We start from the raw sequence: 57,671 nt of genomic DNA on the forward strand, positions 1-57,671 counted from the left end.
ATCACTAAGAACATCAATTGCAATGTTCTTAGATTACATCTTATGCTGACTTTTTGCTTAAGTTGACACCAATGAGCAATGCTGTGCCCCTACGAGTGGTCTGTATTCCATGCAATTGAGAACCGCTATAGATAAACGTCCGTCGGCTCTCCATAACTTTAGTTTTGTCCTAAAAGTCTTGCCCTGCCTCGTTCCCAGGCTCTGCCTGGGAATGTGATCACTCGGAGGGCTGCTGCCTCCTGTCAAACTGGGAGGCAGCAGCCCTCCCACAAGAGCATTACAAGGCAGAGCCTTGTAACGAGAGGTAATTCACATTTGGTTATGTCTGTCAATGCGTAAGTCCTATTAATGTATTTTTCTTTTTTCCTATGAAACCACCCTGCTCTCCGTGAGTTCGGAGAGGGGTTGCGGGTGAGGTTTTGAAACGAAGTACGGTTTTAACCAATTAGGAGTTACGCATTGACAAGAAATAGCAAATATGTATCAGGTGAAAAACCACATCTCTCGTAGGGGTTTAGCATGGCTTTTCCCCTACAGCATCGTCTATTTACGATCAAAGGATAATTAAGTTTATTTTGCGATGGGTAACAATCAAGGCTGCGATTATCAATGATTTTTTGGGCAATCTAAATATAGTCCTTTTTTCTAGTTAGCGAACCAATTGTTTAAGGAAGGAATATTTGATCAAAGCCAACTCCAGCCCATCTGATGCCAAAATTCATTCCTCGCACAGTTTGCTGATCCGATTTCTTCTCGGCGGCACTACTCTTATTGTGAGTATTTCTGCTTATTTTAGTTATCAAGCTGCTCGGCAAATAACCCTAGAAGAGCTGAGAGGAAGAGCTTTTTTAGAAGTACAAAGAGGGGTTGATGAAATTGAGGAGTGGTTGCATGTTCGGAAAGTGGAGGTGCAAACCCTTGCTCATACTTCAACTGTAAGCTCCTTAGACTGGTCTGTAGCAGAACCCTATTTAAAGTCAGAAGTTGACCGGATCAATGAATTTTTCGTTTTCCAAATAGCTACCCCGGATGGTTCGTATTTTAATACTATGGTTGGTCGATCAAATAAGAATATTAAGGATCGAGACTACTTTCAAAAAGCACTAGCCGGAAAAAGCAACATTTCTGATCCCTTCATCAGCCGTTCCACAGGCATTCCTTTAATTGCGATCGCCACCCCCATTTGGTCAAATTCTTCTCAGAGTCGTTCACCAATTGGTGTCTTCAACGGTAACGTTAAGGTCGATCACATTGTTGAAGTTGTCAACTCGTTGCGCTACGGCGAAAATAGCTATGCATTTGCTCTGAATTCTCAAGGAGAAGCGATCGTCCATCCCAACTCAACTTTCATGTCAACCTTAGAAAAACCTGCACCCAGCCTGCTGAAAATTGCCGATCGCAATTTAAATGCGATCGCGCAGCAGATGGTAAATAAACAACAGGGAATTCAGTTGATGGAAATTGATGGCACCAAAAAGTATGTTGCATATCTACCGTTGCGAGAAGCTAATTGGTCTGTAGCTCTGGTAATTCCGCGCCAAAATATTGAATCTCGACTGCAATTCCTCGATTTTATCGCCCTAATTCTGGCCGGATTAACAGTGATGATGATCGCTGTCTTGTGGAGGGTGCAAGCGTTTGAACAGGCTCAACTGAAAAAGTCCAAAGCGGCGGCTGATACTGCAAACCATGCTAAAAGCGAATTTTTAGCTAACATGAGCCATGAACTGCGAACGCCCTTGAATGGTATTTTAGGTTGCGCTCAAATTTTGCTGCGTTCCCAAGATTTGCCAGAGCCACAGCAATATCATGTAAACATTATTGAACAGTGTGGCTCTCATCTGCTGACTTTAATCAATGACATTTTGGATCTTTCTAAAATTGAAGCGCGAAAACTGGAACTGTATCCTCATGATGTGCATTTCCCGTCTTTTTTACAGGGAATCGCGGAAATTTGCCAGATTCGGGCAGAACAAAAAGGCATTTTGTTTGTCTATGAACCCGCGAGCAACTTGCCGACTGGGGTTCATGTCGATGTCAAAAGATTACGTCAAGTTCTCTTGAATCTGCTGGGGAACGCGATCAAATTTACAGATGAGGGTAAAGTTACTTTCAAGGTTGAGGTAATCGATCGACTTCCTGGTGATGGGCAGACTGTAAAATATTGCATTCGCTTGAGTGTAGAAGATACGGGAATTGGGATAATTCCCAGCGAGTTGGGCAAGATTTTTTTGCCCTTTGAACAAGTAGGAGAGAAAAAGCGTCAGACCGAAGGGACGGGGCTGGGTTTAGCTATTACTCAGCAGTTGGTGCAGATGATGGGTAGCGATATCCATCTTAAGAGTCAGATCGGTCAGGGTAGTACTTTCTGGTTTGAGATGGCGATCGCTGAAGCCAGTCAATGGGTGCAGTCTGCGATGGCTGCATCGAAGAGACAAATCATTGGCTTTGAAGGTAGCCCGCGCACCATTCTGATGGTAGACGATCGCTGGGAGAATCGCACAGTAATTACAAACTTACTGCAACCACTGGGTTTTAATGTCGTTGAAGCTATCAACGGTAAAGAAGGATTAGAAAAAGCGATCGCTCTGAAACCAGACCTGATGATTACAGATTTGTTCATGCCAGAAATGGATGGGTTTGAATTGATTCAACACCTGCGTCATAGCCCAGATATTGCAGATGTCAAGATTATCGTCTCTTCTGCTAGTGTCTTTGAAACTGACCAAAATCGCAGTTTGCAAGCAGGAGGTGACACCTTTTTAAATAAACCTGTACAAGTAGATGAATTACTGCATCAATTAGAGTTTAACTTAGGTTTGGCGTGGATTTATCAGCAGTCTCAGTCTGAAATCAACTCTTTGGCTATAACAAGCGATCGCTCATCAGATAAATTGACTCCTCCTGCCCCCGATGTATTACAAGAACTGCTGACCTTAGCCAGTAAAGGTAACTTCAATGCCATCCTCAAATTGGCCGATAAACTAGAGGAAACAGACACAAACCTCGCTCCCTTTGCTAACCAATTGCGGCAACTAGCGAGGCAGTTTGACGAAGATTTAATCCTCAAGTTCTTGACTCAATATGAGGTAAAAACAGCATGACCGCGATCATACGCAACCAAAAAAATTCTCTGAATTGCGATCCTGCCAGAGGAATTATTTTAGTCGTTGACGATAACCTTGCCAACTTAGAAGTTTTATCGAGCTTTTTGGATCAGTCTAACTTTGAAGTTTGGGCGACTCGTAGTGGTGAAAAAGCCATTCAAAAATTAGACAACGATCATTTACCTGATTTAATTTTGCTTGATGTGATGATGCCGGGTATGGATGGGTTTGAAACTTGTAAACACCTAAAAAGCGATCCTCGTATCCAAGATATTCCAATTATTTTTATGACTGCTCTTTCAGATACTGCTGATAAAGTTAAAGGATTGCAATTGGGAGCCGTAGACTACATTACCAAACCTTTTCAGTATGAAGAGGTCTTCGTGCGAATAGAGAACCAACTGAAGCTGAGAAATTTGACGAAAACTTTGATTGCCAAAAACGCGGAATTACAACAGGCTCAAACCCAACTGATCCAAGCAGAAAAGATAGCAACCTTGGGTCATCTGACCGCAGGAATTGCCCATGAGGTGAATAATCCGATCAATTTTATAGCTGGCAACTTAAATTTTTTAGAAGAGTATGTTCAGGAGGTTGTTGATTTACTCAAGCTATATCAAAAGTATCTGCCCGACCCACCTGTGGAAATTCAAAATGCTATTAAAACAAAAGATATCAGCTTTTTGTTAAATGATTTATCTAAAATTATTCAATCCATGCAAGTTGGTACAGATCGTGTTATAGAAATTGTGTCATCGTTGAATAACTTCTCTCGCTCCAGAGAAGCAGGTAATAAACTAACTAACCTGCATGAAGGTCTAGAAAGCACCCTACTAATTCTCGGTCATCGACTCCAAGCAAATGCTCATCGTCCGACAATCCAACTAATCAAAGAATATGGAGAATTGCCACCTATTGAGTGCTATCCAGGTGAAATAAATCAGGTCTTTATGAATTTGATTTGCAATGCCCTCGATGCAATTGAAGAAATCCAAAAAAATCAAGATTTTGAGGAAATTTCCAAATATCCTGGTGTGATTCGGATTCAAACTGAGTCAATTGGAGAACGAGTTATTCTCCGAATTGCCGACAATGGTTCAGGAATCAGCGAAGCAGACCGGACAAAAATATTCGATGCTTTCTACACCACAAAAACCATCGGGAAAGGAACAGGGCTAGGTTTATCTATTGCTTACCAAATTGTAGTTAACAATCATCGCGGCAAGTTAACTTTCCATTCAACACAAAGTTACGGCACAGAGTTTGTGATTGAATTACCTATCCGTTGAAGAAGAATTCAGAATTCAGAAGCGGAGCTTGGGATTGCTCCGCCGAGGTGTCAGAATCAATCAGTCGGGGATTGGGACCCGCGACTGATTGAAGACCACAAAACAATAAAATTTGGTGGGTGTGCAAAAACACCGATTATTCATCCGCTTTTTCGGTCAGAATTCATTCTGAATTCTGACGATTGGCGCCTTTATTCTGTTTCGATAAACGAACCGCTCCAGACACAGAGAAGCCAGTGCGTTGGGCGGCGAGCCACTCTTGTTGCACCTGGCGCGACACAGAGAGAGGAGAATATAGAGAGGGTTTTTGCGTCAGTTTTGGGATATTTTTTTATTTGGAAGTCCCTAAATGTCCGTCGGCTGTCAATAATTTTAGTTTTGTCCAATGAGCAAGTAGATTGAGCTATCAGGATTTTGGAATGTGCGAGTTTCAACTATTTCTTTGGTATGCGAGCCATCGGAATGAGTCGTTGTATTGGACTCTTCCTTTGGCGGTTTGATTTCGACTGGTTCAGTCGGTGTAGGTGTTGCTTCTGGCGTGGGTGATGGTATTACCTCCTGGGCAGGTGGGATCGCAACTTTCGCCTTTGATTTTATTGCTGGTGCGATTACCACTGCTGGCTCAGGCTTTGGAACAAAGACGATCATTCCAACAAAGGAAAGCACAAACGCGGACAGATAAACCTCAGAGCTTTTACGCGGACTCAGCGTGTGATTTAAAACATGGAGACATAGTGAGGAGCCAGTGTCTCCTTAAAGAAGCAAGACGGTAAAGGTAATTAAAAAACGCGATCGCCCAAGTTTATAACACTACTAACGGTACTAGTTATCCCTTTGAGAATCGCTATAAGATGAGTAAAAGGGTTTTCTATGTCAACAATTTCAATCTTAAACACCATGAAGTGTCCTAAATTAAAGACAGCTATCTACCGTTTGGATGGAAATGACTGAGCAAAATGATTCTCAGCAATTGAATGAACCGACCGATGGAGCAACTACCAAGTCGGTCGATAATTCCTGGACAAACCGCATTGGTGGTGTCTGGAATAACGCAACAACACGTCTAACGCAACTCTTACCCGTAGAACAAGTGGCACAGACAGTTGTTGAATGGTTTAGTGTGAGTGAGGCTCAGGTTGCAGAGATTTTAGAGAAAATCCGAGCCGAACTACCAACCACAGAAGCGCTGCTCATTGGTAAACCTCAAGCCGGAAAAAGCTCAATTGTCAGGGGATTGACGGGAGTTTCTGCCGAAATTGTCGGTCAGGGATTTCGTCCCCACACGCAACATACCCAGCGCTATGCCTATCCTTCCAATGACCTGCCGTTGCTGATTTTTACTGATACAGTTGGGCTGGGTGATGTTAAACAAGATACTCAAAAAATTATTCAGGAATTAGCTGGCGATTTACAACAGGAAACTCATTCCGCCAGAATTCTGCTTCTGACGGTTAAAATCAATGATTTTGCAACTGAGACGCTACGACAAATTGCTCAACAGTTGCGCCAGCAATATCCAGACATTCCCTGTCTCTTGGTAGTTACCTGCTTGCATGAGGTTTATCCTGCCGATATCGTCGATCATCCCACCTATCCGCCAGACGATCAGGAAGTCAACCGCGCATTTGCCGCAATACAACAAGCTTTCGTCGGCATAACTAACCACTCTGTACTCATTGACTTTACTTTAGAAGAAGATGGCTACACTCCGGTATTTTATGGCTTAGAAGCACTGCGAGATTCCTTAGCAGAACTACTCCCACAAGCAGAAGCGCAGGCGATTTATCAGTTATTGGATCAAGAAGAAGCTGGGAAGCAAATTGGCAACCTTTACCGAGATGCTGCACGCCGTTATATTTTGCCATTTGCGATTATGTCTGCCACCCTCGCGGCTGTACCTCTGCCGTTTGCCACAATGCCGGTACTCACTGCCTTGCAAGTATCAATGGTAGGTCTGTTGGGTAAATTATATGGGCAGACAATTACGCCATCTCAGGCGGGAGGGGTTGTGAGTGCGATCGCAGGTGGTTTTTTAGCACAGGCCATTGCACGGGAGTTAATTAAATTTATACCAGGTTTTGGCAGTGCGATCGCAGCTTCTTGGGCAGCCGCCTATACTTGGGCACTAGGGGAAGCAGCCTGCGTTTACTTTGGTGATTTAATGGGAGGTAAGAAACCCGATCCCCAGAAAATTCAATTGGTAATGCAAGAAGCATTTCAAGTGGCGCAAGAACGGTTTAAGGGAATCAAACATTAAAACTCAAGAATCTCGTACAGAATTCATTCTGACTCCTGAATTCTGAATTCTGAATTCTGAATTCTGACTCCTGACTCCTGACTCCTGAATTCTTCTGATAAAAAAGCATGATTGGCAAATTAATTGTATTTGAAGGGGTAGAAGGCTGTGGTAAAACCAGCCAAATGCAGCTTTGTGCTGAGTGGTTGGAAAGTCTGGGTGTTTCTGTAGTTGTAACTCGTGAACCAGGAGGAACAGAGTTAGGCTTACATCTTCGCCGCTTGCTACTAGAAAAGGCAGAGGATAAACCAGTTGCAGAAGTGACAGAACTTTTGTTGTATGCTGCTGACCGATCGCAACACGTTGAACAAGAACTCAAACCAAATCTCGCAGCCGGGAAATATATTTTATGCGATCGCTATACCGACTCTACCATTGCTTACCAAGGATATGGTCGCGGTCTTAACATGAGTTTAATCAATCAGCTTAACTATATTGCGACTGGTGGCTTAGAAAGTGATCTAACTATTTGGCTAGATATCGATGTGGAAGTGGGACTTTCTCGCAAACTAGACGGCAAAGTCGGACTAGACCGGATTGAACAGGAGACAATCGCTTTTCATCGGCGCGTTCAAGAAGGATATGCACATTTAGCAACATCCTATCCCTCACGAATTGTTCGGGTAGATGGCAGCTTAAGTAAAGAAGCTGTACAAGAGGTAATTCAAGGAATTTTGTGCGTACACCTGCATTTGGAGAACGAACCGCAGAGGCGCAGAGGACACAGAGAGGAGTTAAGAAGAGAGGATGATGCGTTTGATGCCGTCTTTGAGGAGGGGGACGTTAAAGTTGATGAGCAGAGCTAGGGGGTAATGAGTCATTTTAAGATATGAGAGGACTTGAGCTTCGTGGATTGGGGCTAAATTTTGAACAGCTTTCAATTCCAAAATTAGACGATTGGCAACTAGAAAATCTAATCGACCTTTACCTACTTCATGTCCTTTGTAATTCACTGTTACCGACTTCTCAAACACATGAGGTATCCCACGCCTTAAAAATTCTATAATCAGCGCTTCCTTATACACCTCTTCCAAAAACCCTGCCCCCAACACTCTATGTACCTCAATTGCCGCCCCAATCACCTCTCCCGTAAGCCGATTCATCTCCTCTCCCAACTCTCTTCCCTCCGCGTTCTCTGCGCCTCTGCGGTTCGTTTCCATATAAACCCTCTCCAACCCTGTGGCAAAATTTATTAAAGTCCTTCCTTAGTTTGCCCAGCATGACCGCAACCATTCCCAATCTCCCCAGTCTCTACGACCCCTTTTCCACTGAAGCCAAGTGGCAAAAATTCTGGGAAGACAACCAAGTTTACAAAGCTGACCCCAACAAAGGCGGCGAACCCTACTGCATCGTCATTCCCCCGCCGAATGTCACGGGCAGCTTACACATGGGTCACGCTTTTGAAAGTGCGTTGATTGATACCCTCGTGCGCTACCACCGGATGCAGGGACGCAATACCCTGTGGCTACCCGGAACTGACCACGCCAGCATTGCTGTGCATAGTATGCTGGAAAAGCAACTCAAGACAGAGGGTAAGACTCGCTACGAGTTGGGGCGCGAAAAATTCTTAGAACGTGCTTGGCAATGGAAGGCGGAGTCTGAGGGAACGATTCTGAATCAGCTACGACGCTTAGGTGTCTCGGTGGACTGGTCACGGGAAAGGTTCACCCTAGATGAGGGTTTATCTAAAGCTGTTGTCGAGGCGTTTACTCGTCTTTACGAGGAAGGGTTAATTTATCGTGGTGAATATTTAGTTAACTGGTGTCCAGCTTCTCAATCGGCTGTGTCTGATGTGGAAGTGGAAAATCAAGAGGTTAATGGAAATCTCTGGTACTTCCGCTATCCCCTCACCGATGGTTCCGGTTTTGTGGAAGTGGCGACAACTAGACCAGAAACTATGCTGGGTGATACGGCAGTAGCAGTTAATCCCAATGACGATCGCTACAAACATCTCATTGGCAAAACTTTAACTCTGCCCATTCTACAACGAGAAATTCCGATCGTTGGCGATGAATTTGTTGATCCCACTTTCGGTACGGGTTGCGTGAAAGTAACTCCCGCCCATGACCCGAATGATTTTGACATGGGTAAGCGTCACAATCTGCCGTTGATTAACATTATGAATAAAGACGGCACTCTCAACGCCAACGCTGGGGAGTTTCAAGGACAAGACCGCTTTGTTGCTAGAAAGAATGTGGTTTCTCGCCTGGAAACAGATGGCTTTTTGGTGAAGATTGAAGATTATAAGCATACCGTTCCCTACAGCGATCGCGGTAAAGTACCTATTGAACCCCTCCTCTCAACTCAGTGGTTTGTCAAAATTCGCCCCCTAGCTGACAAAAGTCTCGAATTCCTTGACCAGCAAACTTCCCCAGAGTTTGTCCCCCAACGCTGGACAAAGGTCTATCGTGATTGGCTAGTAAAACTCAAAGATTGGTGTATCTCTCGCCAATTATGGTGGGGACATCAAATTCCGGCTTGGTACGCTGTCAGTGAAACCGATGGGCAAATTACCGATAACACGCCGTTTGTGGTGGCGAAATCGGAAACTGAAGCTTGGGAGAAAGCTAAAGCGCAATTTGGTGAAAATGTCAAGTTAGAACAAGACCCAGATGTGTTAGATACTTGGTTTTCTTCTGGACTCTGGCCGTTTTCGACTTTGGGCTGGCCGGAACAAACTCAGGATTTAGCAACTTATTACCCGACTACTACTTTGGTGACAGGCTTTGATATCATCTTTTTCTGGGTAGCCAGAATGACAATGATGGCTGGGCATTTGACGGGACAAATGCCTTTCCAAACGGTTTACATCCACGGCTTGGTGCTGGATGAAAAAGGTCAGAAGATGTCCAAGACCAAAGGTAATGGCATTGACCCATTGTTATTAATTGACAAATACGGTACTGATGCTCTACGGTATACCCTAATTAGGGAAGTGGCTGGTGCGGGTCAAGATATCAGATTGGAATACGATCGCAAAAAGGATGAATCGGCATCGGTGGAGGCGTCTCGCAACTTTACTAATAAGTTGTGGAATGCTGCCCGGTTTGTGATGATGAATTTGGATGGACAAACGCCGCAACAATTGGGAAACCCAGTAGCTATAGAATTGAGCGATCGCTGGATTCTCTCGCGCTATCATCAAGTTGTTAAACAAACCACCAATTACATCGATAATTACGGTTTGGGAGAAGCTGCAAAAGGTCTCTACGAGTTTATTTGGGGTGATTTCTGCGATCAGTATATTGAACTGGTGAAATCTCGCCTTCAGCCAGATGCAGATCCCACATCACGGCGGGTAGCACAGCAAACCCTCGCCTACGTGCTGGAAGGGATTTTGAAATTACTTCATCCCTTCATGCCGCATATTACCGAGGAAATTTGGCAGACTCTCACCCAACAACCAACGGTACCGCAAACTTTACCATTACAAATCTATCCCCAGGTGGATGCAAACCTAATTGATTCAGCATTAGAAGAACAGTTTGAATTGTTGATTGCTACTATCCGCACAATTCGGAATTTGCGTGCAGAGGCGGATATTAAACCAGGGGTAAAAGTAACAGCGAATTTGCAAACTGAGAGTGAGAAAGAGCGAGAAATCCTGATTGCTGGACAGGATTATATTAAAGATTTGGCGAAAGTTGAGACTTTAACTATTACTGACAAGCCAGAAAACCAAACTGTTGCTGCGAAAAAACCTCAAAGGGCTTTGAAGACAATTGGTTTAATTATTGTGGCGATTATCTTTGGTAAATTGGGTTTAGCTGTGGGAAATGCCATTGATGAGACTCCCATTGTCGGAACTTTCTTTGAACTAGTTGGTTTTGGTTACACAGCTTGGTTTGTCAGCCAAAATTTACTAACTGCTGAAGCTAGAGAAAAGCTATGGAGCCAGTTTTTCCCGCAGAGAGAATTAGAACAACCACAAGAACCAGAAAATGCGATCGCAGGTGTGATTGGTACAATACAAGTGCTAATTCCTCTGAGCGGCGTAGTGGATATTGAAGTTGTGCGTGCCAAACTAGAGAAAAGCCTGAGTAAAGCTGATGCAGAAGTTCAATCCCTGAGTACCAGATTAAACAATCCTAGTTTTGTCGATAGAGCTAGAGCCGACGTGGTACAGGGAGCGCGGGACGCTTTAGCTGAAGCACAGAAACAAGCGGAAATTTTGCGCGATCGCCTGCGTGGTTTAGGATAACTGTAATGGGTAATGGGAGTCTTAATAACTCCCAATTACCCATTACGAATTAACAAAGATCCAAATATCAATTCTGACACTTATTTTTTTATTAATTTTTTTATTAATTTTGAATTTTGAATTTTGAATTTTGAATTGGAGCGAAGCGACCCTCATGCGATATCTAGCCCAGGTGCGTAAAAATGATTTTTTAGACCAGCACCAGTTACGCTTGTTGGCGCGTCAAGAAGCTGATAACTTGTGGGCAATAATTCCCGAAGAGGCTTTTATTCTGTTGGGAAAGGGAAAGATTATGAGTGAGAACTTGCTTATTTTAGTAGAACTTTCCTCTACAGGCGACATTGAAAGAATAGAAGATGCCACCAACTGGGTACTCCATCTGGTACAAAGCTACCTCACCATCGGCATTACCCCAGAATTTTTGCAGCAGGAAGCCGAACGAGCCGAACATTGGCGACAATCCCTGACGTTGCAAAACCAAGACTTAGCGCGACGTTCCTTAGAATTGGAAGCTCGTCGTGAACAAATTCAAGCCTTAGAAGAAAGCCTCAAACGTGAGAAAAATGTTTATCCCCAAGAGGAAAGTTAAATTAATGAAGTCGGAAGTCGGAAGTCGGAAGTCGTAATTCGTAATTCACTTTATCTTAGCCCCCTCCTCGCTTGCGGGGAGGGGGTTGGGGGTGGGGTTCTATCTCACAAGGGCTGAGAACCGCTATAACTTTTACTACGATACTAACAGCTGTCGAATTAGCCTAGCTACAGCCTTTTGCGTGAAGCGGTTAGCAACTTGTTGACCCAAACGTTGTACATCTGAATTTACCAACAACTGGGCAATTTGGGGTACAAGTTCCACTGGGTCAAAGCCTTTTGTTTCTCGGAGAATACCTAATATATGTTTGATATGCTCCAAGGTTTGTTGTTGCTCAACTGTCGCCGCCGGAGTTTTATTAACTGCTGTCAATCCTACCCGTTCCCGCAACAGGGAAGTGAAGTTATGCAAAACATTTTTACCTAAAGCATCGAGTCCGTTAACAGATTCATCTACTAACTTATCACGAATGAAAGCACCGCGTTCAGATGACAGAAATTCTATCCCCTGATTCAGCACTAAGTTTAAGTCGTAATCTTGACTATTACGCGCATTTCGTAATAAGTTTTCTAACCGGTTCCAGCGAAATCTGCCATCTTTAAATAGCAAATCTTGCAATGATGCTCTTAATTGCGGTGCTGGATCAGTTAACAGGCGTTTAGAAACGTAAGGATAAGCTTCACTGAGAACTTTAAAGTTGGGATCTATAAAGATTGCAATACCTTCGAGCGTCACCAGGGAGCGAATAATTAAGGCGTAATAGGGTGGTACGCGGAAAGGATATTCATACATCAAAGCCGATAGTTCATCGGTGATGCTTTTAATATTAAGATCGGCAACACTGGCTCCTTCGGCATCAGCAAAGACTCTTGCAAAAGCTGGGATAATTGGTGTTAAATCGGTTTCTGGTGATAAGAAATCTAACTTAACGTAATCTTTTGCTAATCCTTCAAAGTCGCGGTTAACGACGTGGACGATCGCTTCAATTAAACCATAACGCTGTGCTGGCTGAATCTCACTCATCATCCCAAAGTCGAGATAAGCCAATTTACCATCTGGTGTTGCTAACAAATTACCAGGGTGCGGATCGGCGTGGAAAAATCCGTGTTCTAGCAATTGGCGCAGGGAACACTGTACACCCACTTCAATTAAGTAACGAGCATTTATGCCTTCGGCTTTAATTTCTTCTGTCTGGGTTAATTTGATGCCGTTAATCCACTCCATCGTCAAGACGCGACGATTGGTGTATTCCCAGTAAATTTTCGGTACATAGATGTCTTGGATATGACCGTATAATTCAAAGAATCGTTCAGCATTTTCACCCTCATGGATGTAGTCCATTTCTTCAAAAATGCGATCGCCTAATTCATCGAGAATCCCAACTAAGTCACTTCTTACCCGTTTGACCTTTTTCTGCACCCAAGCAGCCAGCTTACGCAAAATATACAAGTCAATGGCAATCCGCTCTCTTAAGTCGGGGCGTTGGACTTTAACGGCGACTTCTTCACCAGTTTTTAGCTTACCTTTATAGACTTGCCCCAATGAAGCCGCAGCAATTGGCTGGGCGGAGAGTTCAGCGTAAACCTCTTCTGGAGGTGCGCCTAGTTCTTCTTTAATAAACTGGTAAGCAATTTCGTTGGGAAAAGGCGGTAATTGGTCTTGTAGCTTAGTTAATTCTTCTAAATATACGGGAGGAACCAGATCCGGTCTGGTGGACAAAGCTTGTCCAATTTTGATGTAAGCAGGCCCCAGTTGGGTCAGCAATATTCGTAGCTGAGTGGCTCGGCGGCGATCATTTTTGACAACAACTCCCCGCTTACCATCCGACCACAACCCAAAAGCAAAAGATAGAGTCGGCCTCAACACAGCGAAAATCCGCCCTACAACTTGCAGAGGTCTGTTTTGGTAATGCGCCGCTATGCTCACGGGATCGTAAAGCGTCTCAGGTTGGGCAGTTGTCCTCACCTTTTGGGCGGCTAAGAGTCTTGGTGATTGCACAACCAAGTCTTGTGTACCATTTTTTTCTGGCACTATATCAATAACGTCCAGTTCACCTCGGCGATTTGTGCCGTTGGGACGGTCTTCCTGAATCGGTCGGGAACTAGGGGGAAGTGTCTTAACAATCATGAAGAAGGCCACCAGTCAGAACGATCACGTTAAGTATTGTAACAATATGTTGAGGCATTGGGGAGTGGGGAGTGGGGAGTGGGGAGTGGGGAGTGGGGAGTGGGGAGTGGGCATTGGGCATTGGGCATTGGTTATTCTCCTCATCACCCTCATCACCCTCATCACCCTCATCACCCTCATCCCCCTCATCGCCCTCATCTCCCTCATCTCCCTCATCCCACTACCAATAGGTCTGCTACACTTAAATGGGCATACTAGTTCAATAGTAGTAGCTATTGCTAGTTGCTGAAAGAGCATACTTAATTGTCCTGTAAATTGGAAGTTTCCGCATCTGCCCTCACGGAGAATTTGGCTTGATGTTGCTTTGCCTGCGAATTGAAAACTTTGCCCTAATTGACCAACTGGAATTGGAATTTGGCGCGGGACTAAATGTGTTAACAGGTGAAACCGGCGCTGGAAAATCGATTATCTTGGATGCCATTGATGCTGCTTTGGGTGGTAAAGTCTCTAGTCGAGTCATTCGCACGGGGACAAGTCGGGCGATGGTAGAAGCGACTTTCACTTCAAACGCTCCCCTAGCTGCTTGGTTGACTGAACAAGAAATAGATTTGCTTGATGAAAATTCCGTAGTCATTAGCCGAGAAATCACAGCCACTACTAGTAATATCCGCAGCCGATCGCGGGTGAATGGCGTGTTGGTAAATCGGCAAATTATGGGAGGAATGCGCGATCGCTTGGTGGAAATTACAGCCCAAGGTCAAACGGTACAAGTGGGACAATCTGCCCAAGTCCGCGACTGGTTAGATTTATATGGCGGCGACTCTCTAATGCAGCAGCGTCATCAGGTCGCTAAGAGCTTCAGTACTTACCAACAGGCACATCTAGCACTAGAAAAACGCCGGACATCAGAACGGGAACGGTTGCAACAATTCGACTTGCTCACCTATCAAGTGCAAGAATTGGGAGCAACCAATCTGGGCGAAGCTAATGAATTGGAACAGTTGGGACAAGAACGGGAACGCCTGAATCATGTCGTCGATTTGCAACAGATGAGTTACAAAGTTTATCAAGCTTTGTATCAAAACGATAATGAAACTCCCGCCGCCGCAGATTTATTGGGAGACAGTGAAGTGACATTAAATCACATGGTGGAATATGATACGCAACTGCAACCCCTATTGGAATTGGTGCGGGACGCGCAAGCGGCGGTAATGGAAGTGGGAAGGCAGATTAATGCTTATGGGGATGGTTTGGAAGCCGATCCGCAAAGGTTGTCAGAGGTGGAAGAACGGATTCAGGAATTAAAGCAAATTTGTCGTAAGTATGGGCCGACACTAAAAGAAGCGATCGCTTATTACGAACGTATCCAAGGGGAATTAGCCCAACTTAACGACAGTGAACAATCTATTGAAAGTCTGGAACAGCAAGAAAAGGCGTGTTTTGAAAAACTCACCCAAGCTACTAATCAGTTAACTCAACTGCGGGGTCAGGCGGCTGCTAATTTAGAATCACGTTTGATATCTCAACTCAAGCCCCTAGCGATGGAAAAGGTAAAGTTTCTGGTTGAAATCGTGCCTACTTTCCCAACTGCGATGGGAGCAGATAAAATTACCTTTATGTTTAGTTCCAACCCTGGAGAACCACTACAACCTTTAACAGAAATTGCCTCTGGTGGGGAAATGAGCCGCTTTTTACTGGCTTTGAAAGCTTGTTTTTCTCAGGTTGATGTGGCTGGAACAATGGTTTTTGATGAAATTGATGTCGGGGTTTCGGGAAGAGTCGCCCAAGCGATCGCGGAAAAATTACACCAGCTAAGTCAACGCAACCAAGTATTATGTGTTACCCACCAGCCTTTAGTTGCGGCGATGGCCGATCGCCATTTTCGCGTGGATAAACAAACTATCAATTCAGGTAAAGGTAAAAAAGCCAACAATGACAACGGCGAACAGCGTACCGTTGTCAGAGTTACTACCTTGGATAATTTAACCACACGCCGGGAAGAATTAGCGCAATTAGCTGGTGGGAAATCTGCAAGTGATGCGATCGCTTTTGCTGAATCCCTGTTATTACAAGCTGCTAACCACCGTCGCGGGGAGCTTATCATTAAGACCACAGGGGAGCAGGGAGCCTTCTAGCAGGGGGACAAAGAGTTTTCAGGTGTGTAAGCAACCACGCTCAATTTTGGTGACTTCTTGGATAATGGTGACTTCTTGGATAATTTGGGTATCTCTCTGCGAGCTGCATCTGCTCCAGCACTGCACGCCCCAAGAGACCATAGGGGTTGCCGAGCGTTTCGATGATCTCGAAGTGGTTGTACTCCTCGCCGACCAATACCTGTATCGGCTTGCCGTGCGCCTGCACGGCTGCTGCAAATTCACGCGACTGACGCATGAACTCCGGGCTCTCAAGTGTGCCATAGGCGACGATCACCGGAGCGTTGATCTGGTGCAGATGGCGCTGCGGACTCAACGCTTGCTCCACCTCGTCGGTGAAGTTGATGTATTCGCTGCGGCTCGACAGACGCACCGCTTTCAGGTCGAACATACCGCTACAGCATAACCCGCCTTTAACGATGTCAGCCGGCAGGTTGAAGTCCCGACGCCAGTTGGTAGTCAGGATGACGCCAGCCAGATGGCCTCCCGAAGAGTGACCAGAGACATAGATGCGGTTAGCATCTCCGCCAAAGTGCTGGGCGTTGTGATACACCCATGCGACAGCGCGGCGCACCTGCTGGGCTAGCGGCAGCAAGCTTCCGCCCACGTCCTGCACCCAGGCGAAGTCTAGCACGACGAAATGTACGCCAGCCTGCACGAAGAGTTCCGCTGGGAAGGCATAGTCCTTGGCTAAACCTGAGCGCCATGCGCCACCATGAATGTGGATATTGATCGGCGCGTTATGGCGCTCGGCCCTGTAGACATCGAGTCTCTCGATGGGAGTAGCACCATAGGCATAGCGCTGCGGCGCGCCCAATCGGGTACGCACGTCATTGCTGTTGGTAGCGTAGCGCTTGAGGAGCTGTTGTAAATTTGCGGCCCAGACGCTCTGGTCATAGGCGGCATCGAGTTCGGCTTGATCCAAGTCCAACCAGACCAGTGGCCCTTTGAGGCGCGGCGTTTGGGACGCTGGCGTCGGTTGCTGGGCAAGACCAGTCTTGGCGGCTGCAATCAGGGCGACGGCGGTGCCACCACCGAGAAACACGCGTCGCGTCATGCGATTGTGCGACATGTCTTTAGTGGTCATAAGCAATTGCTTCTTTGGTCAGAATATTTACCATTAGTTGATCACTATTGCACAGATTTGGGTTTTGCGAACATACAGTTGGCTTTGTGGAACAACTCAAATCTTGGTTGACTGATACAGCGGCGACGGTCGATGCTGGTTATCCTGATAATCGTCAACTTGTAATTATAGCGGTGTTATCTTCGATAACGGTAACAAGGCAGGTTTCGATTCAAACTGACCCCGGTTCCATTATTAATTTAAGAGCTGAAAGAGTTATGAATTACTACCCATCCCACTAACACAGTTGAACATTTTTTAACGTAGACGCAAAGCGGCTTCCCGCAGGGTACTGCCAAGGCGCAGAGAAGCCAGTGCGTTGCGGTGAATCCAGCGCTGTAGGCGGGTTTCCCGCCGTAGGCGACTGGTAAACCCGAAGGGGGGTTCCCACGGCAGTCGCTCATGGAGGAAACCCCAAAACCGCGCTGCCTAAGAGTTGTAGCAACTGGCGCGACGCACAGAGAAGAAAGAAATTTTTAACTGAACCGCTACGGGCTTTGGGATACGATGATGCTCATGCTTCTAGTAATGACTGACCGAGATAACCTCCTTCAGCTTTAACACCAGGTAAAGCAAAGAAATATCCACCACCAATGGGGCGAATGTACTCCTCCAAAGGTTCCCCAATCAAGCGATTTTGCACCGTCACAAAGCCCTTTTCTAAATCAGCCTGAAAACAGACAAACAACAAACCCATATCTAAATGTCCAGATTTGTCAAACCCGCGTGAATAATTGAAACCACGCCGCAGAATCAAACTCGACTCTGATTTGCGTGGATTAGCAAGGCGGATATGAGCATCTAGGCGAATTTGTTGACCCTTTGGGTCTTGAGCATAATTGGGAATATCTTTCTCGTGATTCATCCCCAAGGGTGCGCCAGAGTCCTTATTACGCCCAATAATTGTCTCTTGCTCCTGTAGTGGTGTCCGATCCCAGTGTTCGACTAAGTTGCGGATCACCCGCACCACTTGATAGCTTCCCCCGACTGTCCAAGCTGGTTCGCTGCTGTTTGGCTGTACCCAGACAATCCGGTTCATCAACTTTTCATCGCTAGCATCTAGATTTGCTGTCCCATCTTTAAAACCAAGCAGGTTACGCACCGTAGTTTTGCCTTGCTTTTTGTGGGTATTCGGCGGCAGAAACCCCGCTATTTGCCAACGCAAAGTTATCAAGTCAGGCAAGTTCTTAATGATGTCGCGTAAAGCGTGGAGATTCGATTCCTCAGTATTTGCACAGAATTGCAACAGTATATCCCCATGACATAAATCTGGGTCAAGCTGGTCATTGGGAAAACCTGGCATAGTATCTAACCGCTTGGGTTTCAAGTTGCCAAGTCCAAAGCGGTTATCGAATAGTGAGTTACCCACAGCTAAGGTGATTGTCAAGTTATTGGGAACCACTACAGGCCCAAGAATCCCCGAATCATTGGGTGGAAATTTGGGGTCGCGCGACTTGGGTGTTCCCCCTGCCATGAGAAACTGGATGCGCTCTGTTAAAGTTTTGAACAACCGCACTAAATCTGCTTTATTGGCAGCAGTTGTATCAAATGCGACCATCAGTCCCGATGCAGGAGTAGGGGTAAGAATACCTGCTTGGTGAAGTCCAAAGAACGGCACCATCTCTTCAGATGGGTCAAGAGGTGTTCCTAGAAGAGTACGATAACCCAAACTGGTCAAAGCTGCTACTCCACCTGCTGCGGCCATACCGATGAGCAAGTCACGACGGCTGATGCGGGGAGTAATGCGTAAATTTGGTTGCTTTGTAATAGACATAGTTTCCTCCTCTAGGAATGATTGATAAATTACTCAACTCCCAAAGTGCCGCGCAGCTGAGACAAATCTTCAGCAAGAGATGCGATCGCTGTTTTCATCTCTTTCTTGTCTGTTTCACTCACCTTATTGTAGTTAACAAAACCACCATCAGGGGTTTTGTACTTAGCAAGTTGTTGGTCAACTTTGGTGAAATTTGCATCCACACGCGCCAGTAGTTCTGGGTTGGCTTTTTGGATGACGGGACGCAATAACTCGACAATCTTTTGGGAACCATCGACATTAGCGCTGAAGTCCCAGAGGTCAGTACGGCTGTAACGGTCTTCTTCTCCAGAAATCTTGGTTTTACCCACTTCTTCAATCAAGTCAGCAGCACCACCAACCATGTTTTTCGGTTCAATGGTCAAGGTGGCAATGCGCTTTTGTAAATCTAGTGCATCTTTCTGTAGCTTTTCGGCATAGGGTTTCATGCCTTTTGTAGTTTTGTCCTGGAATAAAGCTTTCTCTAGGCGATGGTATCCGGTGAATTGTGGGTCAGCCTCTTTTTTGGCAAAGTCATCAGCACGGGAATCCATGCTTTTGTCGAGGTCGGAGAACAATTCAGCTACCGGTTCTGTGCGTTCATAGTGAAGATGGGCAGATGCATAGGTTTTTTGAGCCTTGGGAAGGTCGCCAGCAATTACGGCATCTGTCAATATCTTGGTTTTAGTAACCAGTTGGTCAATTTCTTTAGTGACGTAGACTTTATATTCTGCGATCGCACCGACTAATTGACCCTGATTTACAGTCCCTTTGGCTTGAGAATCTCCTCCAGCTTTCACTGTGATTTTACCTTTAGGATTGCTGCGTAAACCGCAAGCCATGTCATAGTCACCCGGTTCTAGATTGGTTTTGAGTTTTTGAACGAAGCCAGGAGCAATATTTTCCTTTTCTTCAACGACTTTCACCCCAGACAAAATCTCCCACTCCATAGGTTTGCTGCTTTTGTTGGTCAGCACAAAGGTGTTTTGCCCAGATGTTACTGTCAGCTGATTGGGTTCGCAACCTTGATCTGTCACAGCCAAAGCTGTTTCTGTAGGATTGTTAGCAGATGTATCGCTGGCTACTTTAGCTTCTGGAGTATTATTCGCGGCAGTATCGCTTGATTTGTTCGATTCACAGGCAGCTACTGTCAAGGCAATTAGACAGATAATTGTTGAATACTTTAAAACATTTTTCATTGTTGTCTTTTCCTAAAAATTATTGAAGTAGCTAATAATGCCTTGCTGTAGTCTTCTGTGCCGTGTTATCACCTAAGAAAAACAGCGACATGGTAGGAATTAGATAGCCAAAATAGGCGATCGCTTCGCTGACAGTCGGGGCATCGTTATATCCAAAAAATCCTGCCAAAAGTGAACCGAGAAACCCGTTATTGGGAAGTACCCCGCTAGCATCGAATACCACTGTTTGCAGTAAATTCCACACTCCGGCTTCATGGAAAGCTCTCACCCCACTTGCTAAAAGTCCAGCAGCAACCAGGATAATGAAGGCTCCTGTCCATTTAAAAAATCGCTTTAAGTTGATGCGGATACCACCCTGATAAATGCCTACACCGACGGCTAGTGCGGCTGCATATCCAAACAATGCCCCCACGGGAGCTTGAATTCCCAAATTTTGCTGAAACGTGGCCAGCAGAAACACTACTGTTTCCAGACCTTCCCGCAGGACTGCAAAGAATGACATCCACACGAGTGCTGTACCCCATTTATCGCCCGACTGAATCGCAGTTTCAATTTGAGACTGTAACTCGCCTTTAAGAGAACGAGCCGCACGGCGCATCCAGAAAACCATCCAGGTGAGAACCCCAACTGCGACGATGGAAATTACCGCTTCAAATAGTTCTTGTTGTTTCTGGGGAAACTCCTGACTGGTTATTTGCAAAATAATGCCAGCAGCTAGACAAATTAAAGTCGCTAGTGCGATGCCAATCCAAACTGACTTCATCAAATGGGTACGTCCAGTTTGCTTGAGATAACTGGCAATTATCCCCACGACGAGTGCAGCTTCAACGCCCTCTCGGAACATGATCAAGAAGGGAAAAAGCATGGATAACCTTATTAGTTATAATTACTATCAAATCATCATGAGAATAATAGCTTACTTGAGAACCTTTGTATATAAGTGCAAGTGAAAAAATCTCTAAAATCCTGGAAGAATAAATTTTCGGTTGAATTTAGGACTTACGCTGTACAAAATAACTATTCTGTGTATTAACGAAATTTGGTTGTTTCAGGCTGTTGGGACTACCTTGAGATGAGTAGCGTCACCGAACAGCCCACACTTCGACCCAACTCTTAGAGACGCTGCGCGTAGCAAGATCCCGAAGGGTACGGCGCAGGCTCAGGGCAGGCAAGCTCTGTTACCACCGTAGGCATCGCAGTTTGATAGTGAAAACCCCGCTTGAAACGACTGCGAACCCGGAGGGTGAAAACCTTGATATTTACACCGTAGCCCACTTAGGAATAAGAATTACCTCACCCTCAATCCCTCTCCTTATAAAGGAGAGGGAAGCTAGATACAGGATGAACTTTTGCATTTTGTTTAATCCACGTTCCTTAGAAGCTTCTGGCGATCGCATCACTATAGAGATGGGCATTGGGCATTGGGCATTGGGCATTGGGCATTAATTATTCTCCCCCATCTCCCTCATCTCCCTCATCTCCCTCATCTTTCCCCACTCCCCACTCCCCACTCCCCACTCCCCACTCCCCACTCCCCACTCCCCACTCCCCACTCCCCACTCACCGAAGATACCGTTGCAATAGCCCAATAAAAACTTCTGGTATTTCCAAATGAGGTAATATTCCGGCATCTGCGATCGCATAAAAATCTTGAATTGCACTTGGATTTAAATTTGCCAATCGTCGTCCTAATTTAATGTTGGTAAATTGTGCCTTTTCTCCCCAAAAAATGACGGTGGGAATTGTCAGTTGTTGAATATATAAACTCACGTCAAAATAAAGATCGCCCCGCAAAAATGACAAGGCGGCAAATTTGCCATTAGGCTGTTGTGCAGAGGTTAAATAAGCCTCCACCATCTCTTGGGATACTCGTTGTGACTTAGCAAACAGAAAACTTTGTAAAAAATTTCGGACTGCAATTTCATTTTCAGCACCAAGGATGTAAATAAAATTGTCTAACAGAGGCGTATTGATCACCGAAAGCGGAAGTCTGCGTCCAGCACCCTCTCCAAAATCATCAAATCCAGAGGGGGACACCAAAAACAGGGCTTTGAATAAATTGGGTTGAACAATAGCTAGGCGGATAGCAAAAGCGGCTGTTAGAGACGAAGCTACCACCGTCACAGGCTGGCGACAAGTTTGGATGATAAACTCGGCGATCGTGCTGAGATAATCCCTAATTTTATAATCCCGGACTGGATGAGCCGATTCTCCCCAGCCGATTAAATCGGGCGCTAAAATATGGTAATTAGAGGCAAAAGCCGGGTAAACTTTAGACCATTCGTATGCAGACGCTCCACCACCAAAGTTATGGAGAAACAGTAATGGGGGTAAATCTTCAGTATTAGCGATCGCTTTGCCCACCGCAGGCATCGCCCAAGGTGCATTCGTTTGGGTATAGTAAACCATTGCCCCCAAGGATGTATGGATGATTTTATGTCCAAAGCCAGGAGGTTGAAACTGAAGCATAAAATTAAAAAGTTTAGTTTAAGTTTAAATAAGAGTCTGAAACTCTCTTTAATTTTGAATTGTTAACAAATTTGGTGGGTCTAAATCCACGTTATAAAACTGTACCTTTCGGCGTAGCTCAGGGCATCGCTTCCGACTTCCGACTTCCGACTTCCGACTTCCGACTTATTTAACCTTGCTTTTTGTCGGCATCTCCTGTGATCTGAACAAGTTGATAGAGGTTATCACCACTGATGTGATAGGCTGCCCCAAAACCAACTACAAAACGACCTTCACTCGGAGTTAACTGGAAAATCCGAAAGTCAGACAAGCCGCGTAAAACCTCGATAATTTGACCAAAGCGCCCTTGAAATTGCTCAACAATTTGATTCCACTTGTCAGTTTCACGCTCGATCAAAGTTGTCGTACAATCAAAACTCAAACGACGACGGGCAAAAATTAGATTACTCTTAGCTTCATCCTCGATAAACAAGACACTAACATGAGGATTCGCATAGAGATTTTTGGTATGAGTCGAAAGACCACTGACGTAAATGTAGATATTCTTGGAATCATCCATTACAAAGGGAGCATAACTAGCATTGGGTATTGCTTGTGCGCTCACGGTGCTAATGATTACACTCTCAAATGCTTCAGGAAACTTTTCGTACTCAGCTTGAATGTTTTCAAGTTGACTCATAAGTAAATTACCATTTGATTAGAAACACCTAATTACAGCAGATTTCAAGGAAAGTGAAGTACACAACGATTCGTCCCAAAGTGAGGTATAAACCCTGTTTTACTTCAGAATTCTGAATTCTGGATTCGGAATTCTGAATTCTGCTGTAAGTATCCTAACGTAATTGAGCATTATCCAAGTTATGAGTACCGGAGGATTTCGAGAAACAGACATTGAGCTAGACTTAAGAAAGTTATGAGGACGCAAATGTGAGTGACAAAAATCGTTCTCAATGGGATTTAGGCAGGTTTATCGAAACCCTGACTTACTTTGAGGTAATTCCTTTCCTTAACTGGGTACAGCAGTTAATCCAAGGTCGTCCTAATGATAATCAAGATAGACCCAATGGAGGAAGAAATGTGGGTGTAATATTAATAGCAGGTGCAACCGGTGGTGTAGGTAAACGAGTGGTCAGGCGATCGCTCGAACGGGGTTATAAAGTTCGCGCACTAGTTCGAGACATTGAGAAAGCGCGGTCAATTCTTGGTAATGATATAGACTTGGTGGTTGCGGATATCACTCAACCAGAAACTTTAACTCCTTTAGTTATGGCTGATATCCAAGCTGTAGTTTGTTGCACAGCAGTGCGTGTGCAACCAGTTGAGGGAGACACAGCAGATAGAGCCAAATATTATCAAGGTGTTAAATTTTACCAGCCAGAAATTGTTGGCGACACCCCAGAAAATGTAGAGTATCAAGGTGTCAAAAACTTAGTCCAAGCGGCCGCAAAATATTTACCCCAAGCAAACGAAAAACTAATATTTGATTTCACGAAACCATCAGCAGAATTAAAAGATAACTGGGGAGCGCTGGATGATGTCGTCATGGGTGGCGTGAGTGCCAGTAACATCCAATTAGGGGAAAATACAGCTTTGTTTGCTGGTAATGTCTCCACCGCTAACTCTGGCGGATTTGCTTCGATCAGAACCAAGAATTTTGATCCACCATTTAACTTATCTGATTATGAAGGTGTGAAATTGCGCGTCAAAGGTGACGGCCAGCGTTATAAAATCTTCCTACGGACAGATCCAAAATGGGATGGCATTGGCTACAGCTATTCTTTCGATACCGTAGCTAATACCTGGATAGATGTTCACATTCCTTTTGCAGATTTGATTCCCGTCTTTCGGGCAAAAATTGTCAAAGATGCGCCGCCAATTGAGCAGAATAGAATTTGTTCATTCCAACTGATGTTGAGCAAATTTGAATATGATGGTGCTTTAAATCCCAAATTTTCTGCCGGTGGTTTTACTTTGGAGTTGGAATCAATTAAAGCTTACGGCGGGACAACTTTACCACAATTTATCCTCGTCAGTTCAGCAGGTGTGACTCGTCCCGGACGTCCCGGCATTAATTTAGATGAAGAACCGCCAGCAGTGAAATTAAATGACCAATTGGGAGGAATTTTAACTTGGAAATTAAAGGGAGAAGATAGTTTAAGAGAAAGCGGAATTCCTTATACGATTATTAGACCTTGTGCTTTAACGGAGGAAGCAGGAAGTAAGGAATTAATATTCGAGCAAGGGGACAATATTAAGGGCAAAATCAGCCGTGAAGATGTGGCAGAACTTTGCGTGCAAGCCCTAAAAGTAGCGATCGCTAGTAATGTCACCTTTGAAGTAAAACAGGGAGATAATACTGTTGACTCTATCGATTGGCAGAAGCTATTTTCTAACTTAGAACAGGATAAATAAGTGAAGTGTCTACAGACTTATACGGGAGCATCTCAGTGAAAGCAAAAATACCAGACGATAAACCTCACCCCAACCCTCTCCTTACCAAGGAGAGGGTTGGGGTGAGGTTTTACAAGGCTTTTTACACTCATTGAGATGCTCCCGACTTATACTCTCTAGCCATACTAATATATCTTGTCTAAAGAGACTCTTATGAAAAAAATCCAAGTGCTAATACTTGCTGGGATTTTAGCAATAATTATCTGGGGCGGGTTATTTGCAAACACTGCTTCATCGCAGCAAGTGGAGTCCCGCATCAACAACCTAGAAGCGGACTTTAATCGTGTCGAGTCGCGGTTAAACCAGATAGAGTCTCAACTGGGTCAAAGTCGCCAGTCTCCATCCCGAAGAACAAGACTTACCCCACGACAGTCAACTGGTTCCAGAGGAAACTTATCACAGCAAGATCCGATGTTTGATCGGTTGGCAACTTTGGTGATTGAATTGAAGCAACAAGTCAATAAATTAGAGCAGCGAGTTTCTAAATTAGAAACTCGCTGAATATCTATAGCAGAATTCAGAATTCAGAATCCAGAATTCAGAAGTAAAACAGGGTTTATATCTGGCTTTGGGACGAATCGTTGTGTACTTCACTATTAAATTTTGCCAAGAGCAGCACAGGTTAATGGTTGCTGCACCTGAGTAGAAGGTTTATCTGCAACTAACTCAATTTTGCCTTGGGCGTTGCGATGCCAGGAAGTAGCTTGGACAAGAACCTCTGGGGATTCAGGTATTTGGGCTTGTACCTTCTGTGTTTTACGGTATGCAGAGATGTCGCGGATATCAGACCAAGTGCGTAGGCGTAGCCCGTCGTAGACATCGCTCGTCACTTGTTGAAGGGGATTTTGCGGTATTCCACCCCGTCCCGTTGCCACAAAACGGCTGCCTTCACTGCCCGCGCAGCCTGTAGCTATTTGCTGCGATGGGTCGGTGACATTTGCTGGTAGTTCGACTAAACCAGAATTGGGATTGACATCAGGGTTAGTAATTTGGACATTACCGTTAACGCCAAATTGCGAACTGGCAGTAATATCGTTTTCAGAAGTAAGTTGAGTCCGATATTTTAGACCAAAGATACCCTGAGTGGTAATTTGAATGTTGCCACCCTTGCCCTCAAAAGCATTGGCAATAATATCGCTATTTTCTAACCCGACGATCAGGGGAGCCTTAATGGTGATGTTGCCACCGTCGCCACTGCCACCTGCTTCTGCGGTGATCGTACTACTATGACGCAGCAAGAGGACGTTTGCGACATCCAAATTGATATCACCACCTTGACCAGAGGCGGTGGTTGCCAGAATCTGACCATTATCCAAAGAAACTTGATCTGCTTGGATACTTAACTGTCCAGCATTACCTGTCCCAGAGTTTTTCAGGTTCACGCGTCCATTATCGCGCAGTGTGAGGCGGTTTGTTGTGATGCTCAACCTACCCGCATTACCCGTAGGAGCATCCGGTAAACCATAAAATTGCCTCGTAGTCTTATCTGTAATGGGTGCGCTAGCTGCGATCGCAGAATTCAAGATATTCTTCCCTTCTACTAAAATGTCATTTGCCTGGATAGTTAATGCGCCTGCATTGCCTGTGGCTTGGGTGATTGTACTGATTGATGCACCATCTTGGACGACCAAGTGATTAGTTTGAATTGTCACATCCCCAGATCTACCATTGCCTAATGTGTTGCTTCCCAGAACAGTCGGAGCTTTTGTGAACTGATTTATGCCAGTGATGCTGAGGCGATCTGCCACATTCACGGTGACGTTGCCAGCATTTCCTAAATTATTGGACTGTTTAACGTCACCAAATATGCCAAACACTGGCAAAGTACTTGTTGACAAGATGGCTCCAGCTTGTAATGTCAACTTTGGTGTAGTCACAGATATATTACCCCCATTCCCGGAGCCTGTAGTAAAGCTACCGATACCGCTAATTAGGGTTGGTGAGATTGGGTATGCACCCACCATGTCTATAGCTTGCCGTGCCACTACCGTTATATCACCCGCATTGCCGACACCCGTCCCAGGTGTTCCGGCGATCCGAACAGAAGCGGCGAAAATTTCCCCTCCATCTAAAAGGTGCAATGTCCCTGTGGAGACATCAATATTGCCGCCATTGCCAATCCATGATGTGTAAGCACCAATTCCACTAGCACTGAAACTGAGGGGATGTGCTGCGATCGCGGTAATATCTTCTGCGACATTGACGGAGATATTGCCCCCACGCCCAGTAGCCCCAGGAAAGACAGTTGTTAAAATTCCACCACTTTCCTTAAGAGTCACTTGCCGCGCCCCTACAGTGATATCTCCCCCGGCTCCTGATGCATAAGTTTCACTGCTAATACGGCTACTGCTACTCCCAGTCGGTGCTAAGGGAGATTTCAGAGGAATAGTACCACTGGCGGTAATAGTATCTGCTCGTACTTCCACCTTACCTGCTGCCCCTGCACCCAGGCTCAGGGTTTCAATCGCTGCGCCATCCTCCAAAGTCAACTGCCCTGCTTGAATATTCACTGCTCCGCCGTTCCCCGTCGCTTTCTGCGCCACCTGATTGACAATCCAAGCGCTGGGAGCTTGAGCATTGGCATTTACTCCACCTAAAAAGAGCGATCGCGCTGCATTCACAGTAATATTTCCCCCCTGTCCACTACCCGTAGTTGCACCAGCAATTTGAGATTGATTCAGGGTAATATCGCGTCCCACAACTTGAATCCCTCCGGTAGCATTGCCGATGGGGTTGGGATTCCACAGGGAGGAACGGTTTTTAAAGTTAATGTCTCCTAGTTCTGCGACTTGGGTGTATTCTAGTTGCCAACCCGTGGTAATGGGGGTCAGGCTGACTGTACCACTATTCACTGCACCGATTTCAATCCGTCCAATAGGAGCAGTAATCACGCCACCGTCAAAATTGACATCACCACCGACAAGGGCAAGTGTCTGTCCCGGACTTGCTACTATCCCCAATTTGTTGGTGGGAACAATGCCATCATTACCCGTGCCTTGCACCTGAATATTTCCCGTTGCTTGACCAAATTGCAACCCCACGGGTACGCTGATGGTTAATAATGGTGGTGTTGCTGAATTTACTGCACTAAATTCGACTCCATCAGCAAACTTAATACTATTCGCCGTCGTTCCCACGAAGGAACCGCCAATATTCAAGCGGGCATTTGCCCCAAACACAATCCCCGCAGGATTCATTAAAAACAAACTCACCGGATTACTACTATTAAGCTTGCTAATTAACCCATCAATATTGGAAACATTTCCACCTGTCACCCGACTAAAGATGGTAGCGATATTTGGGGTATTAATTAAATTGAAGGTGGCTGAACCACCCGTAGGCACAGAGAAATTATTGAAACTATGAAATAAATTATTACCTTTTTCAATTCCGTTAAGAATTGTGAAATTATTACCATTTGGGGTAACAGTGGTGTTGGTTGTACCATCAGATGTCACCTGTGCGATGGCTGGTAGTACCAAAGCGGAACTCAAGAACCCGATTGTGAGTGTAGATAGAAAAGCGTAGGCGTAGCCCGTCGTAGACATCGCTCTCATACCAAAAACTTCCTTTAACTGATTTCAAGTTAGAGTTCCCGAAATTGCATGATTAATAACATGATTAAAGAAGTCGGAAGTCGGAAGTCGGAAGTCGGAAGTCGGAAGTACAGTTTTGCAACGGGGATTTAGCGAGAAACGCGGTCTTGGGCAAAGCCCCAAGTGGAGCGATTTCTCAAGACAGCGCTGCATTGCGGTCTTGGGGTCTCCCCTCTTGAGCAACTTTGTAAGACAGAACAAGACTTACATACTTTCTGCCGTCGTTAGGCAGGGGAATTAAACTGAACATACTTTGTTAAATTTTGGGAACAGCAGCACAGGTTAATGGTTGCTGCACCTGAGTAGAAGGTTTATCTGCAACTAACTCGATTTTGCCTTGGGCGTTGCGATGCCAAGAAGTAGCTTGGACAAGAACCTCTGGGAATTCAGGCATTTGGGCTGTGACTTCGGCGATTTTTCGGTATGCAGAGATATCGCGGATATCAGCCCAAGTGCGATTGCTCGTCACCTGCTGCGTTGGGTTCTCAGGAATACCACCCCGTCCCGTTGCCACAAAGCGGCTGCCTTCACTGCCCGCACAGCCTGTAGTAATTTGCTGCGATGGGTCTGTTACATTTGCTGGTAATTCTACTAAACCGGAATTGGGGTCAACTCCAAAATTGTTAATATCAACTGTACCGTTAATACCAAATTCGGAACTAGCGGTGATGTCGTTTTCTCTTGTGAGGCGATCGCGGTATTTGAGTCCAAATAAGCCTTGGGTGGTAATGTTGATGTTACCGCCTTTACCTTGGAAAGCATTGGCTACGATATCGCTGTTTTCTAATCCAACAATGATGGGCGAATTGATGGTGATGTTGCCTCCATTGCCTGTACCTCCAGCAGTGGCAATAATATTACTACCGTGGCGCAAGATTAAGACATTTGATTGCAGATTAATTCCGCCCCCTCTTCCAGAGTTCGTGGTTGCCGAAATTTTTCCAGAGCGATCGAGGTCGATCCTGTCCGCATTGATGTAGAGGTTTCCGGCATTACCAAAACCTTGGTTATTGACCCGCACCAGCCCTCCATCCGTAATCTGTAAGCGTGGGGTATTAATGATCAGATCGCCTGAATTGCCAGTAGGCATAGCCGATAGCCCGACCGCTTGCTGAAAAGCTAAAGGTAGCACCGGCGCACTGGCACTAATCTCGCTATACTTACCCGAAGCGGCACTCATGCCACTGACGATAATTTGCTCGGAAACATTGACTCGCAAAATCCCAGCATTGCCCTTGCCCAGGGTGGTGGCTCCAACGACTGCGGCATCCAGTACAGTTAGCCTAGGCGTATTTACGGTGACTTGCCCAGCATCTCCCCGGTTTAAACTGACGGTTCCGAGCAAGCCAGCCTGGAAATTGAAGGGATTTTCTCCAGTCATTTCAATGAATTCAGTGGCATTGACAATCACATTACCCGTTGCACCAGTTCCCTGACTGCCAGCGGCAACCGAACCGCCCGTTTTCGTTCTTAATTGTCGTGTCGTCACTTGAATATTACCGCCTTGTCCAGTATTCCTAGCTTCTGAAACGATCTCGCTACGAGTTGCGGTAGGTTGCAGCGATGAAAACCCAGTCAATTGAATGGCATCTGCCGCGACTGAGATATTTCCTCCCATTCCAGATCCATAAGTACGGGTAGTAATTTTTCCGCCATCTTCGAGTAGCACTTGTGGTGCAGTAATTACCAAATTGCCACCCGCACCTGCGATCGCATTAGTTACCACAAGGCTTTGGGCAAATCCATAGGTGCCCACCCCTTGCATGGAGAAGGACTCACTAGCATTGACCTTAATATCCCCAGAAATTTGATTCCCCTGGTTAGTTAACAACACCACAGAACCATCATTCACGTTAATATTTCTGCCTTGGAGGTGAATCGAACCCCCAGTAGCACCACTAGCGTCAGCAAGGGCTTGACGCGAAAACCGAATATCGCCGTACTGCTGGAGAGTGCCGTAGTCAAAATTCCAGTCAGGGGATGCCGTGCTGAGATTAACGGTTCCGGCTCTGGCGCTACCGAGTTCTAGATGACCCGATGGGGCGGTCAGAATACCACCATCTAAAACAATATCTCCCCCCACGAGTGCTAGGTTTTTGCCAGGAGCAACGCCCAATCCGTTGGGAGTTGTTCCCATCTGAAGCGGGGCATTTGCCTCAATCAATCGGTGTCCGGTATTTTGGACAGTAATCATTCCTGGTGTTTGTCCCATTTGCAGTCCGATCGGCACACTTATTGTCAATAAGGGTGTCGCAGTCGGATTGACGGCACTAAATTCGACTCCATCGGCAAATTTAATACTACTCGCCGTTGTTCCCACAAAGGAGCCGCCAATATCCAAACGGGCATTTTTACCAAACACAATCCCCGCAGGATTCATCAAAAACAAACTCACCGGATTACTGCTATTAAGCGTGCTAATTAACCCATCAATATTAGAAACATTTCCACCTGTCACCCGGCTAAATATAGTTGTAATATTTGGCGTGTTAATTAAATCAAAGCGAGCATAACCGCCCGTAGGTACAGATAAATTACTGAAGCTATGAAATAAATTATTACCTTTTTCAATTCCGTTAAGAATTGTGAAATTATTACCAGTTTGGTTGACAATGGTGTTATTTGTACCATCGGATGTCACCTGAGCGATCGCTGGTAGTACCAGAGCGGAACTTAAGAACCCGGTTGTGAGTATAGATAGAAAAACGTAGGCGTAGCCCGTCGTAGACATCGCTCTCATCACGAAAAACTTCCTTTAGCTGATTTCAAGTTAGAGTTCCCTTTTAGGGGATGATTAATAACATCATTAAAGAAGTCGTTCGTCTGAAGTCGGAAGGACGCTCACGGACTCGCTACCGCTACGCTAACGGAAGTACAGTAATGTATAGGGGATAAAGACTCATTGCCACAAAACTTGCGGCTTCTCTTGTAGCCGGGGACAAAAAAGCGCCGAATGAAAGTTAAATTTTGGGAACAGCAGCACAGGTTAATGGTTGTTGCACCTGAGTAGAAGGTTTATCTGCAACTAACTCGATTTTGCCTTGGGCATTGCGATGCCAGGAAGTAGCTTGGACAAGAACCTCTGGAGATTCAGGTATTTGGGCTGTGACTTCGCCGATTTTTCGGTATGCAGAGATGTCGCGGATATCAGCCCAAGTGCGCTCGCTCGTCACTTGTTGAAGGGGATTTTGCGGTATTCCACCCCGCCCCGTCGCTACAAAACTGCTGCCTTGACTACCCGCGCAGCCTGTAGCAATTTGCTGCGATGGGTCGGTGACATTTGCTGGTAGTTCGACTAAGCCGGAATTTGGATCGATACCAATATTATTAATATCAACTGTACCGTTAATGCCAAATTCGGAACTGGCGGTGATGTCGCTTTCTCTTGTGAGGCGATCGCGGTATTTCAGCCCAAAGATGCTTTGAGTGGTAATGTTGATGTTACCGCCCTGACCAAGGACTGCATTGGCAATGATATCGCTGTTTTCTAAACCGACAATCACCGGTGCGTTAATTGACAAGTTACCACCATTGCCGTTGCCCGCAGCAGTGGCGGAAATCAGGCTATTGTGACGCATCAGCAGAGAAGAAAGTAAGTTTAATCTGACATTACCTCCGTTTCCAGAGGCGGTTGATGCGGTGATAGCGCCTTGGTTGTCAAGGAAAATAGAGTTGGCGTTAACTTGCAAATCTCCGGCGTTGCCTGGACCATCATTTTTGACGCTGATATATGCCCCATCTGTGATGCGTAACGACGGTGTGTTAATGGTTAGGAAACCAGCGTTACCGCTGGGAATGGCAGGCAGTCTAAAGGCAGCTTGAGTGGCTGGATCGACAATTTCGGCGGTTGAAATGATGCGGCTAGGTACGATCGATCCGGCACTTCTACCCTGGATATCTACGGACTTTGAAGCATTAATCGTCACGCTAGCTGCTGAACCCGTGCCAACGGTGTCAGACCCTAGGAATCCACCGTCTCGAATCACTAATCTGGACGTATTGACAAACACGTTATTGGCATTTCCAGATCTGACAGTCGCTGAAAGCAACTGACTTGGTGACAATGTAATGGGGTTTAGTCCAGCGATTTCGATTAAGTCTTGTGCATTAATTCGTAACGTTCCAGCCTGTCCAGAGCCTCCGGTTATAGAGAACAAACCGCCACCATTCAGAATTCTCAGGTTGCCGGTTGAGACCGTAAGGTTGCCTGCGTTGGCGGAGTTAGATGTGAATGTTGCAATCGAGGACGCATTGGCTGGGTTGGCGGGGGCAAAGCCATCGATATCGATCAACCCTGCAACATTGACTGTTATATTGCCACCAAGTGTTTGAGTAAACGTCCGAGTACGGATTCCTCCTCCATTTTGGAGGGATAGCTGCGCGGCAGAGATGGTAATATCACCCGTCTGACTCGTTCCTAAGTTCTCGATTTCGATGAGGCTCCCCAGCCTACCATCGGGTGTATTCCCCATGAGGTTAAGCGACTGGGTGGCATTGACTGTAATCCCCCCAGACGGTTCGGCACCAAAGTTTTGGATCAAGGCAACAGAACCCTCGGTGAAGTTGATATTCCGTCCTTGTAATTGGATGGAGTCTCTGCTGCCACTGGCATCTAGCAGAGATTGCCGCGCGATCTGGATATCGTTGAATTGCCGCACCTCTGAGTAGTCCCCGACCCACCCCGTAAGAGTGGCATTGAGTCTGACTTGCCCATCGCTGACACTGCCTATTTCCAAATGCCCGCCACCATTAACGGCTGCAATGCCACCGGACAAGTTAACCGCACCGCCTAGAAGCGCCAGTGTATTACCTACCCCAACTTGTAACCCGATGGGATTATTGCTGCGATCTACGGGGGTAAAAAGTCCGGCGATCAGTCGATGTCCACTCCCTTGTAATGTAATCCCCCCTGAGTTTTGCCCAAATTGTAAGCCGATCGGCGCAGTTATCGTCAACAACGGTGTAGCACCAGGATTAATCGCGCTAAATTCCGTCCCATCGGCAAAGTTAATACTATTCGCCGTCGTTGCCAAAAATGACCCGCCAATATTCAAGCGGGCATTTGCCCCAAACACAATCCCCGCAGGATTCATCAAAAACAAACTTACCGGGTTACTACTATTAAGCGTGCTAATTAACCCATCAATATTGGAAACGTTTCCACCTGTAACCCGACTAAATATGGTTGTAATATTTGGCGTGTTAATTAAATTGAAGGTGGCCCAAGCACCAGTGGGTACAGAGAAATTATTGAAGCTATGAAATAAATTATTACCTTTTTGAATACCGTTAAGAATTGTGAAATTATTACCATTTGGGTTGACAATGGTATTTGTAGTACCATCAGATGTCACCTGTGCGATCGCGTAGCGACTCCAAAGGAGTATCGCTGGTAACACCATCCCGTAACTCAAAAACCCGATTGTGAATGTAGATAGAAAAGCGTAGACGCTTCGCGTCGTTAGCGCAGCGTTAGCGAGTCTTCTCCCAAGGGGAGACGCTTTAGCGCAACGAGCGTCTTGTGACCCCCCGAACCCGTTGGCGCAGCCTCTGGTAGAGTTGGGCTTGTCGTTAGACATCGCTCTCATGGCATAAATACTCCCTTTTAACTGATAATCTTAGGATTCCCGAAATAGTCGTGTTGGTAACACCCGTTGGCTGGAATCAAAATACAGCAGAATTCAGAATTCAGAATCCAGAATTCAGAAGTAAAACAGGGTTTATACCTGGCTTTGGGACGAATCGTTGTGTACCTCACCAACTTGAATTCTGCTGTAATTAGCAGCTATTAGAAGTTATCGGGAGTTTAAATAGAAAAAGGCTCTACAAAGCACCATTAAAAATCTGATTAGCAGTCAGTTTCAAATCTGGAAAAGTAGGGGATATAATAGATTCCGAATTCTTAAATTGTCCGACACCCACAGCTTCACTACGATCCGCGACATCTCTGCATATCGCAAAACACAGAAGGTACAAGCCCAAATACCTGAATCTCCAGAGGTTCTTGTCCAAGCTACTTCCTGGCATCGTAACACCCAAGGAAAAATTGAGTTAGTTGCAGATAAAAAACTCCACCCACTCAAGGGAATTGAGTTTCCCGCCGCTTTCAATAGACATAGGAGTGAAAAAGAATGTAGAGACGTAGCAGTGCTACGTCTCTACAAGGATTCTGGGTAACGCATATTTAATTTCTACCAGATGTCTAATAAATCTCCTACTGAGGTGTAACAACCATTAACCTGTGCTGGGGTTAACAGAAGTTAATTTTTTGGGCTAACGATCGCGCTCTCCAAAGCGATCGCAATACTGCTAGAGCAGCGCTTGCATATCCTGCAATTGTTGCTTTGCATTTTAATTTTACGCGATCGCCCGCGACGTGATAGATCCCATTATGAATTGGGCAATATAACTCTGTTGATATCTCAAATACTTTTACTGTGAGTGTTCAAAATAAAATCTTGGTTATTATTTATGGCTTTCCGAATTAAACAAACTCATTGGCTATATGTCAGCCTCAGTATTTTAAGTTTGTGTTTAGCATTTATCATTACACCTGTAGAAGCATCTCCACCAGTAATAACCCCAGTTATCTCTTCTTCCCAACCAACCAAGGGGCTAGAACAGGGACGGAACCTCTACCAATCAGGGCGCTTTGCAGAAGCAGTGACGATTTGGCAAACGGCAGTACAACAGTATCATACCCAAGGCGATCGCCTTAACGAAGCTCTCAGCTTAAGTTACCTTTCACTGGCACAACAGGAACTTAATCAATGGCAAGCAGGCCAACAGTCTATTGAGCAAAGTCTCAAACTGTTGCAAACAGTTAAACCCTCTGCTGATGCAATTCTTTGGGCACAAGCACTCAATACCCAAGCAAATTTACAACTGCACACTGGCAAAGCTGAAACCGCCATCGAAAGTTGGCAGCAAGCTGAAAAGTTTTATGAACAAGCCGGCGACAAAATGGGTAGCTTGGGTAGTCAAATCAACCAGGCACAAGCTTTACAAACTTTAGGATTTTACCGCCGTTCTAAACAACAGTTGGAGGTGCTGACTCAAAAACTCCAAGGGATGCCGGATAATGAAATCAAAGTTAGTGGACTGCGATCGCTTGCTTTAGCCTTGGAAATGATTGGCGACTCTGGCAACAGTCAACGGCTTTTAGAGCAAAGTTTAGCGATCGCTAACAAAATTGCAGCCAAACCCCAATTAAGTTCTATCCTGATCAGCTTGGGCCAAACTGCCGTTGACTTGCAAGATCCAAATGCGGCATTTGATTACTTTGAACAGGCTCAACTCTTAGCCACCAACCCAGGCGATCAGTTGCAAGCGCGTTTAGCTCAGTTTAAACTTTTCCTCGATTACGACAAACCTGAGTTGGCTACCCCACTTGCACCCCAACTACTCCAACAACTTCGGGAACTGCCCCCCAGTCACATCTCTCTCTACGCAGCGATCAATTTTGTTGGTATCCTCACCCTGAATCGCCAGTCAAATCCTGTCCAAATCGTACCGCTCAAAGATTTGGCGCAACTGATGGCAGTCACAGTCAAGTCTGCACAGCAGATTGAAGATGCTCAATCAGAAGCTTATGCACTATATCAGTGGGCAAAACTCTATCGACGTACACAGCAAATATCTGAAGCACAGGAATTAGCTCAGAAATCTCTCGATATTGCCCGTAAACTCCAAGCTAACGATATCATTGCTCAATCTGCTTGGCAGGTGGGACAGTTGTATAAGCAACAAGGCGATCGCTCCAAAGCAATTACTACGTATACAGAAGCAGTCAATGCCTTAAAAGCACTGCGGGGGGATTTGGTGGCTATCAACCCTGATATCCAGTTCTCTTTTCGCAGCAGTGTGGAGCCTGTCTACCGGGAACTGGTTGATTTACTTCTAGAAAATCAACCGAGTCAAGCAGAACTGATGCAAGCTCGTGAATTGATTGAGGCGCTGCAAATTGCCGAACTCGATAACTTTTTTCGGGAAGCCTGTTTAGATAGAACTCAACAGATTGATCAAGTTGATCCCACTGCAACCGTCATTTACCCGATCATCTTACCAGATCGTTTAACAATAATCCTCTCGAAAGCAGGGCAACCACTCCGTTCTTATGTTACTCACAAATCTCAAGCTGAAATTGAGCAGACTTTAGACAACTTTTTGGTTGCTCTTAACCCTGTCTCCGATTCCAAAGACCGCGATCGCTTCTCCCAACAGATTTATGATTGGTTGATTCGTCCAGCCGAAGCAGAGCAAGCATTTATTGATAGCAAGACATTGGTGTTTGTTTTGGATGGTCGATTGCGGAATATTCCGATGGCAGCTTTGTATGACGGTAAGCAATATCTGATCGAGAAATATGCTGTGGCGCTCTCACCAGGATTGCAACTGATGGCGACGCGATCGCTTAATCAAAATCATCTCAGTGCGATCGTCGGTGGCATTAGCCAAGCTCGTGCTGGCTTTAGTGCTTTGCCCGCAGTGGAATCAGAAATCAAACAAATCTCCAAGGCGGTGTCTTCCTCTGTGTTGCTGAACCAGGAATTCACTAGTCAAGCCCTTGCTGAACGGGTGAAATCCAGTAGCGCTAGTATTGTCCACCTCGCAACCCACGGACAGTTTAGTTCTCGGCTCGAAGATACCTTCTTGCTCACTTGGGATGGACAAATGAACGTTAAGGAGTTATCTGAACTCCTGAAAAATCGGGGTAGCGATCCATCGAAAGCCATCGAGTTGCTGGTACTAAGTGCCTGCGATACAGCCGCAGGAGACGATCGCGCCGTCCTTGGACTGGCGGGCTTGGCTGTCAAATCCGGCGCTCGCTCAACTATCGCTACCCTATGGCCTGTCAAAGATCAGGCAGCCGCGATCCTCATGACTCGCTTCTATGACCAACTGCGAAAACCCAAAATCACTAAAGCTGAAGCACTAAGACAAGCACAAATTAGCCTAATTCGCCAAAATGATTTTCACGATCCGTTCTTTTGGTCTGGCTTTGTTTTGATCGGCAACTGGACTTAGATACGTAAAAACACAGTATTGTTTGCAAATAAATTATGCTGTTTTTTTACAATTGTGTCGCTAAATACCGCCTATAATACTAATATAAGTTCCTTAATTTGAACGTGAGTTCGATGAACCTCTCCCGGACAGCCTCCCTCTCCGAAACGGAAAGGGAGGAGCAACGAAAAATTAAGCTTTTTGCTCCCCTCTGTGCGTCGGAGAGGGGCTGCTCTTGAGAGGTCAAATAAGACTTGTCGAACTCACGTTAATTTGACTGTTTCTTGGACTTATTCTCTGAGCTTCTGGCCAGAGTCAAAGGAAACTTCTTTTGTATCAGATTTCAATTAGATTAGGTCAGACATCATGAAACGTCGATATTTAGCTACTACATTTGGCGTCATCGCTCTGATCGCTAGTAGTGCCTGGAGTGCCGATGCTGTTACATTTACTCCACCCAGCAACGGTGGCTCTCCTAGTCAAGCAACGGGAGGAGCTTCTCGCGGTAGTATCTTTACGCCTGCTGCCGGAAAAGGTGCGCCCAGACGAGCAACGGGAGGAGCTTCTCGCGGTAGTATGTTTACGCCTACTGCTGGGAAAGGTACGCCCAGACAAGCAACAGGAGGAGCTTCTCGCGGTAGTATGTTTACGCCTACTGCCGGGAAGGGTACGCCCAGACAAGCAAGTGGGGGAGCTTCTCGCGGCGACCTCTTTACACCTGCTGCTGGGAAGGGTACGCCTCAACAAGCAAGTGGGGGAGCTTCTCGCGGCGACCTCTTTACACCTGCTGGCGGGAAGGGTACGCCTCAACAAGCAAGTGGGGGAGCTTCTCGCGTGGGTACTTACTACTTGAATCCATCGACTGTAAGTACAACAGAACCAGCAGCACTAATCGCCCTCTTGCCCCAAAACTTCTACGGCACAACCGTGTCTGAACGTCCCACAATTCTGGTGTATCTCCCGGCTTCCAATGCCCAAGAAGCCGTGTTCAGCCTCAAGGATGAAGCTGGCAATATGCAACATCAGATGAAAATCCCAGTTGCGGGGAAAGCTGGGGTAATCGCGATCAATTTACCAGCCAATGCACCCGCTTTGGCAGTTGGCAAAAACTATCAATGGTTCCTAGCACTCAAAGTAGATGGAGAACTCAGCCCAAGTACGCCTTACGTCGATGGTTGGGTTAAGCGTATCCAGCCGGGACCTGAGTTAGCAACAGCAATGCAAGAGCAAGATGCGCTGAAGCGGGCTACTGCTTTGGGTAAAAACGGTGTTTGGTATGACTGTGTGGCAACACTTGCAACAGTATATACCGCCCAACCTAACAATCCCACCCTCCGCAAACAATGGGAAGAACTTCTGTCTTCAGTGAGTTTGAAGGAGATTGTAACAGCGAACTTATTAGCATCTACTAACTAATGTCAGGTCAATCCTAGTCAACCTTGACCGAGATAACTGTATGCCACAAATATGTGGGTGGCGGAGATTCCAGACTTTTATCCAACGCACTCGTAGCGTTTTGATTATTACTCCCAGCGTTGCCTTGACGGTTATGGTTGGGCAATCGTTGGGACTTTTCAATTTACCGGAATGGAAAATTCGTGACGAATGGGTTCGTCAGCGATCATCAGGGGCGATCGCTGATGAGATTGTGATTGTCACAATTGATGAGCGCGATATCCAATCGGTGCGTAAATGGCCAATTCCAGACTCGGCGTTGGCACAATTACTAGAAAAAATCCGGGCGCAGCAGCCTCGAGCCATCGGATTGGATCTTTATCGAGATTTACCTGAAGGAAGCGGACATGAGCAACTTGTTCAAGTCTTCCGCAACACTCCTAATTTAATCGGAGTTGAGAAAATTACCGGTGAACGCGTCAATCCCCCACCGGAATTGAAAAAAAAGGATCAGGTAGGATTAGCAGATTTAGTGTTGGATGGCGATCGCTTTGTACGTCGTGCGCTGTTGACAGCTGAAGATGCCAAAGAGAAAAACACTATTAAAGCTGGACTAGCAACCCTTGTAGCTCTTAAGTACCTCGAAACTGAAGGAATTAGCTTAGAAAGCATTGACCCCCAAAAGCAAAAGTTCCGGTTGGGTAAGGAAATTTACCTGCCCCTGCAAAATCAAGAAGCAGGTTATACCGATGCCGATTTAGGAGGCTATCAAATTTTGCTCAACTGGTATGGAACGGATGCTGCATTTCGGACAGTTGCTATGCGCGATGTCTTAGCAGGCAGAATTCCGGCAGATTTGATGCGCGATCGCATGGTATTTATTGGCTCAGTCGCCTCCAGTACCAATGATTTCTTCAGCACACCCTTCTCTTCTTGGGTATCTGCTCAAAAACCGACTCCAGGTGTCGTTGTTCACGCCAATATTGCTCATCAACTAGTACGAGGGGCAAAAACCGGAAAAGCCAGCCTGCACGGTGTTTCTGGCATTTCTCTATCACTCTGGATTGTTTTTTGGTCTGTCATCGGTTCTACGGGCAGTTGGTTATTATCCAGTAACAAGCTGCGGATTCCCGGTGGCAAAATTCTTTGGGCAACTGTAGGCATCAGTGGAGCCTGCATCGGGGGTGGCTATGGGATGTTTTTACATGGTGTTTTAATTCCGATAACACCTGCTTTAGCAGCGTTTATCGGTAGTGTGATTGCAACAACCAATGCCTATAAACAGCAAAAGTTAGAAGAAACAAATCGCCAACTGGAAGTTGCCAACAATCAACTATTAGATTATTCCAAAACCCTAGAGACAAAAGTCGAAGAACGAACTCATGAATTGGTTAAGGCAAAGCTTGCTGCCGATGCTGCCAATCAAGCCAAGAGTGAATTTCTCGCCAATATGAGCCACGAATTACGCACACCTCTGAATGGCATCCTTGGTTTTGCCCAGGTACTAGAACGATCGCCAAACATGACAGCTAAAAACCTGGAAGGAGTCGGCATTATCTACCAATGCGGATCACACCTGTTGATGCTGATCAATGACATTCTCGATCTCTCGAAGATCGAAGCGAGGAAATTGGATTTGGTTGTCAGCAATGTGCATCTGCCCAATTTCTTACATGGTGTGACTGAGATTTGTGGTATTCGGGCTGAACAGAAAGGGGTTGCATTTAATATCTTAATTAGCGATCGCCTACCACTTGTGATTGAAGTCGATGAAAAACGGCTGCGGCAAGTCTTGATTAACTTGCTGGGCAACGCGATCAAATTTACAGATAGCGGTAGCGTAACGTTCAAAGTAGAAGTCATTAGTCATTCGTCATTGGTCATTGGTCAAGAGTCTAAACAAATGACAATGGACAATGGACAAATGACACATCAGAAGATTCGTTTTCAGATTGAAGATACAGGTATTGGGATGTCACCAGACCAACTTGAGAAAATATTTTTGCCCTTTGAGCAAGTGGGTGAGGCAAGACAGCGATCTGAAGGTACTGGCTTGGGATTGGCGATTAGCCACAGAATTGCGGCATTGATGGAGAGCCAAATTCAGGTGCAGAGTCACCTGGGCGAAGGAAGTCTGTTTTGGCTAGATTTGACAGTAGCAGTCCCACTTGTTCATGATTGGCAGGGAGGAGCAATCGCCCCAACTCCCCAGAAAATTACCGGGATTCGGGGTAGTACGCCTCAGATTCTCATTGTCGATGACGATCGCAACCACCGTTCCATGTTGACCAGTCTGCTGGAAGAAATTGGCTGTCGAACCCTGGAAGCGATCGATGGCAAACATGGGCTAGAGGTGGCAACTGAACACAATCCCGATGTGATTGTCCTCGATTTAGCCATGCCGAATATGGATGGTTTTGAGCTAATAGGTCACTTGCAAGGGAATCCGCAAACCCTTTCTATTCCCATTATCGTCTCTAGTGCTAACGTCTCTGAGTCAAATCGACAGCGAAGTTTAGAGGCAGGGGCAACAGCATTCCTGCCCAAACCTCTCCAGATGGAGGAACTACTCAATAAAATGCGATCGCTCTTGAGAGTGGAGTGGATCTATGCCGAATCTTCGTCTCCCAAAGGTGAGCAGGTAACTAGTAGTGAATGGATTCTACCATCCCAGGATGTTTTGCAACAACTCTATCATCTGGCAATGATGGGGGATATCTCGGCGATCGAGGGAATGTTAGGAGAGCTAATTGAGCAAAACAGTCAGCTAGCTCCCTTCGGGGCAGAATTGAGCAAACTCACTGCCAGTTTCCAAACCGGAAAAATCCGTAAGTTCCTCAAATCATTTGTCACAACGGAGTTAAGTCCATGATCACTGTTCCTCTCTCGAAACCCATATATATTTTGTTGGTGGATGACAATCCTAATAATCTCAAGGTGCTATATGAAGCGATTCAGGGGTGTGGCTGGAAAGCGCTCATGGCAACAGATGGAGAGTCAGCGATCGAACAAACAGAATATGCCCATCCCGATCTGATTCTCTTGGATGTGATGATGGCAGGTATTGATGGATTTGAAACTTGTCGCCGGCTGAAAGCTAATCCCATGACTGAGAATATTCCGGTAATTTTCATGACTGCCCTCTCCGATTCTACAGACAAGGTGGCGGGACTGGAAATAGGTGCAGTTGACTACATTACCAAACCCTTCCAACAGGAAGAAGTCATTGCCCGTTTAAAGTTACACCTGAAAATTTCCCTTCTCACCCGCACATTAGAAGAACGTGTGCAAGAGCGCACCGCAGAATTAACTCAATCTTTACAGCAGTTACAACAAACCCAATTACAACTGATCCAGAGTGAGAAAATGTCCACTATTGGGCAGATGGTTGCAGGTATTGGTCATGAGATTAATAATCCGGTTGGTTTTGTGGGCGGGAATTTATCCTATATTGAAGAATATATAAATGATTTGCTTCGCCTAGTCAGCCTCCAACAGCAGAAACTACCGCAGCCAAACGCAGAAATTCAAGAGCTTCTTGAAGAAATCGACTTGGAGTATTTGGTAGAGGATCTGCCGAAACTAATGGCATCAATGCACCAGGGAATTACCCGTCTTAAAGAGATCAGCCTCTCTCTGAGAACTTTTGCTCGCACAGATATTGCATCTCAGGTGGAGTTTCAGATTCACGAAGGCATCGATAGCACTATAATGCTGTTGAGACATCGACTCAAAGACAATGGCGATCGCCCTAAAATCGAGGTTGTAACACAATACGGTGATTTACCTGCAATCAGTTGCTATCCCGGACAACTGAACCAGGTATTCATGAATATCATCGCCAATGCCATTGATGCATTTGATGAACTTAATCAAAACCACTCCGATCAAAAGATTGCTGTTTACCCGAATATCATCACCATTACTACATCGGTTGAACCTCAGCAAAAAACCGTCACAATTTGCATCCAAGATAACGGACTCGGTATGCCTGCTGAGGTGCAAGCCCGAATTTTTGAGCCATCTTTCACAACCAAGGCCGTGGGTAAAGGAACCGGGCTGGGATTAGCTATAAGCTACCAAATTATTGTGGATAAACACAATGGACAACTCAACTGCTTTTCAATACCTGGTGAGGGGACAAAGTTTATTATTATTCTGCCCATGTGACATCTCCATACATCGATTTTTACCACCCCATAATAGTGAGTAATGGCTTTGCCAAAACTTATCCGACGTTAACAAAAGTTTGGGGGTTTAAGTCCCCTGCATCAATTGCCAGTGCGAATTGAAGCCTAAATCTAAATCCCCGTTACAAAACTTATTTGCGACTTGCGACTTGCGACTTGTGTTAATACCATTTCTTTGTGAATATTTCCAAATGTTGAGGTTTATTTAGTATTAGAGATTTTTCTGACTGGCTGGGAATGCTAAAGATAGCAGCTCATTGTCCTTTTATTTGACAGTGCTGGATACCGCTCATTAGCTTTATGCCCAGTTCACTCTACAACTCAGTCCTAGAAAAATGATACCTGTCCTTCCCGGTTACAACTTTATTGAAGCACTGCATGAAGGTGTCAATACCGTTATTTATCGCGCTTCCAAGCAGTTAGATCAAAGCTTTGCGATCGTTAAAGCCCTTAAAGCCGACTATCCCAGCCTCGAAGAACTAACCCGACTCAGACATGAATATAAAATATCACAAACATTAGTAGATATAGAAGGAATTGTCAAGTCCCTAGCTTTAGAAAATCATCATAACGGTCTAGCCCTAATTTTGGCAGACTTTGGGGCAGAATCTCTAAAAAAGTATATTAGCGATCGCCAATTATCATTAACCGAATTTCTCACAATAGCCATTCAGCTAGCATCCACTCTGACTCAACTGCATCAAGCCAAGATTATTCATAAAGATATTAAACCTGACAATATCGTTATTAACCCAGAAACCAAGCAAGTTAAAATCATCGACTTCAGCATTGCATCGCGTTTAGAAAAAGAAAATCAAAGTATCAGCAATCCCAATTTATTAGAAGGCACTCTCGCCTATATGTCACCGGAGCAAACTGGACGAATGAATCGGTCAATTGACTACCGTACCGACTTCTATTCTTTAGGCGTTACCTTTTATCAAATGCTAACAGGTTCGCTACCCTTTAATGCCTCTGACCCTCTGGAATTTGTTCATTGCCATATTGCAAAAACACCAATACCGCCTCAAGATATAAATTCAAAAATTCCCCCAGCCGTTTCTGACATTGTAATGAAATTGTTAGCTAAAACTGCTGAAGATAGATATCAAAGCTCTCTCGGACTAAAAGCCGATTTAGAAACCTGTCTGACTCAGTTGCAGACGGATGGCAAGATTTCCCACTTTCTTGTCGGTCAGCTAGATTCATATAGCCAATTTTCCATCCCGCAAAAACTTTACGGACGGGAAATAGAAGTTGCTACTTTATTAGCAGCATTTGATCGCGTCAGTTCTGGTACTACGGAAATGATGCTAGTTTCTGGTTACTCAGGCATCGGTAAATCGTGCTTAGTTCACGAAGTTCACAAACCGATTGTCCGTCAGCGAGGTTATTTTATCTCCGGTAAATTTGACCAGTTCAAGCGGAATATTCCTTTTGCTTCCTTAATTCAAGCATTCCAAGATTTGATGCGCCAGATGCTAACAGAAACCGACGATCAAATAGCTATTTGGAAATCAAAACTAATAGATGCCCTTGGCTCTAATGGTCAAGTGATTATAGACGTTATTCCCGAATTAGAACGGATTATTGATCCGCAGCCAGCAGTTCCTCAATTAGGGTCATCTGAATCACAAAACCGGTTTTATCGGGTGTTTCAACAATTCATTCATGTATTTAGTCAACCCGAACACCCGCTAGTTTTGTTTCTGGATGATTTACAGTGGGCGGATTCAGCTTCCCTCAAGCTTATCCAGTTAATTATCACCGACCCAGATAGCCAATATCTATTGCTAATTGGCGCGTATCGAGATAATGAAGTAAGTGCGACTCATCCCTTAATTCAGACCTTGGAAGAGATTCAAAAGACTGGTGCGATCGTAAATAATATTATTCTTCAGCTTTTGGATATCGCTCATGTCAACCAGTTAGTAGCCGATACTCTTCGCACTGAAATTCTAAAAGCAAAGCCACTGGCTGAGTTAGTTTTTACAAAAACCCAAGGCAACCCTTTTTTCTTAACTCAGTTACTCAAATCTCTTGATCAGGATAACTTGTTATTGTTTGACTTTGAGCGCGGTTTGTGGCAATGGGATATTGAGGTGATTGAAGGAGTTAATATAACTGATAATGTTGTTGAATTGATGGTTAGTCAAATTCAAAAGCTATCTGCAAAAGCGCAGAATGTCTTAAAGTTTGCCGCCTGCATTGGAGACAAATTTAGTTTAGATATGTTGGCGATTATTAATAAAACATCTCAGTCAGAAACAGCAGCAGATTTGTGGGAAGCTCTGCAATCAGGTTTGGTTTTGCCTCTCAACAATTCATACAAAACACCGCTCGTTTTTGACTCAGAACAAATGGAGACAGAGAATAGGCGATCGCAGCACGCATCACCCATCACCTATAAGTTTTTACACGACCGGGTGCAACAAGCATCTTATTCTCTCATTCCAGATGACCAGAAAAAACAGACTCACCTAAAAATCGGTGAATTGCTATTAAACCATACCTCAGAAACGGACATTGAAGACAACATCTTTGAGATTGTCAACCAACTGAATATTGGTGCTGAATTCATCACTCAGCAGCCTCAAAAAGATAGACTGGCTCAACTCAATCTCATCGCTGGACAGAAAGCGAAAGCAGCAACAGCCTATGAATCAGCAGTTAAGTATTTAAATGTAGGTTTGGGACTCCTGATAACAGATAGTTGGGAGTGTCACTACGACTTGACACTCAACCTCTATGTAGAAACAGCAGCAGTAGAATTTCTCAACACCAACTTCGAGCGAGCAGAAATGCTTTCTGATGTAGTTTTGTCCCAGGCAAAAACCCTGCTTGATCGAGTCCAGGTGTACGAGACAAAAATGCAGTTTTATATTGCTAAAAACCAAATGCAAGCCGCGTTAAATACCGGACTGCAAGTGCTGAAAATGCTAGGTTTACCTTTATCAGACAAACCCCCAACGAGACTAACTAGATTGAATTTAGGAGGTAAACGGATTGAGGATTTAACAGAATTGCCAGAAATGACTGATGCTTATAAACTAGCCGCACTGCGAGTCTTGATCAATCTGATTCCTCCGGTTTATATTGCAGCTCCCGAACTTTATCCACAGGTTGTTTTTAAAATGACCAATCTCTGTCTCAAATATGGGAACTCTCCTTTGTCAGCTTATACGTATGCACTTTATGGAATGTTCCTATGTGGCGCTTTTGAAGACATGGATTCTGGCTATCAATTCGGTCAGCTAGGCTTAAAGCTGTTAAATCAATTCAATGCTAAGGAAATGACGGCGAAAATCTATGAAACATTTAATTATTTTATCAGGCATTGGAAAGAACCAGCTATTAATACTATAGAACCGTTACTTGAGGGTGTCCAAAGAGGGCTGGAAACAGGAGATTTAGAATATGCTTCTTATTCGGCTTGTTTTTATTGTACACACTTATTTTTTGTTGGTGTAAATCTAGAAATAGTTATCCAGAAACAGGCACACTATATTGCTTTAATGCAAAGAACTAAACAGGAATTTCAAATAATTTATGCTAATATAATTCGACAAACAGGTTTGAATTTAATTAAGAAAACAGCCGAGCCTTATCGATTAATCGGCGAAAGTTTTAATGAAAATGAAATGTTGCCAATTTTGATAAATAGCAATAATTATATGGCTATTTATCCTATCTATGTTTCTAAACTGATTCTAGGTTATTTATTTAAAAATTACGATCGCGCTGCTGAAAATGCTTTGCTGGCAGAAAAATACGAACAAGGCGGACTAGGGTTGATGTACAAAGCCGAACACAAGTTCTATTACTCTCTGACTCTCCTGGCTTTGTATCCCACCGCATCAAAAAGCGATGCCTACGGCGGCAAGCTACGCCAACAATATTTCAGCCAAGTGGTAGCGCATCAGAAAAAAATGAAGCTATGGGCGTTGCATTCTCCTGCTAACTATCAGCATAAATACGATTTAGTGGAAGCAGAGAAGGCGCGAGTATTAAAGCAAGATGTCAAAGCGATCGCCTTTTATGACCGAGCAATAAATGGAGCTAGAGAACATGGATATATTCAGGAAGAAGCCCTAGCCTCGGAACTAGCAGCAGAATTCTATTTTGCGTGTGGTAGAGAGAAAGTTGCTAATACCTATCTCAACGATGCCTACTATGGATATGGTTGCTGGGGAGCGAAGGCAAAAGTCAAAGACTTGGAAAAAACATATCCTCAACTATTTCGGATATCAAAGCGAGAAACTGTCAGTACGGACGTGACTCGGATAATTAGCTCCACGGCTGAAAGTGCTTCAGACTTGCTGGATTTAGCCACAGTTATGAAAGCATCTCAAGCCCTTTCTGGAGAAATAGTTTTGGGTAAGTTGCTAGCTAAATTAATGACAATTGTGCTAGAGAATGCTGGCGCTCAAACAGGCTACCTAATTTTAGAAAAATCAGGAGAGTTGCTGATAGAAGCATCAGGAGCAGTAGATAAAAACGATGTAACTGTCCTACAAGGAATCTCAGTATCAACTAGTCAGCAGCTACCAATTTCCTTGATTAACTATGTAGCCCGAACCAAAAAAAATGTTGTCCTCAGCGATGCGACTTGTGAAGGAACATTTACCACAGATACATACTTACTCACTCATCAACCCAAATCGGTTTTATGTACACCGCTCATCCATCAAGGAAAACTTAGTGGCATCCTTTATTTAGAAAATAATCTCACCATTGGCGCATTTACATCAGATCGGTTAGAAGTATTACAACTGTTATCCTCTCAAGCGGCAATTTCCATTGATAATGCTCGTCTTTATAAAGACTTAAAATTAGCCAATACTGGCTTAGAAGCCAAAGTGCAAGAGCGAACTCTAGAGTTACAGGAAAAAAATGTGCATCTGCAAAAAGCAGAAGAAACTGCACAATCTGCCAACCGCGCTAAGAGTGATTTCCTCGCAAACATGAGCCATGAACTGAGAACACCACTTAATGGTATTTTGGGTTACGCTCAAATCCTCAAACGAGACAAAAGTTTAACCAACTCACAAAAAGATGGTGTGAATATTATTTATCAGTGTGGCGACCATCTCTTGAACCTGATCAATGACATTTTAGACCTCTCTAAAATTGAAGCGAGAAAAATGGAACTCCACCCAACGGATTTTCATTTCCCAGAATTTCTAGAAGGCATTGCAGAAATCTGCCGTATCCGCGCCGAACAAAAAGGTATTTGCTTAATTTTTGAACAGATTACTCAACTTCCTACAGGTATCAAGGCTGATGAGAAACGGTTACGACAAGCTTTGATTAACTTACTGGGTAATGCTGTTAAGTTTACTGAAACTGGAGGCGTAGCTTTCAAAGTCGGCAATCACGAAGGTAAAATTCGATTTCAGGTGGAAGATACAGGAATTGGCATGGCACCAGAGCAATTAGAAGAGATATTTTTGCCGTTCCAGCAGGTAGGAGATCACGATCGCAAAGCGGAAGGAACAGGATTGGGATTGGCAATTACCCGCCAATTAGTTGAAATGATGGGTGGCGAAATCCGGGTGAAGAGTACTTTTGGGAAAGGCAGCGTTTTCTTCTTTGATTTAGATTTGCCGGAAGTTTCTCAATACGCTGATGTTGTCAAAGAAGAACAACGAAATATCCAAGGTTTTAAAGGCTATAAACGCAAAATTATCGTGGCAGATGACAGACCAGAAAATCGTTCAATTTTGGTCAAGATGCTGTCACCTTTAGGATTTGAAATTATCGAAGCAATAGATGGTCAGGATTGTTTGAATAAAGCATCTGAATCGAATCCAGATTGTATCTTAATGGACTTGTTGATGCCTCAAATGAATGGCTTTGAAACTACCCGTCGCATCAGGCGATCGCCGGAACTAAAGAATGTGATCATAATTGGTACTTCTGCCAGCGTTTTTGATTTCGATCTCAACAAAAGTAAAGAGGCAGGTTGTAATGATTTTCTACCTAAGCCAATCCGAATAACAGAGCTTTTAGAAAGGTTACGGATTCACTTAGAACTAGAATGGATTTATGAAGAGGGTGAAACTCAAGTATCTACAGGTAATAAACAAGAAAATTCTCAGCAATCATTGGTAGCTCCTGCGGCAGAGGAAATTGCATCTCTGTTGAATTTAGCAATGAAAGGCGATCTCAAAGCTATTATGGAGCGAGTTACTCACTTGGAAGAATTGGATGTTAAATATGCACCTTTTTCTTTAGAGTTACGTCAATTAGCTAAAGGGTTTCAAGTTAAAAAGATTCGTGAAATTCTAAAAAAAGTAGGAGCAAATTAATGAATATTTCAAACATGGAAAATGGCATTATCTTAATCGTTGATGACAACCCGACAAATTTAGGAGTGTTATTCGATTTCTTAGTTGATTCAGGCTTCCAAGTGTTGGTGGCGCAAGATGGCGAGGATGCAATTGAGCAGGTCGAATATGCTCTTCCCGATCTAATTTTGTTAGATGTACTCATGCCCGGTATGGACGGGTTTGAAACTTGCCAGCATTTGAAAGCTAAAGAATCAACTAAAGATATCCCTGTGATTTTTATGACGGCGCTTTCTGAGACGGTGGATAAAGTCAGAGGGTTGAATCTTGGGGCGGTAGATTACATCACTAAGCCGCTTCAGCATGAAGAGGTTTTAGCCCGTGTCAAAATCCATTTAAGCATCCGAAACCTGAGTAAGAGACTGCAAGAGCAAAATGTGCATCTGGAGCAGGAGATTCAAGAGCGAACTAAGGCAGAGAACGCACTTTTAAAACTGACATCTGAGTTAGAAGAACGCGTGGAAGAAAGGACGGCTGCACTTTTTCAATCTAATCAGCTGCTGCAACAGGAAATCCAAGAGCGCATTTTTACAGAGCAAGCATTGCAGGAATCAGAAGCACGCTATCGAGAACAAGCCAATCAGCTTGAAGTTGCCTTTCGCCAACTTCAAGAAACTCAAAGCCAACTGGTTCATAGTGAAAAAATGTCCAGTCTGGGGCAATTGGTGGCGGGTGTCGCCCATGAAATTAACAATCCCGTCAACTTCATTTATGGGAATCTGACTTACGCTTATCAATATACCCAAGACTTGCTCAATCTTTTGAACCTCTATGCCAAATACACTCCCTCATCGCTACCTGAAATTCAGAACTTGACTGAGGCGATAGATTTAGAATTTCTGAGTGAAGACTTGCCGAAATTGCTGAGTTCGATGAAGGTTGGGGCTGACCGCATCCGCGAAATTATTCACTCTTTACGGATTTTTTCCCGCGTGGATGAAACCCAAATGAAGCCAGTGGATATTCACGCTGGGCTAGATAGCACGCTGCTGATTTTGCACAATCGGTTTAAAGTTAGCTCTAACCAACTAGGTATTCAACTCGTTAAAGAGTATGGCGACCTACCGCTTGTGGAGTGCTATGCGGGGCAACTCAACCAAGTGTTTATGAATATATTGGCGAATGCAATTGATGCTTTAGAGGAGTATGATAAGGAGCGATCGCCCCAAGAAATTTACTTTTGCCGCAGCACGATTTGGATTTGTACTGAAGTAACTGACAATGAGTTTGTGACTATTAAGATTAGGGATAGTGGCCCCGGTATAAGAGAGGAAATACGCGATCGCTTATTCGACCCCTTCTTTACAACAAAACCCGTAGGTAAAGGCACGGGTTTAGGCTTGTCGATTAGCCAGGAAATTGTTGTCTCCAAACATGGTGGTCAAATAATGTGCCTTTCAGCACCTGGGCTGGGAACAGAGTTTATGATTAAAATTCCGATGCGATCGCACCCTCTAGAATTGGCTTTGGCGACACCATACCATTTTGGTTGCGATTAGTTTAGCTATGAACTTGTCAAATGATGTACATAGTTAAGCCCAATAGTTCGGGGTGCTTGGCAAGTATTAAACTACTTGCTAGTACTGCTAAAGCATCTTGTATGTCTAAATCTGCAATCACCGTTACCGTTAAACTGTTCGCTGCTTATCAAGAAGCCTTTAGGGTTTCGGAACTGGTGCTGGAATTTCCCAATAGTATGCCAGTCAAAGCAGTATGCGATCGCCTCATAGCTGAACACCCCGAACTCTCCCAATGGCGTGACATTACCCGTTTTGGCATTAATTTAATATTTGTCGAACCAGATACTTTACTACAAGATGGGGATGAAGTCGTGCTGATTCCACCAGTCAGTGGCGGTTAGGAGTTTGGAGAGACGCGATTAATCGCGTCTGTACAGGAGACGCGATTAATCGCGTCTGTACAATTAAAGATTTATAGCTTTAGGACTTAGGAGTTAGCTTTACTAGGTGATCTAACTCTTGCTGCATCTGACTAACAACTAATTCATAACATTCATTGACATAGTGGCGATCGCTGGCTGCTTCAGGGCCGTAGCGTTGAAATACAATTGGCGGACAAACCCGTGTGTACATGGGCACAGGTAATGGAATGTTGGGCAACGGGCCTATTGCTAATCCCCAAGGTAGTCCAAGATAGATCGGAAAAACTTTTGGATCAATCCCAAACAGCCAAGGCATTCCCCACTCGTGGAGTTGCTGCACAATTTTGTAGCAGTCAGCGATCACAATCAGCGTATCGTGAGCGCCCCAGGAAATCACAGGCACAATCGGCACATTTTCCCGCAACGCTAATTTGATAAATCCTTGCCGCCCCGCAAAGTAAATTTTGTTACGTAAATAATGCGGTCGGAAGGCATCTTCGGCTCCCCCTGGATAAACTAGCACACTAGCTCCAGATTGCAAGGCAGTGTAAGCCATTTTTGGATGAGCGATGATTGCTCCAGCCTTGACGACCAGTTGCGCTAGTGGTGGGCTAACCTGCCAAGCCTTGGGATGCATCAAACCATAAACGGGTTGCTCTACACCAAATCGTCGGAACCAGTCGTACATCATCATTGTCATATCGGGAACCGCGAGTCCCCCATTATGCGAACCGACAAAGAGGACTTTTTCTTGGGGTGGAATATTTTCCCAGCCATTAGTTTGAACTCGAAAATAATAGTGATAGAGAAAGTCCAACAGAGGCATCAGAGATTCTATGAACTTTGGATCTCGCTCATCCAAAGACCAACCGGGTTTTTTGTTTATGAGATGTTGCTTTTTTGACATCGATGCATTTTAACAGGATTGGCAAAGGTCAAACAATCCTTCTTAGTACATTTTTGCGTAAAAACGTAGCGTTTTTAATGCATGGTAACAGATTAAGATTCCAAGGGATGCATTGGCATTGCAAGCCGATGCATTAACAATGCAAGCCGACCCATTGACAATACAAGCCGACCCATTGACAATACAAGCCGACCCATTGACAATGCAAGCCGACGCATTGGCATTGCAAGCCAACGCATTGACAATACAAGCCGACGCATTAGCATTGCAGGGTATTGCCAAATTTAATTTGCTACAAATTAAGGAAATGCTGTACTTAGGAATAAAAATTAAATAACATACAATTAATGTTCCTGGCTTACCTCACCCTCAATCCCTCTCCTTATAAAGGAGAGGGAAGCTAGATATAGGATAAACTTTTGCATTTTATTTATTTTTCTCGTTCCTTAGCTTTGATTGCTGTTTTGCTTCTGCTTAACTAGCCAAACAGAAAGCAGAGCGATCGCTACACCAGCCAGAATAAAACAATAAATGTAGCCGAAGTTATCCACAATTCTACCGAATACTGCTGCGCCGATTCCCTGCCCCACAAACAGGTTGAAGGCGAACAGCGAAACAGCAGTACCTCGTGCTTCTGGGGAAAGCTCAGTGGCTTGGGTCTGAAGGGTGCTGTGCATCATATAAAAGCCCAATCCCATTAAAATACTCAAGGGGATAAAAAGTATCCAGTTTTGGAACAATGCGATCGCTAAGAAGCTGATAGACATCAAGCCTCCTCCCACGCCCATTAAACCAATTTCACCCAGTCGCCTGACTAACCATTTAACTGAACGACTGTAAATCAGTCCACCCAATCCAAAAGCACTGAGCATAAACCCGATCGCTACATAACTTAGAGTATAGCGATCGCGCAGAAATGCGCCGACGTAAGCAAATGCCCCAAACACGCAAAAGCCTTCCACAAACACTGCCATAATCACAGTCCGGGCGATCGGTTGGGTCAATAGTTGGTAATAAGGTCGAAATGTGATGCCACCTCCGCGACTTTGGGGACGTTGACTATCGCTAAGGTGGCGCGTCCCCCGCCATAAAAGTCCAGCAATGGTAAGGGAGACGATGCCAAATACCAGAAAGATATTACGCCAGCTGAGATATTCTCCAAAGATTCCGCCCAAACTACCGCCGAGAATTTGACCCAACACTAGCGCACTTAAATACTTGCCGATGGCAGCTTGGCGTTCTTCATAAGGAAAATTGTCACCAATGTAAGCTAGGGTAATGGGGATGACCCCAGCAGCAGCCATCCCTGTGAGAAACCGCAGCAAGGTAAGTAAGACGATATTTGACACAAAGGCACAAACAGCAGTACCGACAGCAAATGCTACCAGCGCTATTGTAATTACTTTAAGTTTGCCGATGCGATCGCCGAGTGGCCCATAGACTAACTGAAATAGCCCATAGGGAATCGTGTATGCGGAGATAATCACCGCAGCACTACCAACGCCGACTTTGAACTCATCGGCAATGATGTGCAGTAGGGGGTCAATCACCCGTGCATCGGCAACTACCATAAAGGCAGCAGCACCCAACAATCCTAATGAGACAGGTGTCTTACCTGCTATATTCGTTGCTAACCTGCCCACGCAATTCTCCTATTTTTTTATCTCACATCTTGCACCTAGTCCTGGCGATTAGAAATCGCGGCTATACAAACGAAGTCCACCTCCGTGGACTAATGGGACTTAGACAAAAAACACCCATAAAAAAGTCTCAAATCTATATACAGAGAGACTTTGACATCGTTTTACTTGGTTGATTGATATATCTGGGTTTGAGCCGTTTTTGAGCATTTGGTGTATTTCCCTTACCCTGCACGGGTTTCAGGCTTGTTTATCCCGAAAAAATGTTTAAGTCCCGCTAAGAAAAAATCAAAGGTTTTTAACCCACGTTCGCCCTTGGCGTTCCGCAGGAAAGGTGGGTAAAGTCTCGTGTAGCCGAGCCAGTGCGTTGGGCGGCTCCGCCGACTTGAAGCAACTGGCGTGCGACTTCTAGTCGCCTGGTGCAAGATATAAGTTAACCGAACCTGATTGACTTTTAAAACATCCGCCCAGGATGCTCAAGGCTGAATAGTCTTCGCCGACTGGTTAAATAACAAATCTCGTAACTTATCTTGATCAAGCGCTTGAGTTTTGAATGCTTCTGCTTTCTCGTAGGCGCGAATTGTTGCCGGACGAGCCTTAATTGTCTCAAACCAGCGCTTGAGGTGAGGAAAATTTTCTAGATTCTGACTTTGGAGTTCATGGGGTACAATCCAGGGATAAGCTGCAATATCGGCGATGGAATAATCGCCAGCCACAAATTCTTTATCTGCTAGTTGCTTATTTAGCACTGCATATAAGCGTCCCGTCTCATTCACGTAGCGGTTAATGGCATATTCAATCTTTTCGGGAGCATAGGTGCTAAAGTGATGATTTTGTCCCGCCATTGGCCCCAGTCCTGCCACTTGCCAGAACAACCATTCTAAAACTTGAGTGCGATTACGTAAATCTTGGGGGATTAATTTCCCGGTTTTTTCTGCTAAATATAGCAAGATTGCACCAGACTCAAAGACCGAAATCGGCGTACCTCCACCTGCTGGATCGTGGTCAACGATCGCAGGCATCCGATTGTTAGGAGAAATCTTCAGAAATTCGGGCTTAAATTGATCCCCAGCCCCAATATTCACCGGAATTATGGTATATGGTAAGCCGACTTCTTCCAAGAAAATCGTAATTTTATGACCGTTTGGAGTTGCCCAATAGTAAAGTTCAATCATGGTTATTTTTCCCACTTAATTACGAATTACGTTCGCGTAGCGTGCCGGAGGCTCTATTACGAATTACGAATTAGATTGCGGTGATTTGGCGATCGCTGCCCAAACTCTGTGGTGAACCTGAAGAATTGGTGTGGGATATTTTGCTTCGAGTAATGTCGCTAATTCCTGGTCAAATACTTCTACTTTTTCTGGTGTCAAACTGGCTCCCACGCCAGCACTAGCACGAATTCGCCCCCGCCAATCTTCATGTGTATAAGATACAAATACATCGTAAGAAAATGTGCGAATTTCTCGGAATCCGCCTTCGCCAATGTCTTGTAACCACAGGGGATGCAATCCATTCCCGCCGTCTAGATTCCACACTGGATTATGAGCCTTGATTAGTTGTTCTGTTGCTTCTACTACATTACCTTTTAAGGGTATCCAATCAAAATGAGCGATCGCAAGCAAGCCATTTCTTCTCAATATCCGAGTAATTTCCTGGACGACACGCGGACGGTCAAACCAATGCCAACACTGTCCAGCCGTTACAACATCCGCACTTGCATCTGGTAACTCAGTATTCTCAGCAGTTGCGACTCGATAATCTACTTTGAGTTGGGCTAATTCACTTAACTGTCTCGCTTGTTCTAAAAGTGATGCTGATGGGTCGATGCCAATTACATAAGCACCTCTATCCGCAAAGCCCCGCGCTAGTGTTCCTGTTCCTGTTCCAAGGTCAACAATATTTTGCCCTGGTAAACCTATGCCATATTCAGACAGTTTGTTAAATAATGAACTGGGAAAGCCAGCGCGGTGTTTTGCATAATCACTAGCAGTTGCACCAAAATCAATTTTCATACCTGCAAAAGTATTCTTGTAACAATTGTCAAGGCTAGAAGTTCTCTACCCACGGACGTAGTTCTACTTCCCATGTCCAAGCACTGCGGGGTTGGCTGAGAATGTTGAGATAAGTTTGAGCGATCGCATCCGGGTCAAGGGTACTATCAGGATTATCTGCTGGATCTTGGCGAACTGCTGAACGGATTGCACCATCAATCACGAAATGTGCCACATGGATATTCTTTGGTGCTAATTCCCTTGCAATACTCTGAGCCAAACCGCGCAGTGCAAATTTACCCATTGCAAAGGGAGCAGACAGAGGATAACCCTTAACACTCGCCGAGGCTCCAGTAAAAAATATAGCACCGCCGCCAAGTTGCAAAAACCTTTTAGTAGCAGCTTGGGCTACGAGAAAGCCACCATAAGCAGTTATATCTAAGGTTTTTGCCACTTCACCAGGGTCTAGATCGACAAGTGGCCCCCGCACCCGAAAACTGGGATTGTAAACGACAATATTCGGGGAAGCGAGTTTATTTTCAACATCAATAAATAACTGTTCTACTTCATCTGGCTTTGAGACATCAGCAGCGAAACTAACCGCGCCAATTTCACTGCTCAATTGAGTGAGTTTTTCAATTTGGCGAGCCGCTAAAGCTACGGTGAATCCTTCTTTGGCAAATAGGCGAGCTAAAGAAGCGCTCAGTCCACTACCTGCACCGACAATTAAAGCTGTTGTTGACATAAATTTAATTCTCCTTCTTAGGATAAACAGTTAAGGCATTTACTTTGACCTCTCTCCAAACCTCTCTCCTAAGAGGAGAGAGGCTTTGAATCTTACTCCCCAACGCTAGCTCTTAACGGGCTGTTCTTGTTAGGTCTGTAAATACATTAAGAATTGAGCGTAACTGAAGATAGCTGTGAATTCCCATTATTGGGACTTTGACCAATTTGCAGTACACAAACTGCGGCAATCAGACAGAGAATACCTGATAAAATAAACGCTTGTAAATAACTACCCGTCCAAGTTCTCAACACTCCGGCTCCGAATGCTGCTGTGGCTGCACCAATCTGGTGTCCTGCGACAATCCAACCGAACATCACGCCGACATTTTCTTTACCGAAGATGTTAGCAACAAGACGTACTGTAGGTGGTACGGTGGCAATCCAATCAAGTCCATAGAAGACGGCGAAAATGGAAAGTCCATAGAAGGAAAAGTCGAAACTGAAGGGCAAGAAAATCAAAGATAAACCCCGCAGTCCGTAGTACAAAAATAATAAGTAGCGATTGTTCCAACGGTCAGATAAGTTGATGTGCAGCTAAATTGTATAACACGAAAACCCAAAAATATTGTAGTGCGGGCCGAAAAGCCCGCGTCCAATATACAAATTAAATACGCAACAGCTTAGCCAACCAGACATAGTAGTTCCAAAAAAATCGAATAGTCCCATGATTGCCAAAAGACCAGCAGCTTTGACTTCAGGGATACCGTGGTCAATACAAGCAGGAATCAAATGAGTTCCAATTAACCCATTTGTGCTGGCACCACAGATAAAAAAGCTACCAAATAACAGCCAGAAGTCGCGGTTATGCATTCCCAGCCAGAGGGCGTTAAGAGTCGAGGCGATGGAATTCACTTTCGGCTGTGATACTTCCACGGTTTCGCTGTTGTCGCCAAAGGGTCGCAGACCGACATCCGCCGGGCGATCGCGCATAAAGATTGCGATCGCCCGAATAATTAGAAGTGCTGCACCACTAAGAGCCAGAGCCGCAGTTCGCCACCCAAAGCGATCGGTTACTGAGGCCAGCATGGGCAGAAACACTAGTTGCCCCGTGGCTGTACTGGCGGTTAAGATGCCCAGAACTAGACCCCGCTTTGACAAAAACCAGCGATTGACAACAATAGCACCC

The 57,671-nt window shown here is 44.9% G+C and carries 39 protein-coding genes (1 of these 39 running past the window's edge); 20 read left to right on the plus strand and 19 right to left on the minus strand.

What is annotated here, in order from left to right; translation table 11 throughout:
- The first annotated feature begins 680 nt into the window (after window positions 1–680).
- Window positions 681–3,104 (plus strand): hybrid sensor histidine kinase/response regulator, encoded by a 2,424-nt coding sequence (locus V7K27_RS21110; RefSeq protein WP_334950034.1) that lies wholly within the window; start codon window positions 681–683, stop codon window positions 3,102–3,104.
- Entirely contained in the window at window positions 3,101–4,396 is a 1,296-nt protein-coding gene (locus V7K27_RS21115) for a sensor histidine kinase (protein ID WP_334950035.1), read from the plus strand. Before V7K27_RS21110 ends, V7K27_RS21115 begins: the two co-directional genes overlap by 4 nt.
- 372 nt (window positions 4,397–4,768) lie before the next feature.
- On the opposite strand, the gene V7K27_RS21120 is transcribed toward V7K27_RS21115, so the two are convergent.
- Window positions 4,769–5,044 carry a hypothetical protein gene (locus V7K27_RS21120; protein ID WP_334950036.1) on the minus strand — a complete coding sequence of 92 codons (276 nt, stop codon included), beginning with the start codon at window positions 5,042–5,044 and terminating at the stop codon, window positions 4,769–4,771.
- A gap of 295 nt (window positions 5,045–5,339) precedes the next feature.
- Here V7K27_RS21120 and V7K27_RS21125 point away from each other — a divergent pair, with 295 nt between their 5' ends.
- Both V7K27_RS21125 and tmk read left to right on the plus strand, forming a co-directional pair.
- Window positions 5,340–6,653 carry a GTPase family protein gene (locus V7K27_RS21125; RefSeq protein WP_334950037.1) on the plus strand — a complete coding sequence of 438 codons (1,314 nt, stop codon included), beginning with the start codon at window positions 5,340–5,342 and terminating at the stop codon, window positions 6,651–6,653.
- A 107-nt stretch (window positions 6,654–6,760) separates the two neighbouring features.
- Window positions 6,761–7,498, plus strand: a complete 738-nt coding sequence (gene tmk, locus V7K27_RS21130; protein WP_334950038.1) for a dTMP kinase — start codon at window positions 6,761–6,763, stop codon at window positions 7,496–7,498.
- On the opposite strand, the gene V7K27_RS21135 is transcribed toward tmk, so the two are convergent.
- Window positions 7,427–7,852 carry a GxxExxY protein gene (locus V7K27_RS21135; protein WP_334950039.1) on the minus strand — a complete coding sequence of 142 codons (426 nt, stop codon included), beginning with the start codon at window positions 7,850–7,852 and terminating at the stop codon, window positions 7,427–7,429. The genes tmk and V7K27_RS21135 overlap by 72 nt on opposite strands.
- Before the next feature lie 59 nt (window positions 7,853–7,911).
- Between V7K27_RS21135 and V7K27_RS21140 the strand changes: the two genes are divergently transcribed.
- Both V7K27_RS21140 and V7K27_RS21145 read left to right on the plus strand, forming a co-directional pair.
- The gene (locus V7K27_RS21140; RefSeq protein WP_334950040.1) at window positions 7,912–10,893 is read left to right on the plus strand and encodes a valine--tRNA ligase; all 2,982 of its coding nucleotides are present in this window, start codon (window positions 7,912–7,914) and stop codon (window positions 10,891–10,893) included.
- Between the two features lie 154 nt (window positions 10,894–11,047).
- Complete coding sequence (locus V7K27_RS21145; protein ID WP_334832148.1) at window positions 11,048–11,482, plus strand: hypothetical protein; 435 nt, start codon at window positions 11,048–11,050, stop codon at window positions 11,480–11,482.
- Between the two features lie 135 nt (window positions 11,483–11,617).
- Here V7K27_RS21145 and V7K27_RS21150 read toward each other — a convergent pair whose 3' ends face one another.
- Window positions 11,618–13,609 carry an ABC1 kinase family protein gene (locus V7K27_RS21150; protein ID WP_334950041.1) on the minus strand — a complete coding sequence of 664 codons (1,992 nt, stop codon included), beginning with the start codon at window positions 13,607–13,609 and terminating at the stop codon, window positions 11,618–11,620.
- 71 nt (window positions 13,610–13,680) lie between these two features.
- Here V7K27_RS21150 and V7K27_RS21155 point away from each other — a divergent pair, with 71 nt between their 5' ends.
- Together V7K27_RS21155 and recN are read left to right on the plus strand one after the other, a co-directional pair.
- Window positions 13,681–13,839 carry a hypothetical protein gene (locus V7K27_RS21155; RefSeq protein WP_334950042.1) on the plus strand — a complete coding sequence of 53 codons (159 nt, stop codon included), beginning with the start codon at window positions 13,681–13,683 and terminating at the stop codon, window positions 13,837–13,839.
- A gap of 126 nt (window positions 13,840–13,965) precedes the next feature.
- Window positions 13,966–15,744, plus strand: a complete 1,779-nt coding sequence (recN, locus tag V7K27_RS21160; protein WP_334950043.1) for a DNA repair protein RecN — start codon at window positions 13,966–13,968, stop codon at window positions 15,742–15,744.
- A 40-nt stretch (window positions 15,745–15,784) separates the two neighbouring features.
- Here recN and V7K27_RS21165 read toward each other — a convergent pair whose 3' ends face one another.
- From V7K27_RS21165 to efeU, 4 genes are all read right to left on the minus strand, one after another.
- Complete coding sequence (locus V7K27_RS21165; RefSeq protein ID WP_334950044.1) at window positions 15,785–16,849, minus strand: alpha/beta hydrolase; 1,065 nt, start codon at window positions 16,847–16,849, stop codon at window positions 15,785–15,787.
- A 553-nt stretch (window positions 16,850–17,402) separates the two neighbouring features.
- Window positions 17,403–18,662 (minus strand): iron uptake transporter deferrochelatase/peroxidase subunit, encoded by a 1,260-nt coding sequence (efeB, locus tag V7K27_RS21170; RefSeq protein ID WP_334950045.1) that lies wholly within the window; start codon window positions 18,660–18,662, stop codon window positions 17,403–17,405.
- A 29-nt stretch (window positions 18,663–18,691) separates the two neighbouring features.
- Window positions 18,692–19,879: an iron uptake system protein EfeO gene (efeO, locus tag V7K27_RS21175; RefSeq protein WP_334950046.1), complete on the minus strand. Its 1,188-nt coding sequence runs from the start codon at window positions 19,877–19,879 to the stop codon at window positions 18,692–18,694.
- 31 nt (window positions 19,880–19,910) lie between these two features.
- Window positions 19,911–20,744, minus strand: coding sequence for an iron uptake transporter permease EfeU (gene efeU, locus V7K27_RS21180; protein WP_334950047.1), 834 nt, complete (start codon window positions 20,742–20,744; stop codon window positions 19,911–19,913).
- A 549-nt stretch (window positions 20,745–21,293) separates the two neighbouring features.
- Between efeU and V7K27_RS21185 the strand changes: the two genes are divergently transcribed.
- On the plus strand, window positions 21,294–21,494 hold the full coding sequence (locus V7K27_RS21185; RefSeq protein WP_334950048.1) for a hypothetical protein: 201 nt from the start codon (window positions 21,294–21,296) through the stop codon (window positions 21,492–21,494).
- Here the strand turns inward: V7K27_RS21185 and V7K27_RS21190 are convergent.
- Together V7K27_RS21190 and V7K27_RS21195 are read right to left on the minus strand one after the other, a co-directional pair.
- Window positions 21,440–22,348 (minus strand): alpha/beta fold hydrolase, encoded by a 909-nt coding sequence (locus V7K27_RS21190; protein WP_334950049.1) that lies wholly within the window; start codon window positions 22,346–22,348, stop codon window positions 21,440–21,442. The two genes, V7K27_RS21185 and V7K27_RS21190, sit on opposite strands and share 55 nt — an antisense overlap.
- Before the next feature lie 169 nt (window positions 22,349–22,517).
- Window positions 22,518–23,027, minus strand: coding sequence for a HugZ family pyridoxamine 5'-phosphate oxidase (locus V7K27_RS21195; RefSeq protein WP_334950050.1), 510 nt, complete (start codon window positions 23,025–23,027; stop codon window positions 22,518–22,520).
- 248 nt (window positions 23,028–23,275) lie between these two features.
- Between V7K27_RS21195 and V7K27_RS21200 the strand changes: the two genes are divergently transcribed.
- Both V7K27_RS21200 and V7K27_RS21205 read left to right on the plus strand, forming a co-directional pair.
- On the plus strand, window positions 23,276–24,760 hold the full coding sequence (locus V7K27_RS21200) for a CIA30 family protein (RefSeq protein WP_334950051.1): 1,485 nt from the start codon (window positions 23,276–23,278) through the stop codon (window positions 24,758–24,760).
- Between the two features lie 192 nt (window positions 24,761–24,952).
- On the plus strand, window positions 24,953–25,300 hold the full coding sequence (locus V7K27_RS21205) for a hypothetical protein (protein ID WP_334950052.1): 348 nt from the start codon (window positions 24,953–24,955) through the stop codon (window positions 25,298–25,300).
- A gap of 95 nt (window positions 25,301–25,395) precedes the next feature.
- Here V7K27_RS21205 and V7K27_RS21210 read toward each other — a convergent pair whose 3' ends face one another.
- The 3 genes from V7K27_RS21210 to V7K27_RS21220 form a co-directional block, all read right to left on the minus strand.
- Window positions 25,396–28,347, minus strand: coding sequence for a two-partner secretion domain-containing protein (locus V7K27_RS21210; protein ID WP_442947632.1), 2,952 nt, complete (start codon window positions 28,345–28,347; stop codon window positions 25,396–25,398).
- Between the two features lie 304 nt (window positions 28,348–28,651).
- The gene (locus tag V7K27_RS21215; protein WP_334950054.1) at window positions 28,652–31,135 is read right to left on the minus strand and encodes an S-layer family protein; all 2,484 of its coding nucleotides are present in this window, start codon (window positions 31,133–31,135) and stop codon (window positions 28,652–28,654) included.
- 220 nt (window positions 31,136–31,355) lie between these two features.
- Window positions 31,356–33,797, minus strand: a complete 2,442-nt coding sequence (locus V7K27_RS21220; protein ID WP_442947633.1) for a two-partner secretion domain-containing protein — start codon at window positions 33,795–33,797, stop codon at window positions 31,356–31,358.
- A gap of 505 nt (window positions 33,798–34,302) precedes the next feature.
- On the opposite strand from V7K27_RS21220, the gene V7K27_RS21225 reads away from it, so the two are divergent.
- The 8 genes from V7K27_RS21225 (at window position 34,303) to V7K27_RS21260 (ending at window position 51,197) form a co-directional block, all read left to right on the plus strand.
- Window positions 34,303–34,572 carry a hypothetical protein gene (locus tag V7K27_RS21225; RefSeq protein ID WP_334950056.1) on the plus strand — a complete coding sequence of 90 codons (270 nt, stop codon included), beginning with the start codon at window positions 34,303–34,305 and terminating at the stop codon, window positions 34,570–34,572.
- A gap of 294 nt (window positions 34,573–34,866) precedes the next feature.
- Window positions 34,867–37,422 carry a CHAT domain-containing protein gene (locus V7K27_RS21230; RefSeq protein WP_334950057.1) on the plus strand — a complete coding sequence of 852 codons (2,556 nt, stop codon included), beginning with the start codon at window positions 34,867–34,869 and terminating at the stop codon, window positions 37,420–37,422.
- Between the two features lie 345 nt (window positions 37,423–37,767).
- Window positions 37,768–38,817 carry a DUF928 domain-containing protein gene (locus tag V7K27_RS21235; protein WP_334950058.1) on the plus strand — a complete coding sequence of 350 codons (1,050 nt, stop codon included), beginning with the start codon at window positions 37,768–37,770 and terminating at the stop codon, window positions 38,815–38,817.
- Between the two features lie 40 nt (window positions 38,818–38,857).
- Window positions 38,858–41,668 (plus strand): CHASE2 domain-containing protein, encoded by a 2,811-nt coding sequence (locus tag V7K27_RS21240; protein ID WP_334950059.1) that lies wholly within the window; start codon window positions 38,858–38,860, stop codon window positions 41,666–41,668.
- Window positions 41,665–42,966, plus strand: coding sequence for a hybrid sensor histidine kinase/response regulator (locus V7K27_RS21245; RefSeq protein ID WP_334950060.1), 1,302 nt, complete (start codon window positions 41,665–41,667; stop codon window positions 42,964–42,966). The genes V7K27_RS21240 and V7K27_RS21245 overlap by 4 nt, the downstream gene beginning before the upstream one ends.
- Window positions 42,967–43,321: 355 nt before the next feature.
- Window positions 43,322–49,297, plus strand: a complete 5,976-nt coding sequence (locus V7K27_RS21250) for a hybrid sensor histidine kinase/response regulator (RefSeq protein WP_334950061.1) — start codon at window positions 43,322–43,324, stop codon at window positions 49,295–49,297.
- The gene (locus V7K27_RS21255) at window positions 49,297–50,835 is read left to right on the plus strand and encodes a hybrid sensor histidine kinase/response regulator (RefSeq protein WP_334950062.1); all 1,539 of its coding nucleotides are present in this window, start codon (window positions 49,297–49,299) and stop codon (window positions 50,833–50,835) included. The genes V7K27_RS21250 and V7K27_RS21255 overlap by 1 nt, the downstream gene beginning before the upstream one ends.
- 101 nt (window positions 50,836–50,936) lie before the next feature.
- On the plus strand, window positions 50,937–51,197 hold the full coding sequence (locus V7K27_RS21260) for a MoaD/ThiS family protein (RefSeq protein WP_229483813.1): 261 nt from the start codon (window positions 50,937–50,939) through the stop codon (window positions 51,195–51,197).
- A 79-nt stretch (window positions 51,198–51,276) separates the two neighbouring features.
- Here the strand turns inward: V7K27_RS21260 and V7K27_RS21265 are convergent, their stop codons facing one another.
- Window positions 51,277–52,125: a lysophospholipid acyltransferase family protein gene (locus V7K27_RS21265; protein WP_334950063.1), complete on the minus strand. Its 849-nt coding sequence runs from the start codon at window positions 52,123–52,125 to the stop codon at window positions 51,277–51,279.
- Window positions 52,126–52,237: 112 nt separating this feature from the next.
- Between V7K27_RS21265 and V7K27_RS21270 the strand changes: the two genes are divergently transcribed.
- A complete protein-coding gene (locus tag V7K27_RS21270; RefSeq protein WP_334950064.1) occupies window positions 52,238–52,462 on the plus strand; it encodes a hypothetical protein in 225 nt (74 codons plus the stop codon).
- A gap of 109 nt (window positions 52,463–52,571) precedes the next feature.
- Here the strand turns inward: V7K27_RS21270 and V7K27_RS21275 are convergent, their stop codons facing one another.
- The 6 genes from V7K27_RS21275 to V7K27_RS21300 form a co-directional block, all read right to left on the minus strand.
- On the minus strand, window positions 52,572–53,768 hold the full coding sequence (locus tag V7K27_RS21275; RefSeq protein WP_334950065.1) for an MFS transporter: 1,197 nt from the start codon (window positions 53,766–53,768) through the stop codon (window positions 52,572–52,574).
- Window positions 53,769–54,241: 473 nt separating this feature from the next.
- Window positions 54,242–54,940: a glutathione binding-like protein gene (locus tag V7K27_RS21280; RefSeq protein ID WP_334950066.1), complete on the minus strand. Its 699-nt coding sequence runs from the start codon at window positions 54,938–54,940 to the stop codon at window positions 54,242–54,244.
- 63 nt (window positions 54,941–55,003) lie between these two features.
- Window positions 55,004–55,780, minus strand: a complete 777-nt coding sequence (locus V7K27_RS21285; protein WP_334950067.1) for a class I SAM-dependent methyltransferase — start codon at window positions 55,778–55,780, stop codon at window positions 55,004–55,006.
- Between the two features lie 34 nt (window positions 55,781–55,814).
- Window positions 55,815–56,504, minus strand: a complete 690-nt coding sequence (locus tag V7K27_RS21290) for an SDR family NAD(P)-dependent oxidoreductase (protein ID WP_334950068.1) — start codon at window positions 56,502–56,504, stop codon at window positions 55,815–55,817.
- 146 nt (window positions 56,505–56,650) lie between these two features.
- Window positions 56,651–57,079, minus strand: coding sequence for an MFS transporter (locus V7K27_RS21295; RefSeq protein ID WP_442947634.1), 429 nt, complete (start codon window positions 57,077–57,079; stop codon window positions 56,651–56,653).
- Window positions 57,080–57,671, minus strand: the 3' portion of a protein-coding gene (locus tag V7K27_RS21300; protein ID WP_334950070.1) for an MFS transporter. It continues 2 nt past the right edge of the window; the window shows 592 of its 594 coding nt (coding positions 3–594); the start codon is cut by the window's right edge — 1 of its three bases falls inside, at window position 57,671; its stop codon occupies window positions 57,080–57,082.

Origin of the sequence: Nostoc sp. (assembly GCF_036919575.1) — a bacterium.
GTDB lineage: Bacteria > Cyanobacteriota > Cyanobacteriia > Cyanobacteriales > Nostocaceae > Nostoc.

Excerpts from the sequence above, each read along its gene's own strand:
- V7K27_RS21115 (WP_334950035.1), top strand. The coding sequence starts at position 3,101 with ATGACCGCGATCATACGCAACCAAAAAAATTCTCTGAATTGCGATCCT.
- V7K27_RS21120 (WP_334950036.1), bottom strand. The coding sequence starts at position 5,044 with ATGATCGTCTTTGTTCCAAAGCCTGAGCCAGCAGTGGTAATCGCACCA.
- V7K27_RS21125 (WP_334950037.1), top strand. The coding sequence starts at position 5,340 with ATGACTGAGCAAAATGATTCTCAGCAATTGAATGAACCGACCGATGGA.
- tmk (WP_334950038.1), top strand. The coding sequence starts at position 6,761 with ATGATTGGCAAATTAATTGTATTTGAAGGGGTAGAAGGCTGTGGTAAA.
- V7K27_RS21135 (WP_334950039.1), bottom strand. The coding sequence starts at position 7,852 with ATGGAAACGAACCGCAGAGGCGCAGAGAACGCGGAGGGAAGAGAGTTG.
- V7K27_RS21140 (WP_334950040.1), top strand. The coding sequence starts at position 7,912 with ATGACCGCAACCATTCCCAATCTCCCCAGTCTCTACGACCCCTTTTCC.
- V7K27_RS21145 (WP_334832148.1), top strand. The coding sequence starts at position 11,048 with ATGCGATATCTAGCCCAGGTGCGTAAAAATGATTTTTTAGACCAGCAC.
- V7K27_RS21150 (WP_334950041.1), bottom strand. The coding sequence starts at position 13,609 with ATGATTGTTAAGACACTTCCCCCTAGTTCCCGACCGATTCAGGAAGAC.
- recN (WP_334950043.1), top strand. The coding sequence starts at position 13,966 with ATGTTGCTTTGCCTGCGAATTGAAAACTTTGCCCTAATTGACCAACTG.
- V7K27_RS21165 (WP_334950044.1), bottom strand. The coding sequence starts at position 16,849 with ATGACCACTAAAGACATGTCGCACAATCGCATGACGCGACGCGTGTTT.
- efeB (WP_334950045.1), bottom strand. The coding sequence starts at position 18,662 with ATGTCTATTACAAAGCAACCAAATTTACGCATTACTCCCCGCATCAGC.
- efeO (WP_334950046.1), bottom strand. The coding sequence starts at position 19,879 with ATGAAAAATGTTTTAAAGTATTCAACAATTATCTGTCTAATTGCCTTG.
- efeU (WP_334950047.1), bottom strand. The coding sequence starts at position 20,744 with ATGCTTTTTCCCTTCTTGATCATGTTCCGAGAGGGCGTTGAAGCTGCA.
- V7K27_RS21190 (WP_334950049.1), bottom strand. The coding sequence starts at position 22,348 with ATGCTTCAGTTTCAACCTCCTGGCTTTGGACATAAAATCATCCATACA.
- V7K27_RS21195 (WP_334950050.1), bottom strand. The coding sequence starts at position 23,027 with ATGAGTCAACTTGAAAACATTCAAGCTGAGTACGAAAAGTTTCCTGAA.
- V7K27_RS21205 (WP_334950052.1), top strand. The coding sequence starts at position 24,953 with ATGAAAAAAATCCAAGTGCTAATACTTGCTGGGATTTTAGCAATAATT.
- V7K27_RS21210 (WP_442947632.1), bottom strand. The coding sequence starts at position 28,347 with ATGTCTACGACGGGCTACGCCTACGCTTTTCTATCTACACTCACAATC.
- V7K27_RS21215 (WP_334950054.1), bottom strand. The coding sequence starts at position 31,135 with ATGAGAGCGATGTCTACGACGGGCTACGCCTACGTTTTTCTATCTATA.
- V7K27_RS21220 (WP_442947633.1), bottom strand. The coding sequence starts at position 33,797 with ATGGTGTTACCAGCGATACTCCTTTGGAGTCGCTACGCGATCGCACAG.
- V7K27_RS21230 (WP_334950057.1), top strand. The coding sequence starts at position 34,867 with ATGGCTTTCCGAATTAAACAAACTCATTGGCTATATGTCAGCCTCAGT.
- V7K27_RS21235 (WP_334950058.1), top strand. The coding sequence starts at position 37,768 with ATGAAACGTCGATATTTAGCTACTACATTTGGCGTCATCGCTCTGATC.
- V7K27_RS21240 (WP_334950059.1), top strand. The coding sequence starts at position 38,858 with ATGCCACAAATATGTGGGTGGCGGAGATTCCAGACTTTTATCCAACGC.
- V7K27_RS21245 (WP_334950060.1), top strand. The coding sequence starts at position 41,665 with ATGATCACTGTTCCTCTCTCGAAACCCATATATATTTTGTTGGTGGAT.
- V7K27_RS21250 (WP_334950061.1), top strand. The coding sequence starts at position 43,322 with ATGATACCTGTCCTTCCCGGTTACAACTTTATTGAAGCACTGCATGAA.
- V7K27_RS21255 (WP_334950062.1), top strand. The coding sequence starts at position 49,297 with ATGAATATTTCAAACATGGAAAATGGCATTATCTTAATCGTTGATGAC.
- V7K27_RS21260 (WP_229483813.1), top strand. The coding sequence starts at position 50,937 with ATGTCTAAATCTGCAATCACCGTTACCGTTAAACTGTTCGCTGCTTAT.
- V7K27_RS21265 (WP_334950063.1), bottom strand. The coding sequence starts at position 52,125 with ATGTCAAAAAAGCAACATCTCATAAACAAAAAACCCGGTTGGTCTTTG.
- V7K27_RS21280 (WP_334950066.1), bottom strand. The coding sequence starts at position 54,940 with ATGATTGAACTTTACTATTGGGCAACTCCAAACGGTCATAAAATTACG.
- V7K27_RS21285 (WP_334950067.1), bottom strand. The coding sequence starts at position 55,780 with ATGAAAATTGATTTTGGTGCAACTGCTAGTGATTATGCAAAACACCGC.
- V7K27_RS21290 (WP_334950068.1), bottom strand. The coding sequence starts at position 56,504 with ATGTCAACAACAGCTTTAATTGTCGGTGCAGGTAGTGGACTGAGCGCT.